The organism is Streptomyces sp. NRRL B-1347, from assembly GCF_000720325.1.
GTDB lineage: Bacteria > Actinomycetota > Actinomycetes > Streptomycetales > Streptomycetaceae > Streptomyces.
Window position 1 is genome coordinate 56,904 of the sequence record NZ_JOJM01000014.1, and the last position, 56,098, is coordinate 113,001.

At 72.1% G+C, this 56,098-nt stretch carries 52 protein-coding genes (2 of these 52 only partly in view); 13 read left to right on the forward strand and 39 right to left on the reverse strand.

The window, feature by feature from the left end:
* The 10 genes from lepB (IG74_RS0115025) to proS form a co-directional block, all read right to left on the reverse strand.
* On the reverse strand, positions 1–512 hold the 5' portion of the coding sequence (gene lepB, locus IG74_RS0115025) for a signal peptidase I (protein WP_158857627.1). The gene continues 505 nt to the left of window position 1, outside the view; the window shows 512 of its 1,017 coding nt (coding positions 1–512); its start codon is at positions 510–512; the stop codon falls past the left edge of the window.
* On the reverse strand, positions 397–1,482 hold the full coding sequence (gene lepB / locus IG74_RS0115030; RefSeq protein WP_030675918.1) for a signal peptidase I: 1,086 nt from the start codon (positions 1,480–1,482) through the stop codon (positions 397–399). The genes lepB (IG74_RS0115025) and lepB (IG74_RS0115030) overlap by 116 nt, the downstream gene beginning before the upstream one ends.
* On the reverse strand, positions 1,475–2,197 hold the full coding sequence (gene lepB / locus IG74_RS0115035) for a signal peptidase I (protein ID WP_030675921.1): 723 nt from the start codon (positions 2,195–2,197) through the stop codon (positions 1,475–1,477). Before lepB (IG74_RS0115035) ends, lepB (IG74_RS0115030) begins: the two co-directional genes overlap by 8 nt.
* Before the next feature lie 45 nt (positions 2,198–2,242).
* A complete protein-coding gene (rplS, locus tag IG74_RS0115040; protein ID WP_030675924.1) occupies positions 2,243–2,593 on the reverse strand; it encodes a 50S ribosomal protein L19 in 351 nt (116 codons plus the stop codon).
* 177 nt (positions 2,594–2,770) lie between these two features.
* Entirely contained in the window at positions 2,771–3,592 is an 822-nt protein-coding gene (gene trmD, locus IG74_RS0115045; protein WP_030675926.1) for a tRNA (guanosine(37)-N1)-methyltransferase TrmD, read from the reverse strand.
* On the reverse strand, positions 3,592–4,221 hold the full coding sequence (gene rimM / locus IG74_RS0115050) for a ribosome maturation factor RimM (protein WP_030675931.1): 630 nt from the start codon (positions 4,219–4,221) through the stop codon (positions 3,592–3,594). The genes trmD and rimM overlap by 1 nt, the downstream gene beginning before the upstream one ends.
* Positions 4,222–4,328: 107 nt before the next feature.
* Positions 4,329–4,568 (reverse strand): RNA-binding protein, encoded by a 240-nt coding sequence (locus IG74_RS0115055; RefSeq protein ID WP_014176063.1) that lies wholly within the window; start codon positions 4,566–4,568, stop codon positions 4,329–4,331.
* 2 nt (positions 4,569–4,570) lie between these two features.
* The gene (gene rpsP / locus IG74_RS0115060) at positions 4,571–4,999 is read right to left on the reverse strand and encodes a 30S ribosomal protein S16 (protein ID WP_030675944.1); all 429 of its coding nucleotides are present in this window, start codon (positions 4,997–4,999) and stop codon (positions 4,571–4,573) included.
* Positions 5,000–5,319: 320 nt separating this feature from the next.
* Complete coding sequence (locus IG74_RS0115065; protein WP_030675946.1) at positions 5,320–5,916, reverse strand: hypothetical protein; 597 nt, start codon at positions 5,914–5,916, stop codon at positions 5,320–5,322.
* Between the two features lie 280 nt (positions 5,917–6,196).
* Positions 6,197–7,612: a proline--tRNA ligase gene (gene proS / locus IG74_RS0115070; protein WP_030675950.1), complete on the reverse strand. Its 1,416-nt coding sequence runs from the start codon at positions 7,610–7,612 to the stop codon at positions 6,197–6,199.
* A 214-nt stretch (positions 7,613–7,826) separates the two neighbouring features.
* On the opposite strand from proS, the gene IG74_RS0115075 reads away from it, so the two are divergent.
* Positions 7,827–8,678 carry a class I SAM-dependent methyltransferase gene (locus IG74_RS0115075; protein ID WP_078868790.1) on the forward strand — a complete coding sequence of 284 codons (852 nt, stop codon included), beginning with the start codon at positions 7,827–7,829 and terminating at the stop codon, positions 8,676–8,678.
* Between the two features lie 77 nt (positions 8,679–8,755).
* Here the strand turns inward: IG74_RS0115075 and ftsH are convergent, their stop codons facing one another.
* The 6 genes from ftsH to IG74_RS0115105 all read right to left on the reverse strand — a co-directional run bounded on the left by ftsH (position 8,756) and on the right by IG74_RS0115105 (position 18,655).
* Complete coding sequence (ftsH, locus tag IG74_RS0115080; protein ID WP_030675956.1) at positions 8,756–10,687, reverse strand: ATP-dependent zinc metalloprotease FtsH; 1,932 nt, start codon at positions 10,685–10,687, stop codon at positions 8,756–8,758.
* 168 nt (positions 10,688–10,855) lie between these two features.
* On the reverse strand, positions 10,856–12,415 hold the full coding sequence (gene ffh / locus IG74_RS0115085) for a signal recognition particle protein (protein WP_030675960.1): 1,560 nt from the start codon (positions 12,413–12,415) through the stop codon (positions 10,856–10,858).
* Between the two features lie 131 nt (positions 12,416–12,546).
* Positions 12,547–14,997: a [protein-PII] uridylyltransferase gene (locus tag IG74_RS0115090; RefSeq protein ID WP_030675961.1), complete on the reverse strand. Its 2,451-nt coding sequence runs from the start codon at positions 14,995–14,997 to the stop codon at positions 12,547–12,549.
* Positions 14,998–15,076: 79 nt separating this feature from the next.
* The gene (locus IG74_RS0115095; RefSeq protein WP_030675964.1) at positions 15,077–15,415 is read right to left on the reverse strand and encodes a P-II family nitrogen regulator; all 339 of its coding nucleotides are present in this window, start codon (positions 15,413–15,415) and stop codon (positions 15,077–15,079) included.
* Complete coding sequence (locus IG74_RS0115100) at positions 15,412–16,785, reverse strand: ammonium transporter (RefSeq protein ID WP_030675968.1); 1,374 nt, start codon at positions 16,783–16,785, stop codon at positions 15,412–15,414. Before IG74_RS0115100 ends, IG74_RS0115095 begins: the two co-directional genes overlap by 4 nt.
* 436 nt (positions 16,786–17,221) lie before the next feature.
* Positions 17,222–18,655, reverse strand: coding sequence for a hypothetical protein (locus tag IG74_RS0115105; protein ID WP_420709899.1), 1,434 nt, complete (start codon positions 18,653–18,655; stop codon positions 17,222–17,224).
* 560 nt (positions 18,656–19,215) lie between these two features.
* Between IG74_RS0115105 and IG74_RS0115110 the strand changes: the two genes are divergently transcribed.
* The gene (locus IG74_RS0115110; protein WP_037825436.1) at positions 19,216–19,998 is read left to right on the forward strand and encodes a bifunctional DNA primase/polymerase; all 783 of its coding nucleotides are present in this window, start codon (positions 19,216–19,218) and stop codon (positions 19,996–19,998) included.
* A 250-nt stretch (positions 19,999–20,248) separates the two neighbouring features.
* Here the strand turns inward: IG74_RS0115110 and ftsY are convergent, their stop codons facing one another.
* Positions 20,249–21,478 (reverse strand): signal recognition particle-docking protein FtsY, encoded by a 1,230-nt coding sequence (ftsY, locus tag IG74_RS0115115; RefSeq protein ID WP_030675977.1) that lies wholly within the window; start codon positions 21,476–21,478, stop codon positions 20,249–20,251.
* 204 nt (positions 21,479–21,682) lie between these two features.
* Between ftsY and IG74_RS0115120 the strand changes: the two genes are divergently transcribed.
* Positions 21,683–23,143, forward strand: coding sequence for a purine-cytosine permease family protein (locus tag IG74_RS0115120; RefSeq protein ID WP_030675981.1), 1,461 nt, complete (start codon positions 21,683–21,685; stop codon positions 23,141–23,143).
* A gap of 134 nt (positions 23,144–23,277) precedes the next feature.
* Entirely contained in the window at positions 23,278–24,306 is a 1,029-nt protein-coding gene (locus tag IG74_RS0115125; protein WP_051854913.1) for an LLM class flavin-dependent oxidoreductase, read from the forward strand.
* On the opposite strand, the gene IG74_RS0115130 is transcribed toward IG74_RS0115125, so the two are convergent.
* The 4 genes from IG74_RS0115130 to IG74_RS0115145 form a co-directional block, all read right to left on the reverse strand.
* Positions 24,303–25,730, reverse strand: coding sequence for a sugar porter family MFS transporter (locus IG74_RS0115130; RefSeq protein ID WP_030675985.1), 1,428 nt, complete (start codon positions 25,728–25,730; stop codon positions 24,303–24,305). The genes IG74_RS0115125 and IG74_RS0115130 overlap by 4 nt on opposite strands.
* Before the next feature lie 255 nt (positions 25,731–25,985).
* Positions 25,986–29,558 carry a chromosome segregation protein SMC gene (gene smc, locus IG74_RS0115135; RefSeq protein ID WP_030675989.1) on the reverse strand — a complete coding sequence of 1,191 codons (3,573 nt, stop codon included), beginning with the start codon at positions 29,556–29,558 and terminating at the stop codon, positions 25,986–25,988.
* A gap of 416 nt (positions 29,559–29,974) precedes the next feature.
* The gene (locus IG74_RS0115140) at positions 29,975–30,178 is read right to left on the reverse strand and encodes a hypothetical protein (protein WP_030675993.1); all 204 of its coding nucleotides are present in this window, start codon (positions 30,176–30,178) and stop codon (positions 29,975–29,977) included.
* Between the two features lie 395 nt (positions 30,179–30,573).
* Entirely contained in the window at positions 30,574–30,855 is a 282-nt protein-coding gene (locus tag IG74_RS0115145) for an acylphosphatase (RefSeq protein WP_030675995.1), read from the reverse strand.
* 161 nt (positions 30,856–31,016) lie between these two features.
* On the opposite strand from IG74_RS0115145, the gene IG74_RS0115150 reads away from it, so the two are divergent.
* Positions 31,017–32,039 carry a CAP domain-containing protein gene (locus tag IG74_RS0115150; protein ID WP_030675997.1) on the forward strand — a complete coding sequence of 341 codons (1,023 nt, stop codon included), beginning with the start codon at positions 31,017–31,019 and terminating at the stop codon, positions 32,037–32,039.
* Between the two features lie 71 nt (positions 32,040–32,110).
* On the opposite strand, the gene IG74_RS0115155 is transcribed toward IG74_RS0115150, so the two are convergent.
* The gene (locus IG74_RS0115155; RefSeq protein ID WP_030675999.1) at positions 32,111–32,701 is read right to left on the reverse strand and encodes a flavodoxin family protein; all 591 of its coding nucleotides are present in this window, start codon (positions 32,699–32,701) and stop codon (positions 32,111–32,113) included.
* 132 nt (positions 32,702–32,833) lie between these two features.
* Between IG74_RS0115155 and IG74_RS0115160 the strand changes: the two genes are divergently transcribed.
* The gene (locus IG74_RS0115160) at positions 32,834–33,247 is read left to right on the forward strand and encodes a winged helix-turn-helix transcriptional regulator (RefSeq protein WP_030676004.1); all 414 of its coding nucleotides are present in this window, start codon (positions 32,834–32,836) and stop codon (positions 33,245–33,247) included.
* Here IG74_RS0115160 and mutM read toward each other — a convergent pair.
* The 9 genes from mutM to IG74_RS0115205 form a co-directional block, all read right to left on the reverse strand.
* A complete protein-coding gene (gene mutM, locus IG74_RS0115165; RefSeq protein WP_030676007.1) occupies positions 33,214–34,104 on the reverse strand; it encodes a bifunctional DNA-formamidopyrimidine glycosylase/DNA-(apurinic or apyrimidinic site) lyase in 891 nt (296 codons plus the stop codon). The genes IG74_RS0115160 and mutM overlap by 34 nt on opposite strands.
* A gap of 132 nt (positions 34,105–34,236) precedes the next feature.
* Complete coding sequence (gene rnc / locus IG74_RS0115170; RefSeq protein ID WP_078868791.1) at positions 34,237–35,046, reverse strand: ribonuclease III; 810 nt, start codon at positions 35,044–35,046, stop codon at positions 34,237–34,239.
* Positions 35,047–35,053: 7 nt separating this feature from the next.
* Entirely contained in the window at positions 35,054–35,227 is a 174-nt protein-coding gene (gene rpmF, locus IG74_RS0115175; protein WP_030676011.1) for a 50S ribosomal protein L32, read from the reverse strand.
* A 2-nt stretch (positions 35,228–35,229) separates the two neighbouring features.
* Positions 35,230–35,904, reverse strand: a complete 675-nt coding sequence (locus IG74_RS0115180) for a YceD family protein (protein ID WP_037825464.1) — start codon at positions 35,902–35,904, stop codon at positions 35,230–35,232.
* 165 nt (positions 35,905–36,069) lie between these two features.
* On the reverse strand, positions 36,070–37,170 hold the full coding sequence (locus IG74_RS0115185) for an ATP synthase F0 subunit B (RefSeq protein WP_030676015.1): 1,101 nt from the start codon (positions 37,168–37,170) through the stop codon (positions 36,070–36,072).
* A gap of 60 nt (positions 37,171–37,230) precedes the next feature.
* Positions 37,231–37,710, reverse strand: coding sequence for a pantetheine-phosphate adenylyltransferase (coaD, locus tag IG74_RS0115190; RefSeq protein ID WP_037825441.1), 480 nt, complete (start codon positions 37,708–37,710; stop codon positions 37,231–37,233).
* 26 nt (positions 37,711–37,736) lie between these two features.
* Positions 37,737–38,330, reverse strand: a complete 594-nt coding sequence (gene rsmD, locus IG74_RS0115195; RefSeq protein ID WP_030676022.1) for a 16S rRNA (guanine(966)-N(2))-methyltransferase RsmD — start codon at positions 38,328–38,330, stop codon at positions 37,737–37,739.
* 99 nt (positions 38,331–38,429) lie between these two features.
* Complete coding sequence (recG, locus tag IG74_RS0115200; RefSeq protein ID WP_030676025.1) at positions 38,430–40,646, reverse strand: ATP-dependent DNA helicase RecG; 2,217 nt, start codon at positions 40,644–40,646, stop codon at positions 38,430–38,432.
* 77 nt (positions 40,647–40,723) lie between these two features.
* Positions 40,724–42,463, reverse strand: coding sequence for a DAK2 domain-containing protein (locus tag IG74_RS0115205; protein WP_030676028.1), 1,740 nt, complete (start codon positions 42,461–42,463; stop codon positions 40,724–40,726).
* 258 nt (positions 42,464–42,721) lie between these two features.
* Between IG74_RS0115205 and rpmB the strand changes: the two genes are divergently transcribed.
* From rpmB to IG74_RS0115220, 3 genes are all read left to right on the forward strand, one after another.
* Complete coding sequence (rpmB, locus tag IG74_RS0115210; protein ID WP_030195073.1) at positions 42,722–42,907, forward strand: 50S ribosomal protein L28; 186 nt, start codon at positions 42,722–42,724, stop codon at positions 42,905–42,907.
* A 191-nt stretch (positions 42,908–43,098) separates the two neighbouring features.
* Positions 43,099–46,158: an ATP-binding protein gene (locus IG74_RS0115215; RefSeq protein WP_030676033.1), complete on the forward strand. Its 3,060-nt coding sequence runs from the start codon at positions 43,099–43,101 to the stop codon at positions 46,156–46,158.
* A 185-nt stretch (positions 46,159–46,343) separates the two neighbouring features.
* Entirely contained in the window at positions 46,344–47,624 is a 1,281-nt protein-coding gene (locus IG74_RS0115220) for an FAD-dependent monooxygenase (RefSeq protein WP_078868793.1), read from the forward strand.
* Here the strand turns inward: IG74_RS0115220 and thiD are convergent.
* Positions 47,576–48,466 (reverse strand): bifunctional hydroxymethylpyrimidine kinase/phosphomethylpyrimidine kinase, encoded by an 891-nt coding sequence (gene thiD, locus IG74_RS0115225; RefSeq protein ID WP_051854915.1) that lies wholly within the window; start codon positions 48,464–48,466, stop codon positions 47,576–47,578. The two genes, IG74_RS0115220 and thiD, sit on opposite strands and share 49 nt — an antisense overlap.
* Positions 48,466–49,434, reverse strand: coding sequence for a thiamine-phosphate kinase (locus IG74_RS0115230; protein ID WP_030676042.1), 969 nt, complete (start codon positions 49,432–49,434; stop codon positions 48,466–48,468). Before IG74_RS0115230 ends, thiD begins: the two co-directional genes overlap by 1 nt.
* A 206-nt stretch (positions 49,435–49,640) precedes the next feature.
* On the opposite strand from IG74_RS0115230, the gene IG74_RS0115235 reads away from it, so the two are divergent.
* The gene (locus tag IG74_RS0115235) at positions 49,641–49,874 is read left to right on the forward strand and encodes an Lrp/AsnC family transcriptional regulator (protein WP_016642988.1); all 234 of its coding nucleotides are present in this window, start codon (positions 49,641–49,643) and stop codon (positions 49,872–49,874) included.
* Between the two features lie 20 nt (positions 49,875–49,894).
* Positions 49,895–50,380: a DUF3515 domain-containing protein gene (locus IG74_RS0115240; RefSeq protein ID WP_030676046.1), complete on the forward strand. Its 486-nt coding sequence runs from the start codon at positions 49,895–49,897 to the stop codon at positions 50,378–50,380.
* A gap of 98 nt (positions 50,381–50,478) precedes the next feature.
* Here the strand turns inward: IG74_RS0115240 and IG74_RS0115245 are convergent, their stop codons facing one another.
* The 3 genes from IG74_RS0115245 to IG74_RS0115255 all read right to left on the reverse strand — a co-directional run bounded on the left by IG74_RS0115245 (position 50,479) and on the right by IG74_RS0115255 (position 53,523).
* The gene (locus IG74_RS0115245) at positions 50,479–51,624 is read right to left on the reverse strand and encodes a D-alanine--D-alanine ligase family protein (RefSeq protein ID WP_030676050.1); all 1,146 of its coding nucleotides are present in this window, start codon (positions 51,622–51,624) and stop codon (positions 50,479–50,481) included.
* 82 nt (positions 51,625–51,706) lie between these two features.
* Complete coding sequence (locus IG74_RS0115250) at positions 51,707–52,717, reverse strand: NAD(P)H-dependent glycerol-3-phosphate dehydrogenase (protein ID WP_030676053.1); 1,011 nt, start codon at positions 52,715–52,717, stop codon at positions 51,707–51,709.
* Positions 52,714–53,523 (reverse strand): lysophospholipid acyltransferase family protein, encoded by an 810-nt coding sequence (locus tag IG74_RS0115255; protein ID WP_037825450.1) that lies wholly within the window; start codon positions 53,521–53,523, stop codon positions 52,714–52,716. The genes IG74_RS0115250 and IG74_RS0115255 overlap by 4 nt, the downstream gene beginning before the upstream one ends.
* 208 nt (positions 53,524–53,731) lie before the next feature.
* Here IG74_RS0115255 and cofC point away from each other — a divergent pair, with 208 nt between their 5' ends.
* Together cofC and IG74_RS0115265 are read left to right on the forward strand one after the other, a co-directional pair.
* Positions 53,732–54,367, forward strand: a complete 636-nt coding sequence (gene cofC, locus IG74_RS0115260; protein WP_030676058.1) for a 2-phospho-L-lactate guanylyltransferase — start codon at positions 53,732–53,734, stop codon at positions 54,365–54,367.
* Between the two features lie 14 nt (positions 54,368–54,381).
* Positions 54,382–54,585, forward strand: a complete 204-nt coding sequence (locus IG74_RS0115265) for a hypothetical protein (RefSeq protein ID WP_030676060.1) — start codon at positions 54,382–54,384, stop codon at positions 54,583–54,585.
* Positions 54,586–54,691: 106 nt separating this feature from the next.
* Here IG74_RS0115265 and IG74_RS0115270 read toward each other — a convergent pair whose 3' ends face one another.
* The 3 genes from IG74_RS0115270 to leuD all read right to left on the reverse strand — a co-directional run.
* Positions 54,692–55,393, reverse strand: a complete 702-nt coding sequence (locus IG74_RS0115270; RefSeq protein ID WP_030676062.1) for an HU family DNA-binding protein — start codon at positions 55,391–55,393, stop codon at positions 54,692–54,694.
* A gap of 172 nt (positions 55,394–55,565) precedes the next feature.
* Positions 55,566–55,802 (reverse strand): hypothetical protein, encoded by a 237-nt coding sequence (locus tag IG74_RS0115275; RefSeq protein ID WP_030676064.1) that lies wholly within the window; start codon positions 55,800–55,802, stop codon positions 55,566–55,568.
* 269 nt (positions 55,803–56,071) lie between these two features.
* Positions 56,072–56,098, reverse strand: partial view of a 3-isopropylmalate dehydratase small subunit gene (gene leuD / locus IG74_RS0115280; protein ID WP_030676066.1) — the 3' portion only. It continues 567 nt past the right edge of the window; 27 of the gene's 594 nt are visible here — the last part of the coding sequence; its start codon lies beyond the right edge, outside the window — the gene reads right to left on this strand; its stop codon occupies positions 56,072–56,074.

A 56,098-nucleotide genomic window follows, 5' to 3' on the forward strand; every position in this document is an offset into this window, starting at 1 on the left:
GGGTCGGGCGTGGGCTCGCCGTCCAGCCAGTGGCCGGGGTCCTTGAAGACGACGACCTCGCCGCGCTCGGGCTCGGAGCCGAACCACGGCGTCAGCTTGTCGACCAGGACCCGGTCGCCCTGCTGGAGCGTGTTCTGCATCGAGTCCGAGGGGATCGAGAAGGCCTGGACCAGGAAGGTCTTGATGATCAGGGCCAGGACCAGCGCGATGCCGATGAGGAGCGGCAGCTCCTTCCAGAAGGACTTGTGCTTCTTGCCCTTCGTCGGCTCGGGCGGCTTCGGCGGCTCGGCGCCCGCCCCGCCGGGCTGCTGGTCCGGCGTCCCGGGCGCGGCTCCGGGCGCCTGGCCCGGCGTGCCGGGCTCGCCCGGTGCTCCGGCGTTCCCCGGGGCCGGGGTGTCAGGGGCGGCGTTCACGCCGCCCGCCGGCGACGCGGGCGCGGGCTCCCCGGAGTGCCTCGGCCGCTCTTCGGGCCCATCGTGTCCGGATCGTGCGCCGACCGCCACATCCCCCACATCCACTCCTCAGTCCGTGCCGCTGCCTGCCCCGTACGCGACGCAGGCCCACCACTCCCATAACGAGCGGGAGTTCCGCAGGGGTCGGGAGGCCGGTCATTCCATCGCGATCGCCGGGGGCCACCCTATGCGACGCACCTGTGGCCGTGTCCGACCCGTCGGGCGCGTCGGGCACGGACGCGTACGCATCGGGTTCCTCCAGTTTGCGCCAGTGTCCGAGCGGCCAGGCGATGACGAGCGCACGGCCGACGACCTCGTCCTCCGAGACGGTGCCGCTGAACTTCTCGTTGCGGTGGAAGCGGGAGTCGGCCGAGTCCGCGCGGTGGTCGCCCATGACGAACAGACGCCCCTTGGGGACCTTCACTTCGAATGCGAAGGCCGACGGCTTGTTGCCCGGGTGCAGATACGGCTCGTCGAGCGGTTCGTCGTTGACGGTGACCTTGTCGTTCTTGTCACAGCACTTCACGGTGTCGCCGCCGACGCCCACGACGCGCTTGATCAGGTCGCGCTCGTCGTCGGACGGGAGGAGGCCGATGAAGGTCAGGCCCTGTTTGATCTGCTTGACCACCACGGGGTCGTCCTCCTTCTTGCCCCGCTCCTCCTCCAGCCAGTTGCCGGGGTCCTTGAAGACGATGACGTCGCCGCGCTCGGGCTTGTTGCCGAACCAGGGGGTGAGCTTGTCCACCAGGACGCGGTCCCCGATGCGGATCGTCTGCTCCATGGAGCCCGAGGGGATCACGAAGGCCTGCACCAGGAAGGTCTTCAGGACCAGCGCTATGAGCAGGGCCACGCCTATGAGGAGAGGTATCTCCTTGATCGCGGAGCGGCGCCTGCGGCGCTTGACCTTCTTGGCGAGTTTGCGCCGGTCGGCCCGGCCGGGCAGTGCGGGGCCGCTCGTCGGACGCGTGCCGGTGGGCAGTCCGGTGTCGGCCCCCTGGGGGGCGGCCTTCGCCCGGCCGCGGCTACCCATGGGTGCCGCCGGGGGCGGGCACGCGCGCGTAGACGTCGGGGCGCTTCAGCGAGGTCCAGCGGCCGAGCGGCCAGGCGATCCAGTCGGCCCTGCCGATGACGTCGTCCACGGGGATCATGCCGCCGCCCGGGGACCCGAGGTGGTCGCGGGAGTCGCTGGAGTCGCTGCGGTGGTCGCCGAGGACGAAGATCCTGCCGTCCGGTACGACAACGTCGAAGGGCACCTTGGAGGGCTTGTCCCCCGGGAAGAGGTAGGGCTCGTCGACCGGCTGGCCGTTCACCTTGATCCTCCCCCGCTTGTCGCAGCAGACCACCCGGTCACCGCCGACGCCCGCGACCCGCTTCACGTAGTCGGCGTCTCCGAAGTAGCCGCTGCCGTCGAAGACGACCGCGTCACCGCGCTGCGGCCCGGATCCGAAACGGTACGCCAGCTTGTTGACGAGTATCCGGTCCCCGACCCGGAACGTGGGCTCCATGGAGCCGCTCGGGATCTCGTAGGGCTGCACCACGAAGGTGGTGACGAGCAGCAGGACGGCCACGCTGAAGAGCGCGCCCAGGGTGAGGCGGCCCCCGGGAAGCCAGGCCACGAAGGACGCGAAAACGGAGCGCGACCGCTCCTCCGTACCCTCCGCGTCCGGTTCGCCCGCGCTCGCGGGGGTGGACTCGGGGGATGGGGAGGAGCGGTCGCGCTCCGCGTGCTGTGCTTCGGTGTCCATCGGGGCCAGATGTTATCCGGCCCCGCTGTGGACCCGCGCCAGAGCTCAGCTCTCGCGCTTCTCCTTGATCTTCGCGGCCTTGCCGCGCAGGTCGCGCAGGTAGTACAGCTTGGCGCGACGCACGTCACCGCGGGTGACGAGCTCGATCTTCTCGACGATCGGGGTGTGCACCGGGAAGGTGCGCTCGACGCCGACGGAGAACGAGACCTTGCGGACCGTGAAGGTCTCGCGGACACCGGCGCCCTGGCGACGGATGACTACGCCCTTGAACTGCTGCACACGGGAGCGGTTGCCCTCGATGACGCGGACGTGGACGTTGACGGTGTCACCCGGGCGGAAGGCCGGGATGTCGCTGCGCAGCGACGCGGAGTCGACGGAGTCGAGCAGGTGAGACATGATCGTCTGCTTCCTCGCCAATGCCACAGGTCATCGGCGGAATGTCGTGATGAGATTCGGGGTGCTTCCGTACGAGCGGGTGTTCCGGGGAACTCGCGGCACGGAGGCCGCTGGACGCGTCGGGCGGACGTCGTGTCCCCCTGTGGCAGGGGCGCACGCTGGACGCACAGCAGCGGCCTATTCTTCCACGTCCTGGGCCTTGCGCCAAAATCGGGCGCCGGGCTCGGGCTCCCAGCCCAGTATGGAGAGCATTTCGCGGTCCTTCTTGTCGAAGGCCGACGCCTCGCAGCGCTCGATCAGGTCGGGCCGGTTGGCGGTGGTGCGGCGCAGCGCCTCGTCCCTGCGCCAGCGCGCGATCTTGCCGTGATGGCCGCTGAGCAGGACGTCCGGGATGCCGCGGCCGCGCCACTCGGGCGGCTTGGTGTAGACGGGGCCCTCCAGGAGGTTGGCCATGGCGCCCGGGGCGAAGGAGTCGTCGCGGTGGGACTCGGCGTTGCCGAGCACGCCCGGCAGGAGCCGGGCCACGGCCTCGGTGACGACCAGGACGGCGGCCTCGCCGCCCGCGAGGACGTAGTCGCCGATGGAGACCTCGTAGACGGGCATCCGGGTCGCGTACTCGTCGATGACGCGGCGGTCGATGCCCTCGTAGCGCGCGGGCGTGAAGACCAGCCAGGGGCGCTCGGACAGCTCGACGGCGAGCTCCTGGGTGAAGGGGCGCCCGCTGGGCGTCGGGACGACCAGGGCGGGCGCCGAACGGCCCGCCTCGTAGCCGTCGGCGAGGGCCTGGTCGAGGGCTTCGCCCCAGGGCTCGGTCTTCATGACCATGCCGGGGCCGCCGCCGTAGGGGGTGTCGTCGACCGTGTTGTGCCGGTCGTACGTCCACTCCCTGAGGTCGTGCACGTGCACGTCGAGGCTGCCGCGCGCGCGGGCCTTGCCGACGAGCGAGACGTTCAGGGGTTCCAGGTACTCGGGGAAGATCGTGACGACGTCGAGGCGCATCAGGCGTCGCCCTCGCTCCGGGCGTCGTCCCGCGCGGTCTCGGAGCCGTGGCTCTCGGAGGCGCCCTCAGAAGCGTCCTCAGGGGCGCTCTCGGCGTCCCTGCTGGAGGCGATCTCGGCGCGGTCGTCGATGAGCCCCGGCGGCGGGTCGATGACGGCCCGCTGCTCCTCCAGGTCGATCTCGGTGACGATGCTCTCGACGAAGGGGATCATCACCTCGCTGCCGTCCGGCCGCTCGACGATGAAGAGGTCCTGCGAGGGCAGGTGCGAGATCTCCGTGATCCGGCCGACCTCGGTGCCGTCCTTGGTGACGACGTCGAGGTCCATCAGCTGGTGGTCGTAGAACTCGTCCTCGTCCTCGGGCAGCTCGCTCGGGTCGACCTCGGCGATGAGCACGGTGTTGCGCAGGGCCTCGGCGCCGGTGCGGTCGCTGACGCCCGCGAAGCGCAGCAGCAGCCGGCCGCTGTGCACCCGGCCGGTCTCGATGGTCAGCGGTCCCCTGGCGGCGGGGTCGGTGGCGAGCACGGCGCCGGGGCCGAGCCGCAGCTCCGGCTCGTCGGTGCGCACCTCGACGGTGACCTCGCCCTTGATGCCGTGGGCGCGGCCGATCCGCGCGACTACGAGCTGCACTGGTGTCTCTCCTGTCCCTACCTGCGATGGGGGCCTGGGCCCGAAACTAGCTCGGGCCGGGGACGGCCCTGAGGCCCTCCCCGGCCCGAGCCGGTGCTACGTACGGTTCAGCGAACCTGGTCCACGTCGACGAGGTCGACGCGGACACCACGGCCGCCGATGGCACCCACGACGGTGCGCAGAGCGCGTGCGGTGCGGCCGTTGCGACCGATCACCTTGCCCAGGTCGTCCGGGTGGACCCGGACTTCCAGGACGCGCCCCCGGCGCAGGTTGCGCGAGGCGACCTGCACGTCGTCGGGGTTGTCGACGATGCCCTTCACGAGGTGCTCGAGAGCCTCCTCGAGCATGCTCAGGCCTCGGTCGACTCGGCGGACTCGGCCTTGGCCTCGTCCGCCTTCTTGTCGGCCTTCTTCGCCTTCTGGGTGATGGCCTCACCCTTGGGCTCGTCCTCGGCGCTGACGGCCTCGAAGGACGGGCGCGCGGCCTTGACCTCGGGCTGCAGCAGCGGCGCCGGGGCGGGCTCGCCCTTGAACTTCTGCCAGTCGCCGGTCTTCTTCAGGATGGCGAGAACGGGCTCGGTCGGCTGGGCGCCGACGGAGAGCCAGTACGCCACGCGCTCGGCGTTGACCTCGATGCGCGAGGGGTTCTGCACCGGGTGGTACAGACCGATCTCCTCGATGGCCCGGCCGTCACGGCGGGTACGGGAGTCGGCGACGACGATGCGGTAGTGAGGCGAACGGATCTTGCCCAGACGCTTCAGCTTGATCTTGACTGCCACGGGAGTGGGTTCTCCTGGATTGACGTGGGTGGGCACAACGAGATGCCGCGTGGGGTTGCGGTACCCGAGTGGCCCGATGGACGCGTCAGCCGGAGGAGAGAGGGGTCCTGTGCGACTGTCGAGTACAGCTAGCCATTGTGCCACACCCCGGCGCGGGTGCTCTCAGCCGACCGTGCCCCCCCCCATCGGCCCGGGAGCGTGCCCGCACCGGCTCGGGAGGGGGTCCCCCGCTCGACCACAGTGCCCCCGCCCGCACACGAGGGACACCCCAGGGGGCAGCACCACCACCCTGGGGAAAGGGACCGCCCCCTGCGCGGGGGTCACCCCGCGCCCACGCCCACCACTTCCGGGATGCGGAAGGGCTTGCCGCAGCCGCCGCACATGATGGGGGCCTGGGCGAGCACCGACGGGACGACGCGGACGTTGCGCCCGCAGTCGCAGACGGCCTTCACGCGGACGCCGCCTCCCGAGGAGCCGTGCCGGGCGGCCGGGCCGCGGAAGGTGCGTGAGGTGTCCGCCGCGGTCGCGACCGTGTGCGCCTTGAGGGCGCGCTGGAGCCGGTCCATCGTCGGGCGGTAGCGCTTCTTGGCCTCGGGGTTGAGCGTGACCAGGGAGAAGCCGCTGCTCGGATGCGGCTCCTCGGGATGGTCGAGGCCCAGCTCCTCGGCGATCGCGAGGAATCTGCGGTTGTGGTAGCGGCCCGCGCGTGAAGTGTCGCGCACACCGCGGGCTGCGGCGATGCCGTGGACTGCTTCATGCAGCAGTCGCTCGAAGGAGAGCTCGGCGCCACAGGCGGACGACGACTCTCCGATCAGGGATTCGGGCGCGGCTAGGTCCGGCAGCTCAGGGTGGTGCCGCTGAATATCGGCCCACGCCTGTGCCAGCTCTGCGGCGAGAACAGGTGGTGTCGTGCTCACGTCGTGACAACGAGCCGAGGTGCCTCCGGGTTCCATTCCGGGGCATCTCAAATATTTTGCACTTACCCGTCAGTTGCCGTTGATGCGTCCGGACGAGGGCGGGTGCGCTGATCTGCGGAGAAGCCTCGCAGCTCGCATCAAGCCGGTACGTAGCGGCGCGTACGCCCCGGCGCTCGGGTCAACTCCGCACGCCGGGGCTCCTGTTGCGCAGGGCGCAAAGCGTCGCCCAGGGGAAGCCGTCGAGGGCCTGCGGAAGGCAGCCCGACCGGAACCCCAAGTCTCAATAAGCGCGCGCCACGAGGGCGACGTTACCGGGTGTCTCATCGGCGTCCGGCACCGACCCGTCCTCCGCGACCAGACACCGTACGGTCACGCCGTGCTCGGCGAGCCGGGCCTCGCCGTCGGGGCCGAGCGCGGCCCACGGCAGGCGCGCCCAACCGCCCGCGGAGGCCGCCTCCACGGCCTCGTCCACGCCGGTGACATCACTGGTACGGGACTCGCGGCGCTCCCGGGCCCGGGTCAGGAGCAACTCCTGGTCCTCCTCCAGGACGTCGGGCAGCAGCGCGGCGAGGGCGTCGAGGGCCACGGGCTGCTTGCCGCCCGCGATGCGGCGCACCAGCATCGCGGTGCCGGCCGCCACGTCGCGCGGGCCGATCTCCACGCGCACCGGCACGCCCTTGAGCTCCCAGTCGACCGCGCGCCGCCCGAAGGGCGTGTCCGTACGGTCGTCCACCTGGACGCGCACGCCCGCCGCCGTCAGCCGCTCGCCGACCTCGCGGACCTTGGCGAGGACGGCCTCGTCGTCCTTCACGGCGAGCACGACGGCCTGCACGGGCGCGAGGCGCGGCGGCACGCACAGGCCGTCGTCGTCGCCGTGCATCATCACCAGGGCGCCGACCAGACGCGTCGTGGAGCCCCAGGAGGTCTGCCAGACCAGTTCCTGCGTGCCGTCCTTGGAGAGGTACTGGGTGTGGAAGGCGCGCGCGAAGTTCTGGCCGAGTTCGTGGCTGGTGCCGAGCTGGAGGGCCTTGCCGTCGCCCATCATCCCTTCCAGCGTGAGGGTGTTGACGGCCCCCGCGAAGCGCTCCTTGGCGGTCTTGCGGCCGAGCACGAAGTCCATCGCGAGGAAGTCCCGCATGAAGGCACCGTAGACGTCCCGGTGGATGCGGGCGGCGAAGTCCCGCGCGTCCTCGTACGTCGCGTGGGCGGTGTGCCCCTCCTGCCACAAGAACTCCGAGGTGCGCAGGAAAAGCCGGGGGCGCAGCTCCCAGCGGACCACGTTGGCCCACTGGTTGATCAGCAGGGGCAGGTCGCGGTAGCTCTGCACCCACTTGGAGAAGTACTCGTTGACGATGGTCTCCGAAGTGGGCCGGACCACGACCGGCTCCTCCAGCTCCTTGCCGCCGCCGTGCGTGACGACGGCGAGCTCCGGCGCGAAGCCCTCGACGTGCTCCGCCTCCCGCGTCAGGTACGACTGCGGGATGAACAGCGGGAAGTACGCGTTCTGCGCGCCGGTGCGCTTGATGCGCGCGTCCATGTCCTGCTGCATCCGCTCCCACAGGCCGTAGCCGTACGGACGGATGACCATGGTGCCGCGCACCGGGCCGTTGTCGGCGAGTTCGGCCTTGCTGATCAGGTCCTGGTACCAGCGGGGGAAGTCGTCAGCACGGGGCGTGAGTACGGGTGCCTTTGCCATGGCGCGCATGGTACGTCCGAGCCGTCTGAAGGGTCCGGAAATATCGCTCCGCCGGGGCGCACGACGGGGGCACGCAAGCATTGCCTGACAACCCCTGGACGCCACGACGGAAGCGGAGTTCCCTGGCATACGGGGGAGAGCGAACGCACGTCATGGGGGCGGACGCATCGTAAGGAATCAGCTGGACAACTCTCGGCGGATTGGGGCGCTTTCGATGACACCTACGCTCGTGCACCCTCACCTCCCGCGCGCGGGTGCACCCCCACGTGTGGACCGGTGCGCACGCGCGCGTGACTGGGCGGAGATCCAGGAGAGGATGCTGGTCCCCCTGGTGGACGCGGTGTACCGGCGGCTCGAAGTGGGCACCGGCACCCGCCTGCTCGACCTGGGCTGCGGTTCCGGGCTCGCGCTGCTGATGGCCGCATCGCGCGGCGCGGCGGTGACCGGCGTCGAGCCGGCGGCGCCCGAACGGCTCGCGCTGGCCCGCGAACGGCTCACGCCCGACGGCCGCTTCACCGCGCACGCCGGCACACGGCTCCTGGAGGGCTCCCCCGAAGCCGCCGCGCCGGACGCGCCCGCGTACACCCTGGTGACCGCGTTCCAGCCGATCGGGGGCACGGCGGGCGACGCCGAAGGGCTTTCGGCCCTGCTCGACGTCGCGGCGCCGCTCGCCGAGCGCGGCGCGCCGGTGGTCCTGGTGGGCTGGGGCCCGCCGGAGCGCTGCGCGACCTCGTCGGTGCTCCGGGTGGCGACGAAGCTCGCCGACCCGCTGCGCGGCTCCGGCGGCTGGCGCCCGGCCTGCCGGGACGACCTGGAGGACGTCGCGCAGCGCGCGGGGCTCAGGCCCGACGGCTCGGGCCGCGTGGCCTGCCCCTTCGGCTACGCGGACACGGACAGCGCCGTCCGCGGGCTCCTGTCCACGGGCCTGTTCGACGCGGCGGTCGGCGAGACGGACCAGGCACAGGTCGACAAGGAGCTGACCGAGGCCCTGCATCCGCACCAGCGCCGCGACGGCACGATATGGATGCCGAACGTGTTCCGCTACCTCATCGCCCGAACGCCCTAACGGCCCTCCCCGTAGACCACGACTGCCGCTACCGCCCTCTTCGTAGTACTCGTACGCCGATGACCGCCCCCGTGGCCTCAGCCGTCCTTCGTGAGCCGGGTGATCCCGGCCACCCGGTAGGCGTCCGCCTCCTCCAGGGTCTCGTTCTCCAGCAGGGCGGCGGCCAGATCGTCCAACTGGCCACGGTGGTCACGTAGTTGACGACAGGCACTCTCGTAGCACTCGTCCACGATGCGGCGCATCTCGCCGTCGATGGTGTCGAGGGTCTCCGGGGCGGCCGCGAGGCCGTACGCCTGCTGCGCGTCGTTCGGGAGGGCCGACAGACGGCCGACGCGCTCGCTCATGCCCCAGCGGGCGACCATCCCGCGCGCGATGTTGGTGACCTGCTCCAGGTCGCTCTCGGCGCCCGTGGTGATGACCCCGTAGACGACGTGTTCGGCCGCCATGCCGCCGAGCGCGCCGATGATGCGGCCGCGCAGGTACTCCTCCGTGTACGCGTACTTGTCGGAGTCCGGAGTGGAGAGCGTGACGCCGAGGGCGCGGCCGCGCGGCACGATGGTGATCTTGCGGACGGGGTCGGCGCCCGGCTGGAGCATGCCGAGGAGGGCGTGGCCGCTCTCGTGGTACGCCGTGCGGCGCCGCTCCTCGTCCGGCATGACCAGCGGCCGCTCGGCACCCAGCTGGACCTTCTCCAGGGCCTCGGAGAGGTCGGCCTGGGTGACGGCGGACTGCTTGCGCTTCACCGCGAGGAGGGCCGCCTCGTTGGCGAGGTTCGCCAGGTCCGCGCCGGTCATCCCCGGCGTAGTGCGCGCCACCTGGGCCAGGTCGACGTCGGCCGCCATCGGGATCGCCCGCGTATGGATCTTGAGGATGGCCTCGCGGCCGCCCCGGTCGGGCGGCGAGACGTTCACGATCCGGTCGAAGCGGCCGGGACGGGTCAGGGCCGGGTCGAGGATGTCGGCGCGGTTCGTGGCCGCGATGACGATGACGCCCTCCGAGCCGGAGAAGCCGTCCATCTCGGTGAGGATCTGGTTGAGCGTCTGCTCGCGCTCGTCGTGACCGCCCATGCCGCTGCCGCCGCCGCGCGCCCGGCCGATGGTGTCGATCTCGTCGATGAAGATGATCGCGGGCGCGACCTTGCGGGCCTCCGCGAACAGCTCCCGTACGCGCGAGGCGCCGACGCCCACGATCATCTCGATGAACTCGGAGGCCGACGCCGAGAAGAACGGCACCCCCGCCTCGCCCGCGACCGCCCGCGCGAGCAGCGTCTTGCCCGTGCCAGGCGGCCCGGCGAGCAGCACGCCGCCGGGCATCCGGGCGCCCATCTTCCGGTACTCCTCGGGGTTGCGCAGGAAGTCGACGACGTCGTTCAGCTCGCCCTCGACCTCGTCGATGCCCGCGACGTCCTCGAACGTGGTCCGCTTCTTGCCCGGCTCCAGCTCCACCGGCTTCGGCGGCTGCTTGCGCCCGAGCATCCCGCCCGCACCGCCCATGCCGGACGCCATCCGCCGCGCGATGAAGATCCACAGCACCACCAGGAGCAGCATCGGCGCCAGCGAGATCAGCAGGTTGGACAGGAAGCTGCGCTCCTGCACCACCGGCTCGGCCGTGACCGTGACCTTGTTCTTGGTCAGGTCCTGCCACAGCTTGTCGTCCGCGAACGCGGGCCGCTGGGTCTTGAACTTCGTGTAGTTCCCGTCGCCGTCCGGGTCCTTCTGCTCCTTCTTCAGCTGCCCCTGGATCGCGTCGCCCTTGGAGTAGATCTTCGACACGTTGCCGTCGTCGACCTGCTTGCTGAATTCGGTGTACGAGATGGTCGGCTCGTCGCCCTCGTTGAAGAAGGACAGGACGATGTTGGCGATCAGGTACACGATCAGGGCGGTGAGGATGAGCCCCATCCAGCCACCGGGCATCTTCCGCTTCGGCGGCGGCCCCGGCTCGGGCTCGGGCGCGCCTTCGGAGCGCCACGGCTGATCGGGCTTGTCGCGCGGCGGCACGGGGTTGCTCATATCCGGACGTTACGTCACAAAAACCTGTGCGGCACTCGCGCGATCACCCGTGAATCCCCCGCCGAACACGCCGGAACGCACCTGAGCACACCTGAACGCGCCTGAACGCGCCTGGGGCGCCCCTCCCTACGGAGGAGCGCCCCAGCGCACGTACACAAAGAGTCAGGCTCAGCCCATGAACTTCTTGAACTCGTCCGGCAGCTCGAAGTCCTTGCCGCCCTGCCCGGCCGGCAGACCGAACGCACCGCCCGCGGCGGCGTCCTCGGCCGCGGCGCGCCGCGCGGCGGCCTCGTCCTCCTGCTGCTTGCGCTTCATCGGGTTGCCCGAGCGCTGCTTGCCCTTGGCCTGCTTCTGCTTCTTCTTCTGCCGACCGGGGCCGCCGCCCATGCCCGGCATCCCGGGCATCCCCGGCATGCCGCCGCCCTGAGCCATGCGGGACATCATCTTGCGGGCCTCGAAGAACCGCTCGACCAGGTTCTTCACGGCGCTGACCTCGACGCCGGAGCCCTTGGCGATGCGGGCGCGACGCGAGCCGTTGATGACCGTCGGGTCCTGGCGCTCGCCCGGCGTCATCGACTTGATGATCGCGGCCGTGCGGTCGACGTCCCGCTCGTCCAGGTTGTTGATCTGGTCCTTGATCTGCCCCATGCCGGGCAGCATGCCGAGCAGCTTGCTGATGCTGCCCATCTTCCTGACCTGCTCCATCTGCGCCAGGAAGTCGTCGAGCGTGAAGTCCTGGCCCTTCTTGGAGGCCAGCTTGGAGGCCATCTTCTCGGCCTCTTGCTGCGAGAAGGTCTGCTCGGCCTTCTCGATCAGCGTGAGCATGTCGCCCATGCCGAGGATGCGGGACGCCATCCGGTCCGGGTGGAACGCGTCGAAGTCGTCCAGCTTCTCGCCGTTCGACGCGAACATGATCTGACGGCCGGTGACGTGCGCGATCGACAGGGCCGCACCACCGCGGGCGTCGCCGTCGAGCTTGGAGAGCACCACGCCGTCGAAGCCGACGCCGTCGCGGAAGGCCTCGGCCGTGTTGACCGCGTCCTGACCGATCATGGCGTCGACGACGAACAGGACCTCGTCCGGGCTGACCGCGTCGCGGATGTCCGCGGCCTGCTGCATCAGCTCCTGGTCGATGCCGAGGCGGCCGGCGGTGTCGACGATGACGACGTCGTGCACCTTGGTCTTCGCGTACTCGATGGAGTCCTTGGCGACCTGCACCGGGTCGCCCACGCCGTTGCCCGGCTGCGGGGCGTAGACGCCGACGCCTGCGCGCTCGGCGACGACGCTCAGCTGGTTCACGGCGTTCGGGCGCTGGAGGTCACAGGCCACGAGCAGCGGCGAGTGGCCCTGCGACTTCAGCCAGTGGCCGAGCTTTCCGGCGAGCGTGGTCTTACCGGCACCCTGGAGACCGGCGAGCATGATGACCGTCGGCGGCTGCTTGGCGAAGCGCAGGCGGCGGGTCTCGCCGCCGAGGATCGCGACCAGTTCCTCGTTGACGATCTTGATGACCTGCTGGGCGGGATTCAGGGCCTGGGAGACCTCGACCCCGACCGCGCGCTCCTTCACCTGCTTGATGAAGGCGCGGACGACGGGCAGCGCCACGTCGGCTTCCAGCAGGGCGATACGGATCTCGCGCGCCGTGGCGTCGATGTCCGCCTCGCTCAGACGTCCTTTGCTCCGGAGAGACTTGAAGGTCGCTGAAAGGCGATCGGAGAGAGTATCGAACACGGCGGAGTCGGTCCTCAGGGTCGGCGATGGTAAGCGTTGCACCCCAGGGTATCTGGCCCGGCAAGCCGAGTGTCCCTGCCTGCCGTCAGCCGACGGCGCGGAGCCGGTTCCGGGGCGGCGTACGGACCGCGTCAGCCCCGCAGCGCCCCCTCGACACCGCGTGCCACCTCGGCCGCCCGCTCCCCCGCCAGCGGCCCGCCGTCGGCCCCGGTGACGTAGAACGCGTCCACGGCGTTCGCCCCCAGGGTCGACACGTGTGCGCTGCGCACCCGCACCCCGGCCGCCTCCAGGGCGAGGCCGATCCGGTGCAGCAGGCCGGGGGCGTCCTGGGCCCTGACCTCGATGACCGTGGCACGCCGTGAGCCCGCCGACGCGACGGTGACGCGCGGCGGCGGGGCGAGCACCCCGCGCCGCCTGGGGTAGGCCGCGTCCCGTTCCGCGAGGCGCGCCGCGATGTCCAGGGAGCCGTCGAGGGCCCGTACGAGGTCGGAGCGGAGCCGGGCGGCCTGCGGCAGCGAGCCGTACTCGGCGGCCACCCGCCAGTCGAGCAGCAGCACCGAACCTCCGACCTCCGACGGCAGTTCGAGGACGCGCAGCTCGGCCGTGCGGACGGTCAGGCGGTGGGTGGCGAGCACCCCGGCGGCGGCCGCGAGGATCCCCGGCCGCTCCGGCACGGCGATGAGCAGCTCGACACCGAGGCCTTCGGCGGGCTCGTCGGGGACCGGCTCCGTCCGGGTGCGCAGCGACAGGACGGGCCCGCCGGTGCGGAACGCCTCCAGGGCGAGCCGCTCCTGCTCGGCGGAGGCGGGCGGCTCCGGGTGCTCGACCGGCTCGTTCCCCGCGAGGACCGCGCCGACGCGGCGGACCAGGTCCGTGACGAGGGAGTCGCGCCAGGCGGACCAGGCGGCGGGCCCGGTGGCCAGGGCGTCGGCCTCGGTGAGCGCGTGCAGCAGCTCCAGGGTGCCCTGGCTCCCGACGGCCTCGGCCACGGTCTTCACGGTGGCGGGGTCGTCGAGGTCGCGCCGGGTCGCGGTCTCGACGAGGAGCAGGTGGTGGCGTACGAGGCAGGCGAGCACGGCGGCGTCTGTGCCGTCGAAGCCGACCCGGGTCGCCACGTCACGGGCGATGATCTCCCCGGCGACGGAGTGGTCGCCGGGCCAGCCCTTGCCGATGTCGTGCAGGAGCCCGGCCATGAGGAGCAGGTCGGGCCGCTCGACGCGGCGGGTGAGGGCGGCGGCCCGCACGGCCGTCTCGACGAGGTGGCGGTCCACGGTCCAGGTGTGCACGGCGTTGCGCTGCGGCCTGCACCGCACCCGCTCCCAGTCGGGCAGGAGCCGGGTGATCAGGCCTTCCGCCTCCAGGGCCTCCCACACTTGAACGGTGGGCCGGCCTGCGCCGAGCAGGGTGACGAGCTGTTCGCGGGCCTCCGCGGGCCAGGGCGTCGGCAGCGGTTTGGCCGTGGCGGCCAGGTGGCGCACGGCGTGCAGGGACAGCGGCAGGCCCGCCTGGGCGGCGGCCGCGGCGGCGCGCAGCGGCAGGACGGGGTCCCGCTCGGGGCGCGCGGCCCGGGCGAGGACGACCTCGCCGTCCTGCTCCACCACGCCTTCGGCGAGCGGCGAGCGCTCGGCGGCGGTGGTCCTGGCGCCGCCGAGGAGGCCGCGAAGGCGTGGCCTGCCGCTGCGGGCCCGCAGGACGCGGGAGACCTCGCGCCAGGTGACGTCACCGGCGTAGGCGACGGTGCGGGCGGCCTCGTAGACCTGCCGGAGCAGCGTGTCGGCGTCCAGGAGGCCCAGTTCGGCGGCGACCTGGTCCTGTTCCTGGAGGGCGAGCCGGTCGGTGGCGCGGCCGGTGGTCAGGTGCAGTGCGTCGCGTACGTCGAGCAGGGCGCGGCGCGCCTCGGCGAGGCCTTCGCGGGGCGCGTCGGCGAGCCAGGACGCGGCGACGGCGCGCAGGGCGGTGGCGTCCCTGAGGCCGCCGCGGGCCTCTTTCAGGTCGGGTTCGAGGAGGTGGCTCAACTCACCCTGCCGTTCGGCCCGTTCGGCGCACAGCTCGCGCAGCTCGGGGAGTCGTTTGGGCGCCTGGTTGCGCCAGTCGGCGAGGACGGTGGCGCGCAGGGCGGTGGTGAGGCCGAGGTCGCCCGTGACGTGCCGGGCGTCGAGGAGGCCGAGCTGGACCTTGAGGTCGTCGGCGGCCGTCCTGCGGGCCTCGGCGGGGGTGCGTACGGAGTGGTCGAGGGAGAGGCCGAGGTCCCACACCGGGTACCAGATGCGGTCGGCGAGGGCCGCGAGGGCGCCGGGTTCCGCGCTGCCGTCGTGCAGGAGCAGCAGGTCGAGGTCGCTGCGCGGGGACAGTTCGCCGCGGCCGTAGCCGCCGACGGCGACGAGGGCGGCTCCGCGCGGCGCCCCGAGGTCGGCGGCGCCCGCGGCGAACAGGCCGCCCAGCCAGCCGTCGGTGAGCTCGGCGAGGGCGGAACGGCGCGGCGGCCCGGACCGCGCCTCCTGGTGCAGGAGGCGCAGCCGGGCCGCCGCGTAGCCGCTGGGTCCGGAGTCTTCGGCTTCGGTTCGTACGTCCACACTCGTCACCCGGCGGCTCCTGTTCTCCACGGTCTCCAGGGCGGTTACGGCACGTCGTGCGGGCGCCCGTGACGCGGCGCCCGGGGGGTTACAGCGCGTCGGGGCCGCGTTCCCCGGTCCGGACGCGGACGGCGGTCTCGACGGGCAGCGTCCACACCTTGCCGTCGCCGATCTTGCCGGTGCGGGCGGCCTTCACGATGACGTCGACGAGCTGCTCGGCGTCGTCGTCCTCGACGAGGACCTCGATGCGGATCTTGGGTACGAGGTCGACGGTGTACTCGGCGCCGCGGTAGACCTCGGTGTGTCCGCGCTGGCGGCCGTAGCCGCTGGCCTCGGTGACGGTCAGGCCCTGGACGCCGAAGGCCTGGAGGGCTTCCTTGATCTCGTCGAGCCGGTGCGGCTTGACGACCGCGGTGATGAGCTTCATGCGTCCACCTTCTTGTTCTTCGGCTCCGCCGCGGAGGAGGCGGCGGACTGCGGTACCGGGCCCGGCGCGGCGGCCGTGGTGCGCGGGGCCGTGCCGCCGCCCGCGCCGCTGAAGTCGTAGGCCGTCTCGGCGTGCTGGACCTGGTCGATGCCGCCGACCTCCTCGTCCTCGCTGACGCGCATGCCGATCGTCTTGTCGATGAGGAAGGCGAGCACGGCGGAGGCGAGGAAGGAGTACGCGAGGACGGCGCCGACGCCCGCGGCCTGCTTGCCGAGCTGGTCGAGGTTACCGCCGTAGAAGAGGCCCTTCGCCGTGGACTGGCCGCCGCCGGTGGCGAAGAGGCCGACGAGGAGGGAGCCCGCGATGCCGCCGACGAGGTGGACGCCGACGACGTCGAGGGAGTCGTCGTAGCCGAACTTGAACTTCAGGCCGACGGCCATGGCGCAGAGCAGTCCCGCGACGGCGCCGATGGCGATGGCGCCGAGCGGGGAGCAGGAGCCGCCGGACGGGGTGATGGCGACGAGGCCCGCGACGGCGCCGGAGGCGGCGCCGAGCGTGGTGAACGCGCCGTGCCGCAGCTTCTCGTAGACGAGCCAGGAGAGCATGGCGGCGGCCGTGGCGACCTGGGTGTTGAGGAACATCAGCGCGCCGACGCCGTCGTCGTTGCCGAGCCAGGACCCGGCGTTGAAGCCGAACCAGCCGAACCACAGCAGGCCCGCGCCGAGCATGACGAGCGGCAGGCTGTGCGGCCGCATGGGGTCCTTCTTGAAGCCGACGCGCTTGCCGATGACGAGGATCACGCCGAGTGCGGCGGCGCCCGCGTTGATGTGGACGGCGGTGCCGCCCGCGAAGTCGATCACGCCGAGTTCGAAGGCCCAGCCGCCGGTGCCCCAGACCCAGTGGGCGACGGGGAAGTACACGATCGTGGCCCACAGCGTGACGAACAGGGCCCAGGCGGTGAACTTCACCCGGTCAGCGAGGGCGCCGCTGATCAGCGCGGGCGTGATGATCGCGAACATGAGCTGGAAGACCGCGAAGACGTAGACGGGGACGGTGTAGCCGTCCCACAGCTGGGTGAGGCCGATGCCGCTGAGGCCGACGTAGTCGGAGTCCCAGGCGATGAGGCTGCCGTGGTCGGTGCCGAAGGCGAGGGAGAAGCCGTACAGCACCCACAGGACGGTGACGATCCCCAGGCTGATGAAGCTCATCATCAGCATGTTCAGGGTGCTCTTGACGCGGACCATGCCTCCGTAGAAGAAGGCGAGACCCGGCGTCATGAGCATCACCAGGGCGGAGCAGATGAGCATGAACCCGGTGTTGGCGGCAGACAGCTCCGGGGCGTCTGCGGCAAGCGTGATGCCTGGGGGCATCGCAGTCTCCTCGTCGTCGGATCGGCCCGTGCGGGCTGCGGCCTCTGCGGTGCGAGGACGGTGGGCCGGTTATGCGGCACGAGGTTGGCGCAGCGCGGTTTCGGCCAGTGCCGCTCGATGTTTCACGGTAGTGACGAAGAGGTCGGGCGTGTTACGCGTGAATGAACTGCACGCCAGAACCGGAGGACGGAACGTACCCTCCCAAAACCTCAGCCATCAATTGGGCAACCCCCACGGCGAGCACCCCGGTCCGCGAGAGCGGCGCCGGTTTAGGCGCGGAAGCAGCCCGGCCGCGGCGCCATCCGGATGACCTGGCGTGAGGGAGCCGAGTCGGACTGTTCGGGATGGGCTGCCGCGGCCGGAGTCCTGGGGCGTCGGGCCCGGGCCCCTGGAGGGGGGTCTCAGGCCCTGGAGGCGTCGGCGGGCTCTGGGGCCGTCAGACGGCCTCCGCGGTTTCCGGCATCTCCTGGGCGAGCTGCTCGGTGAAGTGGACGACCTCCGGGACGTCGCCGAAGTCCCGCACCGCGTTGTCGACGGTCTTGCGCAGCCGGGTGTTGACCCGCTCGGAGCGCACCTTCTTGGCGATGTCCAGGGCGTCCCTGGCGAGCAGCACGCTCTGCTCGGGCTCCTTCTGGAGCAGGTGGACGGTGGCCATGCCGATCAGGTTCAGCGCGTACGACCGCTGGTGCTCGGGGTCCTTGCCGAAGAGCTCGACGGCGCGCTCCATGACGGGCTCGGAGAGGGAGGCGTAGGTCGGGCTGCGGCCCGCCACATAGGCGAGGTCGCGGAAGGAGTGGGCGTTCTCGCCGTTGAGCTCGGCCTCGGAGAAGAAGCGGATCCAGTCCGGCTCGGGATCGTCCCAGTCGTCCGCGTCGGTGAAGGTGTCCTCGGCCATGCGCACCGCCCGTTTGCAGCGGCCCGGCTGGCCCATGCCGGCGTAGGCGCGGGCCTCCATCGCATACAGCATCGCCTGGGTGCGCGGGCTCGCGCAGTCGCGGCTGCCGTACTGGGCGAGGTGGATGAGCTCCAGGGCGTCGTCGGGGCGGCCGAGGTGGATCATCTGGCGGCTCATGCTGGAGAGGATGTACGAGCCGAGGGACTTCTCGCCCGCTTCCTTGGCGGCGTGCAGCGCGAGGACGAAGTACTTCTGGGCGGTGGGCTGGAGCCCCACGTCGTAGCTCATCCAGCCCGCCAGCTCGGCCAGTTCACCGGCGACCTTGAACAGGCGCTTGGCGGTGGACTCGGGCTGGGGCTCCTGGAGCAGGTCGGTCACCTCGTGCAGCTGGCCGACGACGGCCTTGCGGCGCAGGCCACCGCCGCACTGGGCGTCCCACTGGCGGAACATCACCGTGGTGGACTCCAGGAGGTCCATCTCCGGCCCGGACAGGCGGCCGGGGCGTCGGCCGGGGTACTGCTGGGGCTCGGGCTCCGCCACCACCTGGGCGGTGGAGGGCCCCGGCACCAGCCAGCGCTGCATGGGCTCGATCAGGGCGGGCCCCGCGGACAGGGCGAGCGAGGTGCCGAGGAAGCCGCGCCGGGCGAGCATCAGGTCGCTGCGGCTGAACTCGCTGATCAGCGCGACCGTTTGCGGACCCGTCCAGGGCAGGTCGACGCCGGAGACCGAGGGTGACTGGTGGGCGGCGCGCAGGCCGAGGTCCTCGACGGCGACGACGCAGCCGAAGCGCTCCGAGAACAGCTCGGAGAGGATGCGCGGGATGGGCTCGCGGGGGTTCTCCCCGTCGAGCCAGCGCCGGACGCGCGAGGTGTCCGTGGAGATGTGGTGCGCACCCAACTGCCGCGCTCTGCGGTTCACTTGGCGCGCCAGCTCGCCCTTCGACCAGCCGCTGCGCACGAACCAGGAGCTGAGCATCTCGTTCGGGCGCTTCTCGGCGTTCGCACCGCCACCGCTACTGCCGCCCACTGGAACGCCCCCATCCCTCAAGACACTTGTACGCCGTCCTCGGTCAAGCCCTAACAGAATGCCGCGTGCCGCGGCCGCCCGTCCGGAGAATGTCACCCATCGAACGGGAAGCCGACTTGCCTCCGGCATACCCGCGAGCGCGCCCTGCTCCCGACTCCATGCACTGAAAGTAATCCTACGATCACCCCTCCGGCGAGGGCGATCCCGGAAACGCCACCATTCGCCACCCCTTCGAATGAACTCCCGGCCCGCCGCACGCGATTCACTTGACACAGAACAACCGAGAGTCGGCGGAACGGAGCACACGGGGGCGTGGGCTGCGGGGCACACCACCCCCGAATCCCCCGAGCGCCGTGAGCACTTGGCGGCGGAAGTCGGCGAAAGTCAGCGAAAGTCGGCTTGAGACGTCCAAACAGCGACGCACGGCGACTCCCAAGACAGCTTAAGACAGAGAGTCACGATCCGATTCCGTCACGTAACCACGGCGCACTCGACCCGTTGGAGGGGGCATGGGCTTCACGATCGGCGGCATCCGGGGGACCAAAGAGCCCCGTTCCGGTGACCGCGGGACAAAGGATCCGGGACTCCGGGGGGCGAAGGACACGGGCGGAACGGCCCGGGGGGCGAGCGACCGGGAGCCCGGCCGCGCGAAGGAGCCCAAGGAGCCGCGCGCCACCTCGCGGCGGCGCGGCCGCGCGGCGTCCGACTGCACCGCGGTGGCCGAGTACACGGGCCTGTGGGGCTGGGGCGTGGTGCCCGGCGCGCGCGCCCAGGACGGCCGCTGCTCCTGCGGCGCCGCCGACTGCCCGGCCCCGGGCGCGCACCCGCTCGACTTCGCCCCGGAGGTCCCGGCGGGAGCCACGCTCGACGAAGTGACCGACGCCTGGGGGCAGTTCCCCGGGGCGGCCGTGATGCTGCCGGTCGGCCGCGCGTTCGACGTCATCGAGGTCGCGGAGACCGCGGGGCGCCGCGCCCTGGTGCGCCTGGAGCGGATGGGCCTTCCGCTCGGCCCGGTGGCGGCCACGCCCGACGGTCGCACGCACTTCCTCGTCGCCCCCGGCGCCGCCGCCGAACTCCCCCAGCTGCTCTACCGCATGGGCTGGGACGACGCGGCCCTCGACCTGCACGGCCTCGGCCCCGGCAGCCACATCACCGCGCCGCCGTCCGACCGCGGGGGCCTCGGCCCGGTGCGCTGGCTGCGCGCCCCCGACCCGGACTCGGCGACCAGCCCTCCGCACGCCCGCCTGGTCCTCGGCACGCTCGCGTACGTGGCCCACCGCTCACCGGCGTAACGCCCCGCATGCGCGCGGGGGCGCACTCCCCGCGCGCGGGACGCCCGATACGGAAGGGCCCCGCCCCGGCTGCACCCCGGGGTGGGGCCCTTCTCCTTGATCTGCGCGACTGAGCGGCCGCGGTGAAGTCCGCCGCGGCGCGGCAGCGCCCCGAAGGGGCGCGGGGCTGTGCCGATATGTGGCTCCGCCACGCGGGCGCGACCGGCCGCGGACGGCCCGCGGGTCCGGCACCGCACTTCCCGCGAAGCGCCTAGTCGCCGATAAGGGCATCGACGAAGGCCTCCGGCTCGAACGGCGCCAGGTCGTCCGCGCCCTCGCCCAGGCCCACCAGCTTGACCGGCACGCCCAGCTCGCGCTGGACGGCGACGACGATGCCGCCCTTGGCGGTGCCGTCGAGCTTGGTGAGAACGATGCCGGTGATGTCGACGACCTCGGCGAAGACCCGGGCCTGCACCAGGCCGTTCTGGCCGGTGGTGGCGTCCAGGACGAGCAGCACCTCGTCGAGCGGCGCGTGCTTCTCGACCACGCGCTTGACCTTGCCGAGCTCGTCCATCAGACCGGTCTTGGTGTGCAGCCGGCCCGCGGTGTCGATGAGCACGACGTCGGCGCCCTCGGCGATGCCCTCCTTGACGGCGTCGAAGGCGATGGAGGCCGGGTCGCCGCCCTCGGGCCCGCGCACGGTGCGCGCGCCCACGCGGTCGCCCCACGTCTGGAGCTGGTCGGCGGCGGCGGCGCGGAAGGTGTCGGCGGCGCCGAGGACGACCGAGCGGCCGTCGGCGACGAGGACGCGGGCGAGCTTGCCGGTGGTGGTGGTCTTGCCGGTGCCGTTCACGCCGACGACCATCACGATGCCCGGGGTCTCCAGGCCGGACTCGGTCTTCACGGCGCGGTCGAAGTCCGTGCCGACGAGCAGCAGGAGCTCTTCGCGCAGCAGGGCGCGCAGCTCCTCCGGGGTGCGGGTGCCGAGCACCTTCACGCGCTCGCGCAGCCGCTCGACCAGTTCCTGGGTGGGGGCGACGCCGACGTCGGCGGTGAGGAGGGTGTCCTCGATCTCCTCCCAGGTGTCCTCGTCGAGGTGCTCGCGGGAGAGCAGGGTCAGCAGGCCCTTGCCGAGCGCGTTCTGCGAGCGGGACAGACGGGTGCGCAGACGTACCAGGCGGCCCGCGGTGGGCTCCGGGGTCTCGATCTGCGGAGCTTCGGGGGTCGCGGGAGCCTCGGGCTCCTCGACCACGACGGGGGCGGACGCCGACGGCTCGGCGACCGGCAGGTCCACCTCCTCGATGGTGCGGCGCGGCTCGTCGCGCGACGTCTCGGCCTCGTCGCCGACGTGCGGCTCGGCCGGGGGTGCGGTGATGGTGGGCGTGCTCGACGGGGCCTGGGACGGCGGCAGCTGCTTCTTCTTGCGGCTGCCGACGACGAGCCCGCCGATCGCGCCGACCACGACCACGGCGATGACTACAGCGAGGATGACGATTTCCATAACCCACCCAGTATCAGTCATGGCCCGTCGGCGGACCCCTCTTGTGACTTCCTCCAATAGACATAGGCCACTAGCCGGGATTACTCGGACTAAAGTACGATGGAAGAGGCTGCGTCAACGCGCGTAGAGTCCCATCCGAAGAAAACCCCCACCGGCTGCGACAACGTCGACGCAGGCCGAGCGAGAGGCACGGAACTCCCCCTCATGAGCACCACCGCCGAAACCGCCGAACACGAAGGCGCCCTGGAGACCCGGGGTCTGGAGCCGGTTCCCGACTCCGAGCGCCACGGCAGGACCCGCGAGCTGTTCCCCACCTGGGTCGCCGCCAATATCAGCGTGCTGCTGCTCACCATGGGCGCGGGCCTCATCGTCTCGAACGAGCTGAATTTCTGGCAGGTCCTGGTCGTCGCCCTCGTCTCGCCCGTCCTGAGCTACGGCCTGGTGGGCCTGGTCTCCATCGCCGGCAAGCGCGGCGGCTCGCCGGGCATGACGCTCTCGCGCGCGGTCTTCGGCCAGCGGGGCAACCTCTTCCCCGGCTCGCTGATCTGGGTCGCCCGCTGGGGCTGGGAGACGATCAACGCGGTCACGGGCGCGTACGCGATCCTCACCGTGCTCGACATCTGCTTCGGCGTGAAGGCGAACACGGCCCTGAAGGTCATCACGCTGCTCGCCTTCGTCGCGGCCACGTTCCTCATCTCGGGCCTCGGCCGCAAGGTGCTGCACGTGTGCAGCCAGTGGTCGACGTACCTCTTCGGCGCGTTCAGCGTCCTGGTCCTGGTCTACCTCCTGAAGAACACCGACTGGTCCAAGGTCTTCGACAAGCCCGCGGGCTCCACGGCGATGATGATCGCGGGCATCGGCACGATCGCCGCGGGCGGCATCAGCTGGGTCCCCACCGGCCCGGACTTCACCCGCTACCTGCCGCGCACGGCGCCGAACAAGCCGCTGGTCGGCCACGCCGTCGGCGGTGCCGCCATCGTCGTCGTGCCGATGGTCCTGATGGGCGCCGTCATGGCCGTCTCCACGCCGAGCCTGTCCTCCGCGCAGGACCCGGTCGCCTTCCTCGGCGACCTGCTGCCGACCTGGATCGCCGTGCCGTACCTGATCATGGCCCTGATCGGCATGCTCCTGATCAACTCGATGTCGATGTACTCGGCGGGCTTCACCGCGATGACCCTCGGCATCAAGGTCCCGCGCGCGTGGGCGGTCAGCGTGAACGCCGTCATCAGCCTGATCTTCGGCTACCTCCTGATGAACGTGGCGACCAGCTTCATGGGCTCGTTCATCTCCTTCCTCACCCTGCTCGCCGTCGCGTTCTCCGCCTGGATCGGCGTCTTCGGCATCGACATGCTGCGCCGCAAGGCGTACGACGGCCAGGGCCTGATGGACACCACACGCACCAGCGTCTACTGGTACAAGGCGGGCTTCGCCTGGCAGGCCATGACCGCCTGGGGAGTCGCGCTCGTCGTCGGCCTGCTGTTCACCAAGGTCGACTGGTTCAGCGGCCCGCTCGCCACGTCCTGGATCGGCCGCAACGGCCTGGGCTGGCTCGTCACGATCCTGGTCGCCGCGGTGCTGTACGCGGTCCTGCCGCGCCGGCCGCTCCCCGAGAGCGACGCGAAGGCCCCGGCCGCCGCGGCCGAGCCGGTCGCCGCCGAGGCGTGAGCCCGCGCGGCCGCCACGGGCCGCGGCCCGACCGCCGTACACCCCTGTTCATCTGACACCACGTCAGCTACCGTCCCCCTTCGCCGCCCACGGCCCGCCGCTCCGGCGGGTCCCGGTGAAGGGGGACGTCGCGCATGCCCGTCACAGTCGTCCGCTTCAACCTCGTCGACCCGGCGTCGCGGGAGCTCGGCGCGCGCTACCGGGCCGCCCTGGAGATGGCCGCGTACGCCGACGACCGCGGTGTCACCACCGTCCAGACCGAGGAGCACCACGGCGCCGCCGACAACTGGCTGCCCTCGCCGTTCGCCTTCGCGGGCGCGGTCTTCGGCGCCACCCGGCGCGTCCTGGTCACCGTCTCGGCCGCCATCGGGCCCCTGTACGACCCGCTGCGGCTCGCCGAGGACATCGCCGTGCTCGACCTGCTCAGCGGCGGGCGCCTGGTCACGGTGGCGGGCATCGGCTACCGGCCCGAGGAGTACGCGGCCCTCGGCGTCGACTGGTCGCGGCGCGGCGCGCTCCAGGACGAGCTCCTGGAGACCCTCCTGAAGGCCTGGACCGGCGAGGAGTTCGCCTTCCGCGGGCGCCGGGTGCGCGTCACGCCGCGCCCGCACACCCGGCCCCATCCGCTGCTCCTGGTCGGCGGCTCGTCCCGGGCCGCAGCACGCCGCGCGGCCCGGCTCGGCCTGCCGTTCTTCCCGAGCGCGCACCTGCCGGACCTGGACGCGTACTACCGGTCCAAGCTCACGGAGTACGGCACCGAGGGCTGGACCACGATGCCCGCCGCCGAGACGCCGCTGCTGCACCTCTCCGAGGACCCGGACCGCGCCTGGGCCGTGTACGGCGAGCACTTCCTGCACGAGGCGCGCGCCTACGCGTCCTGGCAGTCCGGCGGCGTCCGCTCGGCGGTGCGGTCGACGGCCACGACGGTCGAGGAGCTGCGCGCGGAGGGCGTGTACCGGATCCTCACGCCGGACGAGTGCGTGGCGCGGGTGGCGGGCGGCGCGCCGAACCTCGTGCTGCACCCGCTGGTCGGCGGGATGCCGGTGGACGAGGGCTGGCGCGGCCTGCGGCTGTTCGGTGAAGACGTACTGCCCCGGCTCAAGGACATCGGGTCCGTGAGCCGGGGCAGCTTTCCGCAGGAGGAGGGGGCAGCGGGGTCTTAGCCCATCTCCTCCAGGGTCTTGCCCTTCGTCTCCTTGACGAACTTCAGGACGAAGGGGATCGAGAGGGCCGCGAAGGCGCCGTAGATGATGTACGAGCCGGTCAGGGACCACTCGGACATGCTCGGGAAGGTCTTGGTGATCGCGAAGTTGGCGAGCCACTGGGCGGAGGCGGCCACACCGAGACCGGCGGCGCGGATGCGGTTGGGGAAGATCTCACCGAGGAGCACCCAGACCACCACGCCCCAGGAGAAGGCGAAGAAGAGCACGAAGGCGTTGGCGGCGATGATCGCGACCAGGCCCTGCGCGTGCGGCAGCGAGACGTCGTCACCGGAACCGCTGCGGTAGGAGAACGCCCACGCCATCGTGAACAGCGCGGCCGCCATGCCCGCGGAGCCCATCAGGGCGAGCGGCTTGCGGCCGATGCGGTCGACCAGGACCATCGCGATCACCGTGCCGACGATGTTCACGATCGAGGTCTCGAAGGAGTACAGGAACGAGCTGGACGGGTCCTTGCCGATCGACTGCCACAGCTGGTTCGAGTAGTAGAAGATCACGTTGATGCCGACGAGCTGCTGGAAGACCGAGAGCCCGATGCCGATCCAGATGATCGGCAGGAAGCCGCCCCTGCCGCCGAGCAGGTCCTTGAACGTGGACTTGTGCTCGCTGCGCATGCCCAGGTTGATCTGCGCGATGCGCTGGTCCAGGTTGACGTCCTCGCCCTCGACGTCGGCGAGGACCTTGCGGGCCTCGGCGTCGCGGCCCACGGAGATCAGGAAGCGCGGCGACTCGGGGATCGCGAGGGACAGCAGGCCGTAGAGGACCGCGGGGACGACCATGACGCCGAGCATCCACTGCCAGGCCTCGAGACCGGCGAGCTTGCCGCGCTGGTCGCCGTCGGCCATGTTCAGGATGCCCCAGTTGACCAGCTGCGACACGGCGATGCCGATGACGATGGCGGCCTGCTGGAAGGAGGCGAGCCGGCCGCGGTAGGCGGGCGGCGCGACCTCGGCGATGTAGGCCGGGCCGATCACCGAGGCCATGCCGATGCCGATGCCGCCGATGAGGCGCCACATCGTCAGGTCCCAGGCCGCGAAGGGCAGCGCCGAGCCGACGGCACTGGCGGCGAAGAGCACGGCGGCGATCTGCATGCAGCGGATGCGGCCGATGCGGTCGGCGATGCGACCGGCGACCGCGGCACCGACGGCACAGCCGAGCAGCGCGGTGGCGATGATCCAGCCGAGCAGGTTCGCGTCCACGTCGAACCGGTGCTGGATGGCGACGGTGGCGCCGTTGATCACCGAACTGTCGTAGCCGAACAGGAATCCGCCCATCGCGGCTGCCGCCGTGATGAAGATGACATGGCCGAGATGGTCCGGGTGGGCCTCCCGGGCCCGTGGTGTCGGCGGCTGCGCTGTGCTGGTCACGTGTACTCCTCGGGCCACCGGCGTCGCTGCCGGGGTGGGGGCGAGCTCTTCAAGTGGCGCACAACTTCACGCCGCCCACCACCTGAAGGTAAAAGCAACGTTGCAGAGACTATGCCTTCAAGTTTCGAAGTCAATAGCTCGTCAACAACCAGTTGAATCATCACTGGTCACGCTTTGGCTTCAAGAGTTGAAGCAGAATGAAGTTGATCAAGAAAGGTGAAGGAAGGCGCCCGGCCGGACCGCGGCCGACGCGGCTCAGCGCAGGCGCTGGCTGATCACCTTGGACACGCCGTCGCCCTGCATCGAGACGCCGTACAGCGCGTCCGCGACCTCCATCGTGCGCTTCTGGTGCGTGATCACGATGAGCTGCGAGGCCTCCTGGAGCTCCTGCATGATGCGGATGAGCCGCTGGAGGTTGGTGTCGTCGAGCGCCGCCTCGACCTCGTCCATCACGTAGAACGGGCTGGGCCGCGCCTTGAAGATCGACACGAGCAGCGCCACGGCCGTCAGCGACCGCTCGCCGCCGGAGAGCAGCGAGAGCCGCTTGACCTTCTTGCCGGGCGGGCGGGCCTCGACGTCGACGCCCGTGGCGAGCATGTTGTCGGGATCGGTCAGGATCAGCCGTCCCTCACCGCCCGGGAAGAGCCTGCTGAAGACGCCCTCGAACTCCCGCGCGGTGTCCCGGTAGGCCTCGGTGAAGACCTGCTCGACGCGCTCGTCGACCTCCTTCACGACCTGGAGGAGGTCGGCGCGGGTCTTCTTCAGGTCCTCCAGCTGCTCGGAGAGGAACTTGTGACGCTCCTCCAAGGCCGCGAACTCCTCAAGGGCAAGCGGATTGACCTTCCCCAGCTGCTGGTACGCCCGTTCGGCTGACTTCAGCCGCTTCTCCTGCTCGGCGCGGACGTACGGCCGCGGCTGGTTGCGCGGATGCCCGCGGTCGTCGGGCAGCTCCTCGCCCTCGGCGGCGGGCGAGGGCGGCACGAGCTGATCGGGCCCGTACTCGGCCACGAGGCCCGCCGGTTCCACACCGAGCTCCTCCAGCGCCTTGGTCTCCAGCTGCTCGATCCGCAGCCGCTTCTCCGCGCCGAGTACCTCGCCCCGGTGAACCGAATCCGTCAGTTTGTCGAGCTCCGCCTTGAGGTCGCGCCCCTGGTTCCGCGCGGCGGCGAGATCCCGCTCGCGCACCTCCCTGGCCCGCTCGGCCGCCGCCCGCTCCTGCTCGGCCCGGGCCAGGGACACCTCGACGTGCGCGAGCAGCTGCCGGGCGCCGGACGCGACGGCCCGGGCGACCGCGGCCTCGTGCCGCAGCCGGGCCCGGCGCCGCTCCGCACGCGCGCGTGCCTCGCGCTCGGCGCGGGCGGCCCGGTCCAGCGATTCGGCCCGCCCGGCGAGCCCCTTCACCCGCTCCTCGTGCGTACGGACCTGGAGGCGGGCCTCCATCTCGGTCTGCCGCGCGTTGGCCCCGTCGGCGGCCAGGCGGTCCCGCACCCCGGTGTCCGGCTCCTCGTCCGCCGGCGTCTCCTCGGCCACGGCGAGCCGCTCGGCCAGCTCCTCGACCTCCCACCGCGCCTTCTCCAGGGCGTCCTGGGCCTTGGCCGCGGCCGCGGCGGACCGCTCGGCCTCACCTGCGGCGCCCCGCGCCTGGCCCGCGAGGCTGCCCAGCCGCTGTGCGACGGCGGACTTCTCCCGGTCGGCGGCGCGCCGCCGCTCCCCCAGCTCCTCCACCCGCGCGGCGCACTCCCGGCGCCGCTCCTCGGCGGCCTGCTGCTCACGGGCCAACTCCACGCAGCGCACGCCCAGTTCGTCGAGCTCGGCGGCGGCCTCCGCCACCGAGGCCTGCACCTCGAGGAGGCTGGGCGCGCCCGCGGACCCGCCCTGTGCGAAGTGCGCCCCCAGCAGGTCGCCGTCCGCGGTGACGGCGGTCAGCTCCGGGTGCGCGTACACCAGGTCCTCGGCGTCCTCCAGGGTGCCGACGACGACGATCCCGTGCAGCAGCCGCCGCACGGCGGGCAGCAGTTCGGCGGGGCCGCGCACGAGGTCGGCGGCGCGGGGCGGCCCGTCGCCCGCGGCCCCGGCGGCACCTTCAGGGGCGGTTGCCGCGGTGTCGGCGGTCCCCGCGAGCAGCAGCGCGGCCCGGCCCGCGTCCTGCTTGCGCAGCAGGCGGATCGCTTCTGCGGCGGCCGCGGGCGTGGTGACGGCGAGGGCGTCCGCCGCCGCGCCGAAGGCCGCCGCCACCGGCACCTCGAAGCCCGGCGCGACGGACAGGAGTTCGGCCGCGGGGCCGAGGAGGCCCGTGAGCCGGTCCTTGGCGGCGAGCAGCGCGCCCGAGCCGTCCTTGCGGCGCAGGCCGAGCGCGAGCGCCTCGTGCCGGGCGGCGACGGCGGCCCGCTGCCGCTCCGCGGCAGTGGCCGCTTCCCTGGCCGCCGTCAGCGCGGCCTCGGCGGCGGCGAGGTCCCGGCGGGCCGCCTCGTGCCGCTCACCGAGCTCCGCGTCGCCCGCGTCGAGCCCGTCGACCTCGGCCTTGAGCTGCTCGTACTCCTCCTGCGCGGTGACGGCCCGCTCCTGGGCCTCGTCGCGCGCCGCCGCGAGCCGGTCGATCTCGGCCTGCGCGGACGCGGCCCGCGAGCGCGCGGCGTTGACCTGCCCGCCGAGCCGCGCGAGGCCTTCGCGCCGGTCGGCGATCGCCCGGGCGACGTCCTTCAGGCGCCGCTCCTCGGCGGCGAGTTCCCGCTCCAGGTCGGCCCGGTGCCCGACGGTGTCGTCGAGGGCGTGCTGGGCGGCCTCCAGAGCGGCCTCGAGCTCGGCCTCCTGCTCGCGGATGCGGGCGGCCTCGCGCTCCATGTCCTCGGGGTCACGGCCGCGCCGCTCCTCGGCGGGCGCGGAGGTGGCGCTGGTGACCCGGGCGTCGGCGAGCGAGACGGTGCCGCGCACCCGCTCGGCCAGCTGCGACAGCTCGTACCAGGTCTGCTGGGCGCGCTGGAGGCGCGGCGTGAGCTGCCGCACCTCGTCCTCCAGCTGGGCCTCGCGCGTCAGGGCGGCCTTCAGCTCCGCCTCGGCGGCGTCCCTGCGGGCCTTGAGCGCGGCCTCGTCGGCGACCTCGGTGTTCAGGGCCGCGCGCATCCCGACCAGGTCGTCGGCGAGCAGGCGAAGGCGGGCGTCGCGCAGGTCGGCCTGGATGACGGCGGCGCGGCGCGCGACGGCCGCCTGCCGTCCGAGCGGCTTGAGCTGGCGGCGCAGCTCGTCGGTGAGGTCCTGCACCCGGGCGAGGTTGGCCTGCATCGCGTCCAGCTTCCGCAGCGCCTTCTCCTTGCGCTTGCGGTGCTTGAGGACGCCCGCGGCCTCCTCGATGAAGGCCCTGCGGCCCATGGGGTCGGCGTGCAGGACGGAGTCGAGCTGGCCCTGCCCGACGATGACGTGCATCTCACGGCCGATGCCGGAGTCGGAGAGCAGCTCCTGGATGTCGAGCAGGCGGCAGGTGTCGCCGTTGATCTGGTACTCGCTGCCGCCGTTGCGGAACATGATCCGAGTGATCGTTACTTCGGCGTACTCGATGGGCAGCGCGCCGTCGGAGTTGTCGATGGTGAGGGAGACCTCGGCGCGGCCGAGCGGCGGGCGGCCCGTGGTGCCCGCGAAGATCACGTCCTCCATCTTGCCGCCGCGCAGCGACTTGGCGCCCTGCTCGCCCATGACCCAGCTCAGCGCGTCCACGACGTTGGACTTGCCGGATCCGTTGGGTCCGACGACGCAGGTGATGCCCGGCTCGAACTTCAGCGTCGTGGCGGACGCGAAGGACTTGAAGCCGCGCAGGGTCAGGGCCTTGAGGTGCACGCCGCTGGACTCTACCTTTCGCCGCGAGTTCACCGAGGGAACGCGCGAGCCGTTTCATGGAGGAAGGTGCAGGGCACATCAGAGTTAACGCCTGGCCTCGCACCGGGGTCCGGAGAGCCAAGTCCAGGGCACTGCTTGACCGTTCGGCGTCTCGACCGGACCTACGGATACGTGCGATGGCATGCGGTCCGGACGACGAAGAAAGACCGGCCGCCAAAGGCCGCCAAAGAAAGAAGGGACGCCGAAGCGTCCCTTGCAGATCTCTTGTAGGCAGAGCTCTTGGGTCAAGCGGTTGATACGGGCATCTTGACCACGACGCACCGGACGTGCGGCCGCTCTGGGATTCCCGCGTACACGGTGATACGCGGGAGTACGTCACAGGAACGCACGGAGTGCCGGGCCCGGGGTGGCGTGGTTCAGGTGAGCGCAGGCTCCGCCTGGGGTACGTCGATGCTCTCCAGGAGCGATTCGTGAGAAGCGGCAGCCGTCAGCGCGTCGTTCTCCGCCTGGATCCTGACCAGCTCGGATTCCAGGTCCTGGACGCGCTGCTGGAGCCGTCGCATCTCGGCGAGAAGTCGCGGGTCGCTGCCGCCGACGTAACCGAGAAGCGCCTTTGCCATGATGGATGGTCCTCCACACTGAGTGACCGACCGAATCGGTGTGGGTCGTGAGGGAATCGCACCCGCGGTGCTTGGCACTCTTCGGTTCTTGCTGGGTCTTACTTGGCCGTTCTCACATGCCAAACAGCGAGGGTGCGCGGGGCTTCCAGCGTCTCACCAAAAAGTTTGACGGTCAACACGATCACACCCCGTATTGACGGGCAACCCGGGGGCGCACGGCGGTCGAACCCGCTGCGGCGCTTCTCCTTCGGGGCCCTGGGGGCGTGGAGATCATCCTTACCCGCGGAGCCTGTCACGGCAAGGGCTTCTTGGCAATCACCAGGCCTTTTTTGCCCCAGACGACCGTCGGGACCCCCGCGGAACCACGCACCGCGCGGCCCCGCGGGGGTGCCGCGTCAGCGAATCGCGAACGAGTCGTAGCCGCCCCGCGGCGTGTCCCAGATCTCAGTCACACCGTCGACCCGGCCGGGAGTGTCGCCCGTCAGCAGCCAGTCGAGGAGCGCTTCGCACCCGGCTCGGGGGCCCTCGGCGACCACTTGTACGCGGCCGTCGTCGAGATTGAGAGCAAAACCACTCAGGCCGCCGATCTCCAGGGCCCTGGCCCGGGTGAACCAGCGGAATCCCACGCCTTGCACACGGCCGCGCACCCAGGCGGTGAGCCGGACTTCTTCGTTCATAAGGTGCACGCTAACCGGCCAATTGCACAGGGAGCACTTCGCCCCCTTGTGCCATCGCGTACAGTCGCGACTCGACGCGCCTCACCCGTACGGGCGAGTCACGTGGACCGTCAGGACGACGCCGGGGCACATCACCGGGCGTCTCGACGAAAGGCCAGGACATGGGACGCCACCGACGCTCCGCCGCCGGCCGCGCCGCCACCGGCCGTGCCGAGCACGCGAACCCGTCCGACTCCCCCGACAGCTCTGCTTCCCCCGATACCCCGGTGGGGCCGTTCCACACCTACGGCCCCGACGACACCTTCGACGCCAAGGCCCAGCCCCGGCCGCGCTCGCACCGCCGCCGCAAGGACCGGGCGGCCGCGCCGGTGCGCACCGGGCTCCTCGGGGTCTCCGCCGCCGTCGCCATGGGCGCCGTCGCGGTCGCCTCGGGGCTGCTGCCCGGCGGCGACACCTACTCCTTCGGCGGGGGCGACGACACCGGCGCCATCCGCTCCGCCAGTTCCCCCTCGGGCCTCGACCCGCAGGGCGGCGACTCCGGCGCCGTCGAGCGCGGCCCGTCGCCGACACCCGGCACCGGCCGCGCCGAGGCCCCGGGGCCGGTGCCGTCGGCGTCCAGCGACAAGCCGTCCGCGAAGCCGTCGAAGAAGCCCACGGCCGAGCCGTCCAAGGCCGAGGAGCGGGACGACGCCGACCGGGCCGGCCGCGACGAGGCCCCGGACAAGGAGCCGACCGAGCCCGCGCCGCCGCGCGCGGAGGAGCCGAAGCCCACGCCTCCGGCGCCCCGGCCCGAGCCGTCCACGGGCGACAGCTCCGCCGAGGCCCAGGTGCTCGCGCTGGTCAACGAGGAGCGCGCCAAGGTGGGCTGCCGCCCCGTGACCGCGGACGACCGGCTCGCCGCGCTCGCCGAGGGGTTCAGCGCGGACATGGCCGAGCGCGGCTTCTTCGCGCACACCGACCCCGACGGCGCGACCCCGTGGGACCGCGCCGAGAAGGCCGGGATCAAGGACCTCGGCGGGGAGAACATCGCCCGCGGCCAGGCGGACGCCCAGGCCGTGATGGACGCGTGGATGAACAGCCCGGGCCACCGGGCGAACATCCTCAACTGCGACTACAAGACCCTCGGCGTCGGCGCGCACTTCGCGCCCGGCGGCCCGTGGTGGACGCAGGACTTCGGCTTCTGAGAGTCCGCGGGTCCCGCACTCGGGTCCCGCCCGTGGGTTCCTGTGTCAGGTCCCGCCCGCGGGTCCCGGCGTCAGGCCGCGACGGCCGCGCGGCCCGCGGTGAACGCGCGCGTGGCCTCCGTCACGCGGCGGCCCAGGTGCTCGGCCGTGGCGATGTCCGCCTTGTGCACGGCCTCCGGGCCCTCGTCCGAGTTGGTCTGGGCGGCGGCGCCCGCGAAGAAGCCGAGGCGGTTGAGGTCGTTCTCGGAGCCCGTGGAGGAGTTCCAGCCCGGGAACAGACCGAGGTTCACCCAGTGCATGCCCTGCTGCGCGGCGAGCGTCTGGAAGTACTGGAGCGTGTGCAGCTTGTCGCCGCTCTTGGAGGCCGAGTTGGTGAAGCCCGCGGCGATCTTGTCCTGCCAGGCGCGGGTGAACCAGCGCTTGGAGGAGGCCTCCGCGAAGACGTGGAAGGCGCCCGACGCGGTGCCCATGTAGGTGGGCGAGCCGAAGACGATCGCGTCGGCGGAGTCCAGGAGCTCCCACTGGGCCTCGGTGATCTCGTCGACCTTGACCAGGTGCACGGTGGCACCGGCGTCGGCGGCACCGGCGCGCACGGCCTCGGCGACGACGGCGGTGTGGCCGAAGCCGGAGTGGTAGGCGATCGCGACGACGGGGCTGGACATGGGGGTGCTCCTCGGGTGGGCGTGGGTGGGGAGGGCGGCGGCACACGGGCGCTCACCGCCGCACCAAGGAAAGCACTAACTTTTGGTTAGCGCAATCCTGTGGTGAGCGCTGCGCCCGAGTACGCTTGTGATATGGACTCCACCGCACCCGCCGAGACGGCCTCCGATCCGGATCTGGCGTACGACGTCTTCGCCCGGAACTGTCCCTCGCGGACCACGCTCGAACACGTCACGGGACGCTGGGGCGCGCTGACGCTCGGCGCGCTGCACGACGGCACGTTCCGGTTCAACGAACTGCGCCGCCGCGTCGACGGCGTGAGCGAGAAGATGCTGTCGCAGACCCTGCACGCCCTGGAGCGGGACGGCTTGGTGCACCGCGAGGCGCAGCCCACCAACCCGCCGCGAGTGGACTACCGGCTCACCCCGCTCGGCCGGCAGATCGCCGAGCGCCTGTTGGCCCTCATCCACTTCGTGGAGGGCTCCCAGGACGCCGTCGGCGAGGCCCAGCGGGCCTATGACAGCCGCGACGGCCTGGGCGGACGCTGACAGCGGGGGCAGAAGTAGCTGGAGCGGTTCATCCAGGGCCGCCGGCGCATCGGCGTGCCGCACCGGCGGCACGGCTCGCCCTCGCGGCCGTACGCGTCGAGGGACCGGTCGAAGTAGCCGGACTCCCCGTTCACGTTCACGTAGAGGCTGTCGAAGCTGGTGCCGCCGACGGCGAGCGCCGCGTTCATCACGTCCCGTACGTGACCGAGGAGTTCCATCGTGCGCGGGCGGGTGAAGGTGGCGGTGGGGCGCTCGTAGTGCAGCCGGGCGCGCCAGAGCGCCTCGTCCGCGTAGATGTTGCCGACGCCGCTGATCAGCGACTGGTTCAGGAGCGCGCGCTTGATCGTCGTACGGCTGCGGCGCAGCGCGTGGTGGAAGGCGTCGGCGTCGAAGCGCTCGTCCAGCGGGTCGCGGGCGATGTGCGCGATGACGTCGGGCAGGCCGTCCGCGGTGGTGTCGTGCAGCGAGAGGCCGCCGAAGGTGCGCTGGTCGACGAAGCGCAGCTCCGTGCCGGCCGCGCCCGCGGCGGAGCCGTCGACCGGATCGGCGAAGCGGACCCGGATCCTCAAGTGCTTCTCGTCCGGGGCCTCTTGGTCCTTCACGAGCAGCTGCCCGCTCATGCCCAGATGGGCGAGCACGGCGCTGCCGGTGTCCTCGACGGGCAGCCACAGATATTTGCCGCGGCGGCTCGGGGCGCCGATGCGGTGCCCCTTCAGCCGGTGCGCGAAGTCGTCGGCGCCCGCGATGTGCCGCCGGACGGCACGCGGGTGCAGCACCTCCACGTCGGCGACGGTCCGGTCCGCCACCCAGCGCGCGAGACCCCGCCGCACGACCTCTACCTCAGGCAGCTCGGGCACGGCACTCCTCGGGTGGGACGCGCTGATGGTTCCCGCAGCGTATCGCGCGGGCGCGGGACCGCCGCCGCGGGCTCCGACAACAGCGCACCCCCGCGGGAACGAGTCCTGCGGGGGTGCGTGTGAGCCTGGACGTCAGGCGGTCGCGGCGCCCGAGGACGACGGGCCGTCGTCCTCATCGGCCTTGGCACGCTCGTCGGCGGCCGCGCGGATCGCACGCCACGCGGACTCCGCGGCCTGCTGCTCCGCTTCCTTCTTGCTGCGGCCGGTGCCGGTGCCGTACGAGACGCCTCCGACGCGGGCGGCAGCAGTGAAGGTCTTCTCGTGGTCGGGTCCGCTCTCCGAGACGAGGTACTCGGGCACGCCGAGGCTCTCCATCGCGGTGAGCTCCTGGAGGCTGGTCTTCCAGTCCAGGCCGGCCCCGAGGTTCGAGGACTTCTCGATCAGCGGGTCGAAGAGCCGGTGCACCAGCTCGCTCGCCGCGTCGAGTCCTTGGTCGAGATAGACCGCGCCGATCACCGCTTCGAGGGTGTCGGCGAGGATGGACGCCTTGTCCCGGCCACCCGTGCCCTCTTCGCCCCGGCCGAGCCGGATGAAGGAGCCGAGTTCGAGCCCACGGCCCACCTCCGCAAGCGCACGCGAGTTGACCACCGCGGCCCGCAACTTGGCCAGCTGGCCTTCGGGCAGGTCGGGGTGGGTGCGGTACAGCGTGTCCGTGACGACGAGGCCCAGGACGGAGTCCCCGAGGAACTCCAGGCGCTCGTTCGTCGGCAGACCGCCGTTCTCGTACGCGTACGAACGGTGGGTCAGTGCACGCACCAGAAGGGCGGACTCGAGCTGATACCCGAGCCGCCCTTCCAGAAGCGTGTGGGACGAGGCCGCGTTGTTGCTGTCTGCCATCTTGGCGTCTTCCGCCTTCTTAGGGCTAGACACAGCGCCTCTCACCAGCCGCTCAGACCTCGAGGACCTGGCGCTTGTTGTAGGTGCCGCAGCTCGGGCACGCGATGTGCTGCTGCTTCGGCTCCTGGCAACGCTCACACGAAACCAGGGGGGTGACCGCAGCCTTCCACTGCGACCGGCGGTGGCGCGTGTTGCTGCGCGACATCTTCCGCTTCGGAACAGCCACGGCTACTTCTCCTGCTTCTCGTCGGCGTGCGCTGATCGAGGCGCGCCGCCGCTCATCTCGTCCTTCTCGCCGCCCTTGATGGATTCGGCGAGTCCCTGCAGTGCCGCCCAACGGATGTCGACGGCATCGTGGTGGTGGTCCGGGTCGTCCGTGAGCCGCGCCCCGCATTCGGAGCACAGACCTTCACAGTCTTCCTGGCACACCGGCTGCATCGGCAGTGCGAGCACCACCGCATCACGCAGCACGGGCTCGAGGTCGAACATGCCGTCCTCGAGAAAGAGCCTGTCCTCGTCTTCCTCGGCGTCGTCGGCCGGTTCCGCTGCGCGGCCCCGGTCGTCGGCGTCAGGGTACGAGAACATCTCCTGGAAGTCCGCGTCGAGCTCAAGCTCGAGCGGCTCCAGACACCTTACGCACTCCCCCTTGGCCGATGCACGGGCGGTGCCTGTGACAAGCACCCCTTCCATGACCGACTCCAGGCGGATCTCCAGCTCCATCGGAGCGCCCTCGGGCACTCCGACGACACCCTCGACACCGAACGGCGCCGGGGCGCCGGGAGCGTCGATGGTGCGGGTCAGCCGCTGCATGGCACCGGGACGCCGACCCAGCTCGTGCGTGTCGAACACGAGGGGGTTGCGGTGGTCGAGGCGCGTACTCAGGGCTTTTCCTGCTTTCGAGATCCTGGGATGGGGCAAGGGGGCCACCACGCGGACGTCTCGGAACCGAGACCTGAGCGGGCAGCGCTGATCGCAGACGTAGCGCGACCGAAGAGCCAGGATACTGGACCATTCGCTCTCGGCCCAATCCGGCCCCGACGAACCGGCCGGACCCGGGCGCGACGGGCCCTAGCGCCCCTGCTCGTACTGGCGCAGCTGCTCCGCGCTGATCATCGTGGTGTCGAAGAGGCTGGTCTCGTCGAGCACGGCGGGAGCGGGGTTCTGCCGACCGTAGTCCTGCGCCTGCTGCGGGGCGTAGTCCTGGCGCTGGTACGCGTACGGGTCCTGCGGATAGCCGTACGGATCCTGCTGGCCGTACGGCTGCTGGTAGGCGTACTGGTCCGGCCCGCCGTACTGGTCCTGGTGACCGTACTGACCCTGCTGGTCGTACGCGTACGGATCGGGCTGGTGGTCGGGGCGCGGCGGGGCGTACGGCTCCTGGGCGGGGACGCGGGGTGCGGCGGGGGCGCCCGGGGCCGCCGGTGCGCTCCCGGCGCGGGGGGACTCGGGAGCCTCGGCGAGGTCCGCGAGGAAGTCGGCGTCGGAGGTGTGGCCCGAGCGCCCGGATTCGGCGTGCGCGCCCAGCTCGCTCAGCTCGGCCGCGGGGGCGCGGCCCTGGAGCTTCTGCCGGCCCCGGCCGACGGCCTCCAGGGTCTTGGCGAGGACCGCCTCGAAGGCGCCGAGCTTGGCGTCCACGTACGCGTCGGCGTCGCGGCGCAGCGTCTCCGGGTCATGGCTGCGCTGGGGGGCGTCCTCGTCCTCGTAGCCGTGCTCGTCCAGGCCGGGCCCTGTGCCGAGGAGCTTCTCGCGGCCGCGGCCGACGGAGCCGAGGGTCTTGGTGAGCACGACCTCGAAGTTGGCCAGCTTGGAGTCCACGTAGTCGTCGGCCTCGGCGCGGATCTCCTCGGCGTCCTGGCGGGCCTCGCCGACGATGCGGTCGGCCTCGCCCTGGGAGCGGCGCGCGACCTCCGTGTCGGAGATCAGCGAGCCGCGCTCCGCGTGCGCGGACTCGATGATCCGGTCCGCCTCCTGCCGGGCCCGCTCGACGAGCTGCTCACGGCCGCCGATCAGCTCCTGGGCCTGGGCGAGGGAGCCCGGCAGGGCCTGGCGCACTTCCTCGAGCATCGACAGGAGCTGCGCGCGGTTGACCACGCAGGAGGCGGACATGGGCATGGACTTGGCGCTGCCGACCGCCTCGACGATCTCGTCGATCTTCTTCTGCACGTCCACCGCGGGCTCGCCACTCTCTACAGCTGGTTGGGAGACGGACGGCACGACTGTAGCCCGTGATCAGCCCTTGGCGAGGCGCTTGTTGAGGGCTTCGAGCACGACCGGGGGAACGAGGTGCGCGATGTCGCCGCCCCAGGCCGCGACCTCCTTGACGAGCGAGGAGGAGAGGAAGCTGTAGGCGGGGTTGGTGGGCACGAACAGCGTCTCGACGCCGGAGAGGCCGTTGTTCATCTGGGCCATCTGCAGCTCGTAGTCGAAGTCGCTGACCGCGCGCAGGCCCTTGACGATGGCCGGGATGTCGCGCTCCTTGCAGAAGTCCACCAACAGGCCGTGGAACGACTCCACTTCCACGTTGCCGAACTCACGGGTGACCTGACGGATCAGGTCGATGCGCTCCTCGATCTCGAAGAGGCCCTTCTTCGACTGATTGATCATCACCGCGACGTGCACGACGTCGTACAGCTTGGAGGCGCGGGCGATGATGTCCAGGTGTCCATTGGTGATGGGGTCGAACGACCCCGGACAGACGGCGCGGCGCAACGGAAGTCCCTCGCTCTCCGGTCGGGTCATGGCGCGATTTCTTGTTCGTCGCACGTAGAGGCGGCGCGACCGTACCAAAACGTGCCTTCGCCGTAGCGACGGGACCTCAGTTCCTCGAAGCCGTCCGGCCAGTGGAAAACTCCGCCTCTCGTACTGCGTTCAACGGTGACGAGCGCGTCGTCCGCGAGCCAGCTTCCCGAGCGGAGTGTGAGCAGGATCTCCCGGAGATCGTCATCTCCCACCGCGTAGGGGGGGTCGAGAAACACCAGGTCATAGGGGGCGGTAGGGGTGCTTTCCCGGATGACTTGAGCGGCTTTGCCCGCTCTCACGTCGGCGCCGGGCAGGCCGAGCGACCGGACGTTGTCCCGGATGGTGCGCACCGCGCGGGCGTCGGCCTCGACGAGCAGGGCGTGCGCGGCGCCCCGGGACAGCGCCTCCAGGGCGACCGCGCCCGAGCCCGCGTACAGGTCGAGGACGCGGGCGCCGTCGAGCGTGCCCTGGAAGGCCTGCCAAGTGGAGAACAGGCCTTCGCGGGCGCGGTCCGATGTGGGCCGGGTGCCGTTGCCCGGCGGTACGGAGAGGCGGCGCCCGCCGGCCGTACCGGCGATCACGCGGGTCATCTGGGTGTCTGCGTCCTTCGGCTGCGAGGGGAGCCCCGGGTGGGGCACGTGGTGGGCCCCGGGACGGGGTCTGCCTTCACGATAGGTCGTATCCGCTCGTCATCCCTTGTCGAGGTACTGCTCGCGCTCCGCGTCCAGGAGGGCGTCCAGGGCCGTGCGGAGCTCGGGCAGGTGCTCCAGGTCGGGGTCGCGGGCGACCACGGCGGTGGCCTCCTCGCGGGCCGCCGCGATGATCTCCTCGTCGTCGATGACGGCGAGCATCCGCAGCGACGAGCGGACGCCGGACTGCGCCTGGCCGAGCACGTCGCCCTCGCGGCGCTGCTCCAGGTCGATGCGGGAGAGCTCGAAGCCGTCCAGGGTCGACGCCACCGCGTTCAGCCGGGCGCGGGCCGGGCTGGCCTCCGGCATGTCGGTGACGAGCAGGCACAGGCCGGGGGCGGAGCCACGGCCGACGCGGCCGCGGAGCTGGTGCAGCTGGGAGACGCCGAAGCGGTCGGCGTCCATGATCACCATTGCCGTCGCGTTCGGCACGTTCACCCCCACCTCGATCACCGTCGTGGCGACCAGGACGTGGGTCTCGCCCGCGGCGAAGCGGCGCATCACCGCGTCCTTGTCGTCGGGCTGCATGCGGCCGTGCAGGACCTCGACCCGCAGGCCCTGGAGCGGGCCTCGGGCCAGCTGCTCGGCGACGTCCAGGACCGCGAGCGGAGGCCGCTTCTCCGCCTCCGCCTCCTCCTCCGCGGACTTCTTCTTGCCCTTCTTCGAAGAGGCGTCCTTCTCGTCCTCGTCGTCGCCGATGCGGGGGCAGACCACGTACGCCTGGTGGCCGTTCTCCACCTCCTCGCGGACGCGTTCCCACGCGCGGGCGAGGAAGTGTGGCTTGTCCTGTGCCGGGACGACGTGGCTGGAGATCGGCGAGCGCCCGGCGGGCAGCTGGTCGAGCACGGAGGTCTCCAGGTCGCCGAAGACCGTCATCGCGACCGTGCGCGGGATGGGCGTCGCCGTCATCACCAGCAGGTGCGGGGGCTGCTTGCCCTTGCCGCGCAGGGCGTCGCGCTGCTCGACTCCGAAGCGGTGCTGCTCGTCGACCACGACCAGGCCCAGGTCGTGGAACTGCACCTTGTCCTCGATCAGCGCGTGCGTCCCGATGACGATCCCGGCCTCGCCCGTGACCAGGTCGAGCAGCGCCTGCCGCCGCGCGGCGGCGCCCATGGACCCGGTGAGCAGCGTGACCTTGGTGGCGTGCTCGGAACCCCCGAGCATGCCGCCCTCGGCCAGCTCCCCCATCATCTCGGTGACCGAACGGTGGTGCTGCTGGGCGAGCACCTCCGTGGGCGCGAGCATCGCGGCCTGGCCCCCGGCATCCACGACGGCGAGCATGGCGCGCAGCGCGACCATTGTCTTCCCCGAACCGACCTCTCCCTGGAGGAGGCGGTGCATGGGGTGTTCCGTGGCCAGGTCGGCGAAGATCTCGCGGGAGACGGTGCGCTGGCCGTCCGTGAGCTCGAAGGGGAGCTTGGCGTCGAAGGCGTCCAGGAGGCCGTCCGGGCGGGGTCTGCGGGCGACCGCGGGCAGCTGGGAGTCCGCGAAGCGGCGCCGGGCCAGGGCGACCTGGAGGACGAACGCCTCGTCCCACTTCAGGCGGTCGCGGGCCGTCGCGATGTCCGCCTTCGTGTGCGGGCGGTGGATCTTGAGGAGGGCCTCGGGGAGCGGGATGAGGCCGCGGCCGTCGCGCAGGCTCGGGGGCAGCGGGTCCAGGGCCTCCTGGGCGCTCGGCAGCACCGCGTCGATCGACTTGGCGATCTTCCACGACTCCAGCTTCGCGGTGGCCGGGTAGATCGGGAGCAGCGCGCCCGCCCAGGAGTCGACCGCCTCGGCTGCGGACTCGCTGTCGGCCCGCAGCAGTTCGTACGCCGGGTGGGCGAGCTGCATCTTGTGGTTGAAGACCGAGACCTTGCCCGCGAACATCGCGCGCGTGCCGGGGAGCAGGTCCTTGTGCGGCTTGTGGATGCCGCGACCGAAGAAGACGAGCTGGAGCTGGCCGCTGCCGTCGGTGATGGTCACCTCCAGGCGCTGGCCGCGCCCCGCGTTGAACTTCAGTACGCGCGCGGTCGCCACCTGGGCCACGACCGTGACGTGCTCGTCCAGCGGGAGGTCGGAGAGGCGGGTGAGCTCGCCCCGCTCGGCGTAGCGGCGGGGGTAGTGGTGCAGCAGGTCGCCCACCGTGTGCAGGTCGAGGTGCTCGGCCATGACCTTGGCGGTGGCTTGGCCGAGGGCGTTCTTCAGCGGTTCTTGGAGCGCGTGCACGAGATCCATTGCACACCACGCCACTGACATTCCGGGCCCGGGCCCGGAATCCGGCCCCGCGAGCCGCTGCCGCCCCGGCCCCGGGGCTACTCCACGCCGATGAGGAGGAGGGCCGACTGCGGGCCGCCTCGGTAGAGGACCGTGTCCACGGCCAGATGGCCGTCGCGCACGTGCTTCTGGAGGCGTTCGGCCACCGCGTCCGAGACCTCCTCGCCCAGGACCAGCGTGACCATCTCGCCGCCCGCCGCCAGCATCCGGTCGAGGACGATCTCGGCCGTGGCCGCGACCTCCGCCGCGATGACCGCGACGTCGCCGTCGATGAGGCCGAGGACGTCCCCGGCCTGGCAGATGCCCGCGGTGGTCCACGACTGCCGCTCGGCGACGGCCAGTTCCGCGTACCGGGTCGCGCCGGCCGCCGCCGTCATCGCGACGACGTCCTCGTCGAAGCGCCGGTCCGGCTCGTGCACGGCGAGGGCCGCGATGCCCTGCACCGGGGAGCGGGTGGGGATCAGGGCGACGCGCACGCCTTCGGAGCGGGCCTGTTCGGCGGCCGCCGCCGCGGTGTGCCGCAGGTCGGCGTCGTTCGGCAGCAGCACCACCTCGCGCGCGTGGGCGCGTCGGACCGCCTCGACCAGCTCGCCGCTCGCGGGCGGCTCCCCCGCGCGCGCGGGCACGGTGGTCGCCCCCGCCTCCGCGTACAGGCCGCCCAGGCCCTCACCCCGTACGACGGCCACGATGCCGCGCTGCGCGCGCTCGCGCGGCGGCTGCGCGGCGCGGACGGCGTGCGCGTCGCCGAGGCCGAAGTGCGTGATGCGGATGCGGTACGGCCTGCCCGCCTCGACCCCCGCCTCGACGGCCGCGCCCGCGTCGTCCACGTGCACGTGCACGTTCCACAGGCCGTCGCCGCCGACCACGACGAGGGAGTCGCCGAGCCCGTCGAGCCGGGCCCTGAGCCGGGCGACCGCGCTGTCGTCCGCCTCCAGGAGGTAGATCACCTCGAAGGCCGGACCGGCGCCGGAGCCGTCGGCGCACTCGGTGCCCGGGGCCGCGCAGTCCAGGCCCTCCACGCGCGCGTGGGTCCATGTGTTCCGGGGGGTCGTGGCGGCGCGGTCGCCCACGCTCTCCCCCGACAGCGCCCCCACGAGCGCCCCGAGGACCGCCACGAGGCCCCGGCCCCCGGCGTCCACCACGCCCGCGCGGCCGAGCACGGCCAGCTGGTCCGGGGTGGCGGCCAGGGCCGCGCGGGCGCCGTCGTAGGCCGCGCGGGCCACCGCGCCGCAGTCGCCCGCGGGCCGCCCCGCCCCGGCCGCCTCCGCCGCCGCCCTGGCGACCGTCAGGAACGTCCCCTCCACGGGGTGGGCGACCGCCTGGTACGCGGCCTGGGACGCGCGCCGCAGCGCCCTCGCCAGGAGCTCGCCGTCCGCGTGAGGTGCGTCACCTCCGGGATCCCGCGAATCCCCGGAGTCCGCGGAGCCCGCTGAGTCCGCGGGATCGGGTGCGCTCCCGTCGTCGGCCAGCACCTGCGCCATGCCGCGCAGCAGCTGCGCGAGGATCGTGCCCGAGTTGCCGCGGGCCCCGATCAGCGCCCCGTGCGCCAGTGCGCGCACGGCCTCGGTCCGGGTGGGCTCGGTGGGCTCCAGGCCCGCGAAGACGGCGTCGACGGCCTGGTTCGCCGACTCCATCGTCAAGTAGAGGTTGGTCCCGGTGTCCGCGTCGGCGACCGGATAGACGTTGATCGCGTCGATCTCCTCGCGGGCCTGCCCCAGCGCGTCCAGAGCCAGTGCGCTCCACGCGCGGATCGCGACCGCGTCGAGGTTCTGCGGCAACTGTCGCCTCCTAAAGAGCGTCCGGAACGGCCGGGACGGCGGGATGAGACGCAGCGTAGACCCGGTGCAGGAGGGGAGCGCGGGGCGGGCCCCGGGCGAGACATGGTAGTTTCGTTGTACCGAAGCAGTCGTTGTATGCTGCTCCGGTTGCCCGATACACATCGGGACATTCCCCTGGCACCGCCACCCAGATCATTCGCTCTGATCCCGGCATGCCGGGTTTAACCGTAAGTGCATCTGAAGTCTTTGGAGTGACCCGTGGCTGCCAACTGCGACGTCTGCGGCAAGGGGCCGGGCTTCGGCAACAACATCTCGCACTCGCACCGCCGTACGCCCCGTCGCTGGAACCCGAACATCCAGCGCGTGCGTGCCGTGGTCGGCGGGACGCCGAAGCGGCTCAATGCCTGCACCTCGTGCATCAAGGCCGGCAAGGTCTCGCGCTGACGCTTAGTTCTGCGCGGCCACCTGGCCGGTTACCGAAAGAGCCGGTCCCCTCGGGGGCCGGCTTTTTCGCGCCTTGAGGCCAGTACTTTTCGTGTGTACGTCAGCACTCTCCGTAGGGCATCGGCGCGCGCCGACATCGCCACGGGGTCTCGCGCTCTCCGGGCCGCCGTCCGCCTGCCAGGATCTGGAGCATGCGGTTCGGCATCCTCGGTCCCCTCGACGTACGCACCCCCAAAGGCGACCCCGTCGACCCCGGCGGGCCGCGTCCCAGGGCGCTGCTCACCCTGCTCCTCCTGGACGCGGGCCACGCCGTGCCCGTGGAGCGGCTGACCGACGGCCTGTACGGCGAGCGGCCGCCCGCCGGAGCCGCGAACGCCCTCCAGTCCCAGGTGTCACGGCTCCGCAAGCGCCTGGGCGTGGACATCGAGGCCGGGACCGGCGGCTACCGGCTCGCGGTCGACCCCGACGACGTCGACGCCCACCGCTTCGAGCGCCTCGCGCGCGGGGGCCGCGAGGCCCTGGCCGCCGGGGACCCCGCGCGGGCCGCCGCGCTGCTTCGCGAGGCCCTCGGCCTGTGGCGGGGCCAGGCGCTCGCCGATCTGCCCGGGACGCACGCGCCCGGTACGCGCCTCGAAGAGCTGCGGCTCGCCGCCGTACAGGACCGGATCGACGCAGATCTCGGGACCGGCGGCGGCCCCGGCCTCGTACCGGAGCTGCGGGAGCTGATCGCGGACCGGCCGCTGAGCGAGCGCCTGTACGGGCAGCTGATGCGGGCCCTGCACGCGGACGGCAGGGCGGCCGAGGCGCTCGCGGTCTACGAAGAGGCACGCGGCGTCCTCGCGCGGGAGCTGGGCACCGACCCGTCGGCGGACCTCGCCGCGCTCCACCTGGAGCTGCTGCGGGGCGCGGAGCCGTCGCGGCGGGCCGGTGTCCCGGCGCCGCTGACGCCGCTCGTGGGCCGCGCCGATGAGCTGGCCCGCGTCCGCGGCCTGCTGGCGGAGTCCCGTCTGGTGACGCTCACCGGGCCGGGCGGCGCGGGCAAGACGCGGCTCGCGGTGGAGGCCGCCCGGGAGCGCGAGGGCGCCGCGGACGGCGTGTGCTTCGTGGAGCTGGCCCCGCTCGCCGACGGATCGCGGGTGACGTACGCCGTGCTCGGCGCCCTCGGGGTGCGCGACGGCTTCCACGCGCGCGGGGGCGATGCCGTGGAACGGCTCCTGGCCGCCCTGGAGGGCCGCGAGCTGCTGCTGGTCCTGGACAACTGCGAGCACGTGGTCGACGAAGCCGCCCGCACCGTCGGGCTGCTGCTCGGCGCCTGCCCCGGCGTGCGGGTCCTGGCCACGAGCCGGGAGGCTCTCGGGATCACCGGCGAGGCGCTGTGCCCGGTCCCGCCGCTGGCCGCCGCGCCCGCGGCCCGGCTCTTCCTGGAGCGGGCCACCGCCGTCCGCCCCGACTTCGTACCCCACGCGCGCGTGGACGGCGCCCCGCGGGAGCATCCCCGGGCCGCGCTCGTCGACTCCGTCTGCGCCGCCCTCGACGGGCTGCCGCTCGCCATCGAGCTGGCCGCGGCCCGGCTGCGCACCCTCACGCTCGACGAGCTGGCCGCGCGCCTGGACGACCGGTTCCGGCTCCTGTCGCGCGGGGACCGCACGAAGGCGCCCCGGCACCGGACCCTGCACGCGGTCGTGGAGTGGAGCTGGGAGCTGCTCGACGACGAGGAGCGGGAGCTGGCCCGGCGTCTGACGGTGTTCCCCGCCGGGGCGACGCTCGACGCGGTCGAGGCGGTGTGCGGGGTGCCCTACCCCGAGGACCCGCTGGCCTCGCTGGCGGAGAAGTCGTTCGTCGAGGCGGTCGGCGGGCGGTACCGGATGCTGGAGACCATCCGCGCGTACGGCGCCCGGCGGCTCGCCGAAGCGGGCGAGGAGGACGCGCTGCGGGCCGCGCACGCCGCGTACTTCCTGCGGTTCGCGGAGCAGGGCGCGCCGCGCCTGCACGGCGGGGAGCAGGTGGCGTGGCTCGACCGCCTCGCCGCGGACCACGGCAACCTGGAAGCCGCCCTGCGCCACCACGTGCGCACCGACCCGCGCGCGGGACTGCGTCTGACGGCGGCCCTGTCCTGGTACTGGCGGCTGCGCGGCCTGTACGGGGAGCGGGCGCCGCTCGCCGCGGAGCTGCTCGCGGCCGTGGGCGACGACGTGCCGGACGGCCTGGCGGAGGAGTACGCCCTGTGTCTGCTCAACGAGGTCGCGGGCACCGGCGACGACCCCGCGGAGCCGGAGCGCCTGGCGCGCGCGGACTCCGTCCTGACCTCCCTGAAGGGGCCGCTGCGGCTGCCGTTCGTGATCGTGCTGTGGTCGCTCGCGGGCGGGCCGCGGCGGGAGGTGGAGGGCCGGGTCGTCGCGCAGATCGACGCGCACCCCTGGGGGCGGGCCCTGCTGGACGTCGGGCGCGGCTTCCAGGAGCAGTTCGCGGGGCGGCCCGATGCCTCGGAGGCGGCCTTCACGCGGGCCCTCGCGGGCTTCCGGGACACCGGCGACCGCTGGGGCATCGCCAACTGCCTGGACCCGCTGGCGATGTACGCCGACTGGCGCGGCGAGCGGAGGCGCGCCCTCGCCCTGCTCGACGAAGGGCTCGTCCACGTACGGGAGCTCGCGGCCCCGGAGGAGACCGCCGATCTGCTGCACCGGCGCGCCACGGTCCTGCTGCACGGCGGTGCCCTGGAGGAGGCCGCCGAGCACTTCCGGCTCTCCGGGGACCTCGCCCGCACCGCCGGGGCGCGCGACAAGGTGGCGACCTCGCTGCGGGGCCTGGGTGACGTGGCCCGGCTGCGCGGTGAGCCCACGCGCGCGCGTGGGCACTACGAAGCGGCCCTGGAGGCGTGCGCCGCGAACTGGTTCAGCGTGACCGAGACGGCGCGGATCCTCGTCGGCCTCGGCCGTGCCGCGCTCGCCGAGGCCCGGGCGGAGGAGGCCGCCGACTGGTTCGAACAGGCCCGCGTGCTCTCCCTGGACGGCACGGACACCGGCGTCGGCGAGCGGGCCGGGGTCGCCGAGGCCCTCGCGGCCACCGCCGCGGGCCCCGAGGAGGCCGCCCGGCTCCTGGGCGCGGCCGCCGGTCTGCGGGGCACGCTGATCGCGGACGACCCCGACGTGGCCCCCGTAGTACGCGAAGTGCGGGCGCGGCTGTCCCCGGAGACGTACGAGAAGGCCTTCGAGCGGGGGCGGCGGGAGCCGACGGCGGCGCTCACGAGGTAGCCGCGCGCCGCCGGTCCGGTCCGTCCCGGCCAGCCCGGCCTCTGGCAGGCCCCCGTCGGCTCCAGCAAGCCCCTGCCGACTCCGGTAAGCCGCTGACAGTCGACGACAAGCCGCGGCCAGTCGACGGTAAGCCCCTGCCGGCCGACGGTAAGCCGCCGGTAAGCCGCTCCCCCGAAGCTCCTGCCATGACGAACACAGCGCACTCCCCCGAGCCCCTCTCCCACCTCTCCGTGCTCGTCTCGGGCGCGAGCGTCGCGGGCCCCGCGCTCGCGCTCTGGCTGGCCCGCTACGGCGCCCGCGTCACCGTCGTGGAGAAGGCGCCCGCGCTGCGCGGGGGCGGCTTCGCGGTCGACTTCCGGGGCCATGTGCACCGCACCGTCCTGGAGCGCATGGGCATCTGGGACGAGGTGCGCCGCCACCAGACGCACATGGGCCGCCAGACGGTCGTCGACGCCGACGACAAGGAGAAGGTGGACCTGCCCGCGTTCCTGATGAGCGGCGACGTGGAGATCTTCCGCGGCGACCTCGCGAGGATCATGTACGAGCGGACCAAGGACCGCGTCGCGTACGTCTTCGGGGACTCCGTCGCGAGCCTCCGGGAGGACCCCGACGGCGTGGAGGTGACCTTCGAACGGGGCGCGCCGCGCCGCTTCGACCTCGTCGTCGGCGCGGACGGCCTGCACTCCCGCACCCGGCGCCTCGTCTTCGGCGAGGAGTCGCACCATCTGCGCCACCTCGGCTACTACGCCGCGGGGTTCGACATGCCCAACGTGCTGGGCCTGCACCGCTCGTCGCGGATCTGCAGCGTGCCCGGCCGCATGGTCGACATCAGCAACTACGACGGCAGCGCGGAGCAGGGCGGCGCGTTCCTGCTGTTCCGGTCGGAGCAGCTCGCCTACGACCGGCACGACGTGGCGGCGCAGAAGGCGATCCTCGCCGAGAAGTTCGCGGACCTGCCCTGGAAGCACACGCGGCACGTCCTCGCGGCCCTGGAGGACGCCGACGAGCTGTACTTCGACGCGATCGCGCAGATCCACATCGACCGGCTGTCCCAGGGGCGCGTCGTCCTCCTGGGGGACGCCGGGTACGGCGCGACGATGGGCGGCATGGGCACGGGGACGGCGCTGGTGTGCGCGTACGTCCTCGCGGGCGAGCTCGCGGCCGCGCGCGGGGACCACGCCACGGCCTTCGCGGCGTACGAGGCGGAGGTCCGCGACTACGCGAAGGGCTGCCAGAAGCTCGCGGGCAACGCGGGTCCTTTCCTCGCGCCGCCCACCGAGAGGAAGATCCGCAGCCGCGACCGGGCCTATCGGATGCTCAGCTCCCGCTTCCTGGCGGGCTTCTTCAAACGCCTCACGGAGAAGGCCGCCAACGCGATCGAGCTCAAGGAGTACCCCGTCGGCAAGGAAGCCCCCGGTTACGCCGGACCCATGGAGCCCGTGCCGTCCCGGAAGCGCCAGGCGTGATCGACGGGGCCGATCCCGCCGCCGAGCGCGTACCCGGCGGCGATCGCCCCGGTGACGTACTCCTTGGCGGCCCGCGCGGCCTCGGGCACGGTCCGGCCCTTCGCCAGCTGGGCGGCGATCGCGCTGGCGAGGGTGCAGCCGGTGCCGTGCGTGTGCCGGTTGCTGTGCCGCGCGGAGCGCAGCCAGTGCTCTTCGGAGCCGTCGGTGAGCAGGTCCACGGCCTCCTGGCCGCCGGGCAGATGGCCGCCCTTGACGACGACCCAGCGCGGTCCGTACGCGAGGAGGGCCGCGGCGGCGCGCCGCATCCCGTCCTCCGACTCGACGCGCAGGCCGGTGAGTTGCGCGACCTCGTCCAGGTTCGGCGTGGCCACCGTGGCGACGGGGAGCAGCTTGGTGCGGACGGAGTCGAGGGCGGAGGCGGCGAGCAGCGCGTCGCCGTGCTTGGAGACGCCTACGGGGTCGACGACGGCCGGGGCGTCGGTGCCCGCGAGCAACTCCGCGACCGCCTCGACCAGTTCGGCCGAGGCCAGCATGCCGGTCTTCACGGCCTGGACGCCGATGTCGTCGACGACGCTGCGGTACTGGGCGCGCACCGCCTCCACCGGCAGCTCCCAGGCGCCCTGCACGCCCAGGGAGTTCTGCGCGGTCACGGCGGTGAGGACGCTCATGCCGTGGGTGCCGAGCGCGAGCATGGTCTTCAGGTCGGCCTGGATCCCGGCCCCGCCGCCGGAGTCGGAGCCCGCGACGGTCAGCACCCGGGGCGGCGCGGCGCGCGACGCCGTCAGCGGCTCCCCCGGCGGCTCCACCCGCGGTTCCCCCGGCGGCTCTCCGAACGGCTCCATCAGTCGTGGCCCCCGTTGTCCCCGAAGTGGTCCCAGCCCTTGCTGGTCCACGGCGCGCCGTCCACGGTCACCTGCGGCATCGCTGAGGGGTTCAGGACCTCACCGATGACCTTCCAGCGCGCGGGCAGCTTCACGTCGGAGGGGAACGTGGCGACGATCGCGTGGTCCTCGCCGCCGTTGAGCACCCATTGGAGCGGGTCGATGCCGACCGCCTGGGCGATGTCGTTCATCTGGGAGGGCACGTCCACGTCGCCGGAGCGAACGTCGATGCGCACCTTGCTGGCCTCCGCGATGTGGCCGAGGTCGGCGATCAGACCGTCGCTGACGTCGGTCATGGCGGTGGCGCCGAGCCCGGCGGCCGCGGGACCCGCGTGGTACGGCGGTTCGGGCCTGCGGTGGGCCTCCACGAAGGCGCGCGGCGAGCGGAAGCCCCGGGAGAGCACCGCGTGGCCCGCGGCGGACCAGCCGAGCCAGCCCGTGACGGCGACGGCGTCGCCGGGCTGCGCGCCCGCGCGCGTGACGGGCTCGTGGTTGCGCAGGTCGCCGAGCGCGGTGATCGAGACGGTGATGGTGTCGCCGCGCACGACGTCGCCGCCGACCACGGCGGCGCCCGCCACCTGGCACTCGTCGCGCAGCCCGTCCATGAGCTCGGTGGGCCAGCTCGCGGGGAGTTCGGCGGGGACGACGAGGCCGAGCAGGATCGCGGTCGGCACGGCGCCCATGGCCGCGATGTCCGCGAGGTTCTGGGCGGCGGCCTTGCGGCCCACGTCGTAGGCCGTGGACCAGTCGCGGCGGAAGTGCCGGCCTTCGAGGAGGATGTCGGTGCTCGCCACGACCCTGCGGTCCGGGGCGGCCACGACCGCGGCGTCGTCGCCGGGGCCGAGGCGTACGGCCGGAGTGGAGGTGAGCCGCGAGGTGAGCTCCTTGATGAGCCCGAACTCCCCCAACTCGCCGACGGTGCCCTTCATGCGCGTGCTGCTCCTTCTGCCGCGGTCCGCTTGCGGTCGCGAGCCGTCCCTGTCGTCGGTACGGTCGACGTGACCGTCAACCTCTGTTGTCCGTCCGCCGTGATGTGCGCGGCGCGGCTCCCCCGGGTCTCCCCGTGACGAGCGGCGACGCGGTACCGTGGCGTCCCTTCTCCCCACATGATCCTCGTGGCCGCCCTGGAGGTTCCGTGGTACAGGCGTACATCCTGATCCAGACCGAGGTCGGCAAGGCGTCGACCGTCGCCGAGCTGATCGGCAAGATCCCGGGAGTGATCCAGGCCGAGGACGTGACCGGTCCCTACGATGTCATCGTGCGCGCCCAGGCGGACACGGTGGACGAACTCGGCCGCATGGTGGTCGCCAAGGTCCAGCAAGTGGACGGCATCACCCGCACCCTGACCTGCCCCGTAGTGCACTTGTAGCCCCCGTCTACCCTTGGCCGGTGAACGTTTCCCGCCGGCTCCGCTCCCCGATCGGGCTGCCCGCCCTCGCACTGCTGATCGCATGCGCGGGCTGCTCCTCAACGGACGACAGGAGGACGGTCGCGGTTCCCTCGCCGGGCACCGGCGTCACCGAGCTGTGCCGGAACCTGGCCGAGCGACTGCCGCGCGAGGTGAACGGTCTCGGACGGCGTGACCCGAAACCCGCGTCGCCGCTCACCGCGGGGTGGGGGGACCCGGCGATCATACTGCGCTGCGGCGTGGCGCGACCGGCGAAGATGAACGACCCCGAAGCCGACGGCGTGACCGTGAACGGCGTGGGCTGGCTGCTGGAGAAGCGGACGGACGGCTCGTTCCGCTTCACCACGACGCTGCGCAAGGCCTACGTCGAGGTGAGCATCCCCGAGCAGCGGACGGGGGACGGCGTGGGCCCGCTCACGGACTTCGCCGCCCCCGTCAAGAAGACGATCCCCGAGGGAATCGCGTAACGATACAGGAGCGCCCCGAAGGGGCGCGGGGAACTGCGCGACCAGCCACAAACGGCCCGCAGTCGCCCCGAGAGGCAAACCGCCCCCCACGCCGCGCGCTAGCGCAGCCCTGTGGAGCGCCGCAGCGCCGCCTGGATCAAACGGTCCACGAGCTCCTCGTAGGAGACGCCGCTCTTCTCCCACATCTGCGGGTACATGGAGATCGGCGTGAAGCCGGGCATCGTGTTGATCTCGTTGATCACGAACCGGCCGTCGTCGGTGAGGAAGAAGTCGGCGCGCACCAGGCCCTCGCAGGAGGTGGCCTCGAAGGCCTCGACCGCGAGCCGCTGGACCTCGGCGGTCTCCTCGGGCGTCAGCGGGGCGGGCACGATGCCGGGCGTCGAGTCGATGTACTTCGCCTCGAAGTCGTAGTAGTCGTGCGCCTGCACCGGCGGGATCTCGGCGGGGACGCTGGCCCGCGGGCCGTCCTCGAACTCCAGGACGCCGCACTCGATCTCGCGGCCGCGGAGCAGCGCCTCCACGATGATCTTCGGGTCGTGGCGCTGGGCCTCCGCGATCGCCTCGTCGAGACCTTCGAAGGAGTCGACCTTGGTGATGCCGATCGAGGACCCCGCGCGCGCGGGCTTGATGAACAGGGGCCAGCCGTGCTCGCCCGCGAACTCCGCGATCCGCGCCCGTGCGCCCTTCTCGTCGCTCTCCCACTCGCGCGGCCGGACCACCAGGTACGGGCCGACGGGGAGGCCGAAGGAGGTGAAGACGCGCTTCATGTACTCCTTGTCCTGGCCGACGGCGGAGGCGAGCACGCCCGCGCCCACGTACGGCACGCCGGACAGTTCGAGGAGGCCCTGGAGGGTGCCGTCCTCGCCGTACGGGCCGTGCAGCACCGGGAAGACCACGTCGACCTCGCCGAGCGCCTTGGGCACCGCGCCGGGCTCGCTGTAGACGACCTCGCGGTTGCCCGGGTCGACGGGCAGGACGACGCCGCCGTCGGCGGACTCGGCGAGCTCGGTGACGTTCGGGACCTTGCGGTCGGCGATGGCCATCCGGTCGGGGTCGTCCGCGGTCAGCGCCCAGCGCCCGTCCGTCGTGATGCCGATCGGCAGCACGTCGTACTTGGTCCGGTCGATGGCACGCAGTACGGCACCGGCGGTGACGACGGAGATGCCGTGCTCCGAGCTGCGGCCGCCGAACACGACGGCCACACGCGGCTTGCGGGGGCTCTGGGGGAGGTTCTCGCTGCTCATATCGCGTTGAGCGTACCCGCTGGCCCCAGCGGAGTCAGTGTGCCGCCGGTGAGCTGCGGGTCAGCGGGGCGGGCCGGGTGCCTCAGTGGCGCTCCGACTTCGCGCTGCGCGCCATCAGCTCCTTGAGGGCGACCATCGGCGGCGTGCCCTCGTGCACGATGCCCACGACGGTCTCCGTGATGGGCATGTCGATGCCGTGCCTGCGGGCCAGGTCGAGCACGGACTCGCAGGACTTGACGCCCTCGGCGGTCTGCTTGGTGACCGCGATGGTCTCCTCCAGGGTCATGCCCTTGCCGAGGTTGGTGCCGAAGGTGTGGTTGCGCGACAGCGGCGAGGAGCAGGTGGCGACCAGGTCGCCGAGGCCCGCGAGCCCGGCGAAGGTCAGTGGGTCGGCGCCCATCGCGACGCCGAGCCGGGTGGTCTCGGCGAGGCCGCGCGTGATGAGCGAGCCCTTGGTGTTGTCGCCGAGCCCCATGCCGTCGGCGATGCCCACGGCGAGGCCGATGACGTTCTTCACGGCGCCGCCGAGCTCGCAGCCGACCACGTCGGTGTTCGTGTACGGCCGGAAGTACGGGGTGTGGCAGGCGGCCTGGAGCCGCTGGGCCACGGCTTCGTCGCGGCATGCGACGACGGACGCGGCGGGCTGCCGGGCGGCGATCTCCCGGGCGAGGTTGGGCCCGGTGACGACCGCGACGCGCTCGGCGGCGGCCTTGGTGACGTCCTCGATGACCTCGCTCATCCGCATGGCGGAGCCGAGTTCGACGCCCTTCATCAGGGAGACGAGGACGGTGTCGGGCGCGAGCAGCGGCGCCCAGGCGGCGAGGTTGGCGCGCAGCGTCTGCGAGGGCACCGCGAGCACCGTGAAGTCGGCGCCGTCGGCGGCCTCCGCGGGGTCGGTGGTGGCGCGCAGGTTCCGCGGCAGTTCGACGCCGGGGAGGTAGTCCGGGTTCGTACGGGTGGAGTTGACCGCGTCGGCGAGTGAGGCGCGGCGGCCCCACAGCGTGACGTCGCAGCCCGCGTCGGCGAGGACCATGCCGAAGGCCGTCCCCCACGAGCCGGTGCCGAAGACGGCGGCCTTCAGGGATCGGGTCACTTGCTCTCCTCCGCGCTGCCCTGCTGTGAACTGCCCTGCTCCGTAAGGCCGCTGGGGCCCTGCGCCGCGTCGGCCTCCCGGGCCTTGCGGCGCTGCGCGATCCGGGCCTCGCGCGGGTCGTAACGCTTCTGCGGGGCCTTCTCGCCGCGCAGTTCCTCAAGGAGCGCGGTGATGTCCGCCATGATGGCCTCCGTGGCGTCCTTCAGGAGCTCGGGGGTCATCTCCTTGTCGTAGAAGCGCTCCAGGTCGACCGGCTCGCCGACCAGGACCCGGTGCGTCTTGCGCGGCAGCAGCTGAGGCTTCTTCGCGTACGGCGGCAGGACGTGGTTGGCGCCCCACTGGGCGATGGGGACGACCGGGCGCTTCGTCTGCAGGGCCACGCGCGCGACGCCCGTCTTGCCCGTCATGGGCCACAGGTCCGGGTCGCGGGTGAGGGTGCCCTCGGGGTAGAAGGCGACGCATTCGCCGCGCTCGACGGCGTCGATCGCGGCCCGGAAAGCGCTGAGCGCGTTGGTGGTCTCGCGGTAGACCGGGATCTGCCCCGTGCCGCGCATGACCGCCCCGACGAACCCCTTCTTGAAGAGGCCGTGCTTGGCGAGGAAACGCGGGACCCGCCCGGTGTTGTACTGAAAGTGGGCGTAGACCAACGGGTCCAGATGTGAATTGTGGTTCACGGCGGTGATAAAACCGCCGTCGGCCGGGATGTTCTGCATTCCCCGCCAGTCCCGCTTGAACAGAACCAGCAGCGGCGGTTTACAGATCACGGCCGCCAGGCGGTACCAGAAGCCGATTCTGCGGCGGGACACTCGGACACCTTCCTCCATGAGCCTGGTCGGCCGCACAAGTGTCGCTCCAGGCTGCCGTCCTGTCGAGAACACCGTACGCCCACCCGTCCGCGGCCACCGCCTCCGCGCCGCCGCGGCACCGCGCTGACCGGCCATTTCGTGGACCCCGGTCCCTGGTGCCGCGCTTTCGGCAGGCCACAATGGGCCCGACGCGAAGGACGGAGCGCCCGTGCACTGGACCCTGGTGATACCGCTCAAACCCCTGGCGCGGGCCAAGAGCAGACTCACTCCCGCCGCGGGCGAGGGGCTGCGGCCCGCGCTCGCGCTCGCCTTCGCCAAGGACACGGTGACGGCCGCGCTCGCCAGTGCCGCGGTAAGGGATGTGGTGGTCGTCACTGATGACGTCCGGGCGGGCCGCGAACTGGCCGCGCTCGGCGCCCGCATCGCCCCCGACACCCCGGGAAAGGGCCTCAACGCCGCCCTCGAACACGGTACGGCGGTGGCCCGCGCGGCCCGGCCCGAAGCGCCCGTGGCGGCCCTGAACGCGGATCTGCCCGCCCTGCGCCCCGCCGAATTGACCCGCGCCCTCGACCGCGCCGCCGCATTTCCCCGCGCGTTTGTCCCCGATGCCGCGGGAATCGGCACGACGCTCCTGTCCGGATCCCCCGGAACGGAATTGCGGCCCCTTTTCGGCCCGGATTCCCGGGCCCGGCACACGGCGTCGGGGGCCGCGGAACTGGCGCTCGCCGACGTGGCTTCCCTGCGCCAGGACGTGGACACCGGCGGCGATCTGCGGGCCGCGCTCGCCCTCGGCGTGGGCCCGCACACGGCCGCGGCGGCGGCCGGGCTGCTCATCCCGGACTGAGTACGCTTCTGCTCATGCAGGCGACCGCGTACACGTACGACTCCGACACCCGCACCGGCAGCGTGCTGCTCGACGACGGCACTCCGGTGCCCTTCGACGCCCCGGCGTTCGACGCCGGCGGTCTGCGGCTGCTGCGTCCGGGGCAGCGGGTGCGGATCGAGGTGACCGGCGAGGGCGAGGCCCGCCGGATCACACTGGTCACGCTCCAGACGTTCTGAGCCGCGGCCCGGGACGTCCCGATTCGTATACGTTCACCACTGCGCACGCGCCGCGGGCCGGGCTCCCCTGGGGGAGCCCGGCCCGGCGCGTGAGTACCCAGTGCCCTCAGCGCTTGCGGGCAGTGGTCTTCTTGGCGGTGGTCTTGCGCGCCGTGGACTTCTTGGCGGGCGCCTTCTTGGCCGTGGCCTTCTTGGCGGGGGCCTTCTTCGCCGCGGCCTTCTTGGCGGTGGTGGCCTTCTTGGCCGGGGCCGCCTTCTTGGCCGTGGTGGCGGCCTTCTTCGCCGGCGCGGCCTTCTTGGCCGTGGCCGCCTTCTTGGCGGTGGTGGCCTTCTTCGCCGTGGCCTTCTTCGCCGTGGAGGCCTTCTTCGCCGCCGTGGCCTTCTTGGCGGTCGTGGTCTTCTTCGCCGTGGCCTTCTTCGCCGTGGTGGCCTTCTTGGCGGCGGCCTTCTTGACCGTCGTACGGGTGGAAGTGCCACCCGAGAGGCTGCCCTTCGGCGCCTTCTTGACCGCGACGTCGTTCTTCGGGAGCTTCTTCGAGCCGCTCACCAGGTCCTTGAAGCCCTGGCCTGCGCGGAAGCGCGGCACCGAGGTCTTCTTGACCCGCACGCGCTCCCCGGTCTGCGGGTTGCGGGCGTACCGGGCCGGGCGGTCGACCTTCTCGAACGAGCCGAAGCCGGTGACCGAAACCCGGTCGCCGCCGACGACGGCACGGACGATGGCGTCCAGAACCGCGTCCACGGCGTCAGCGGCCTGCTGACGGCCGCCGAGCTTGTCGGCAATCGCTTCTACGAGCTGCGCCTTGTTCACGTCTTCCCCTTCGGAGACATTGCCTGAAGCGAATGCGCCAGGCTTTTTCGCACGTTAGGCAGATATATACCGCAAATCAAACACGAAACGGGCTAATCACCCTTGTGCCGCAACGTTCTGGACTCTCGAGGAGTTCCTCGAAGGCCCGTTGAGGCCCGTTGAGGCTCGACGCTCAGTCGCCCTCGGGGATTCGGCCCTCGTCGCCCTCGTCGAGGTACGCCATCAATCGCTCCAGACGCCTTGCCGCATCGGCGAGATCGTGTTTGGCCGCGGCCGTAATGACCAGCAGCTTCCGGGTCAGCGCCATCCGTACGCCCTCCGGGACTTGCAGTGCGCGCACTCGGGAGTGCGCTTCCTTCAGCCGGTCCGCGACGAGTCCGTAGAGCTCGAGTTGGTCGTCGCGTCCCATGCACCGATTGTGCCATCTGGGGCGAGTTGTCGCCTCCGCAGGGGGTAACTACCCCCGCTCAGCGCCTTCCTGAGGATACTCGCACCCACTGTGTGCAAGGGGATTTCCAGCCTCTTCTTCCCTACGGTTCAAGGCAGTTGAGACCACCCGTTCAGGTCATCGGGGGTCAAAGGGGACCTGGAAGAGGCCGGACACGGATGTACCCCCAACCGTCCACGATTGGGGGTACATCGGGTGGGTCGCGGCCCGCGCGGCCGCCGGCGAGGGGGTCAGGCCCGCGCGGTGCTCGGCTTGTG

What these genes read in the sequence shown, in the direction of transcription:
- lepB (WP_030675918.1), bottom strand. Translation starts at nt 1,482, where the DNA reads ATGGGTAGCCGCGGCCGGGCGAAGGCCGCCCCCCAGGGGGCCGACACC.
- lepB (WP_030675921.1), bottom strand. Translation starts at nt 2,197, where the DNA reads ATGGACACCGAAGCACAGCACGCGGAGCGCGACCGCTCCTCCCCATCC.
- rplS (WP_030675924.1), bottom strand. Translation starts at nt 2,593, where the DNA reads ATGTCTCACCTGCTCGACTCCGTCGACTCCGCGTCGCTGCGCAGCGAC.
- trmD (WP_030675926.1), bottom strand. Translation starts at nt 3,592, where the DNA reads ATGCGCCTCGACGTCGTCACGATCTTCCCCGAGTACCTGGAACCCCTG.
- IG74_RS0115055 (WP_014176063.1), bottom strand. Translation starts at nt 4,568, where the DNA reads ATGCTCGAGGAGGCTCTCGAGCACCTCGTGAAGGGCATCGTCGACAAC.
- proS (WP_030675950.1), bottom strand. Translation starts at nt 7,612, where the DNA reads ATGGCAAAGGCACCCGTACTCACGCCCCGTGCTGACGACTTCCCCCGC.
- IG74_RS0115075 (WP_078868790.1), top strand. Translation starts at nt 7,827, where the DNA reads ATGACACCTACGCTCGTGCACCCTCACCTCCCGCGCGCGGGTGCACCC.
- ftsH (WP_030675956.1), bottom strand. Translation starts at nt 10,687, where the DNA reads ATGAGCAACCCCGTGCCGCCGCGCGACAAGCCCGATCAGCCGTGGCGC.
- IG74_RS0115095 (WP_030675964.1), bottom strand. Translation starts at nt 15,415, where the DNA reads ATGAAGCTCATCACCGCGGTCGTCAAGCCGCACCGGCTCGACGAGATC.
- IG74_RS0115100 (WP_030675968.1), bottom strand. Translation starts at nt 16,785, where the DNA reads ATGCCCCCAGGCATCACGCTTGCCGCAGACGCCCCGGAGCTGTCTGCC.
- IG74_RS0115105 (WP_420709899.1), bottom strand. Translation starts at nt 18,655, where the DNA reads ATGCTCAGCTCCTGGTTCGTGCGCAGCGGCTGGTCGAAGGGCGAGCTG.
- IG74_RS0115110 (WP_037825436.1), top strand. Translation starts at nt 19,216, where the DNA reads ATGGGCTTCACGATCGGCGGCATCCGGGGGACCAAAGAGCCCCGTTCC.
- ftsY (WP_030675977.1), bottom strand. Translation starts at nt 21,478, where the DNA reads ATGGAAATCGTCATCCTCGCTGTAGTCATCGCCGTGGTCGTGGTCGGC.
- IG74_RS0115120 (WP_030675981.1), top strand. Translation starts at nt 21,683, where the DNA reads ATGAGCACCACCGCCGAAACCGCCGAACACGAAGGCGCCCTGGAGACC.
- IG74_RS0115125 (WP_051854913.1), top strand. Translation starts at nt 23,278, where the DNA reads ATGCCCGTCACAGTCGTCCGCTTCAACCTCGTCGACCCGGCGTCGCGG.
- IG74_RS0115140 (WP_030675993.1), bottom strand. Translation starts at nt 30,178, where the DNA reads ATGGCAAAGGCGCTTCTCGGTTACGTCGGCGGCAGCGACCCGCGACTT.
- IG74_RS0115145 (WP_030675995.1), bottom strand. Translation starts at nt 30,855, where the DNA reads ATGAACGAAGAAGTCCGGCTCACCGCCTGGGTGCGCGGCCGTGTGCAA.
- IG74_RS0115150 (WP_030675997.1), top strand. Translation starts at nt 31,017, where the DNA reads ATGGGACGCCACCGACGCTCCGCCGCCGGCCGCGCCGCCACCGGCCGT.
- IG74_RS0115155 (WP_030675999.1), bottom strand. Translation starts at nt 32,701, where the DNA reads ATGTCCAGCCCCGTCGTCGCGATCGCCTACCACTCCGGCTTCGGCCAC.
- IG74_RS0115160 (WP_030676004.1), top strand. Translation starts at nt 32,834, where the DNA reads ATGGACTCCACCGCACCCGCCGAGACGGCCTCCGATCCGGATCTGGCG.
- rsmD (WP_030676022.1), bottom strand. Translation starts at nt 38,330, where the DNA reads ATGACCCGCGTGATCGCCGGTACGGCCGGCGGGCGCCGCCTCTCCGTA.
- recG (WP_030676025.1), bottom strand. Translation starts at nt 40,646, where the DNA reads ATGGATCTCGTGCACGCGCTCCAAGAACCGCTGAAGAACGCCCTCGGC.
- IG74_RS0115215 (WP_030676033.1), top strand. Translation starts at nt 43,099, where the DNA reads ATGCGGTTCGGCATCCTCGGTCCCCTCGACGTACGCACCCCCAAAGGC.
- IG74_RS0115220 (WP_078868793.1), top strand. Translation starts at nt 46,344, where the DNA reads ATGACGAACACAGCGCACTCCCCCGAGCCCCTCTCCCACCTCTCCGTG.
- thiD (WP_051854915.1), bottom strand. Translation starts at nt 48,466, where the DNA reads ATGGAGCCGTTCGGAGAGCCGCCGGGGGAACCGCGGGTGGAGCCGCCG.
- IG74_RS0115230 (WP_030676042.1), bottom strand. Translation starts at nt 49,434, where the DNA reads ATGAAGGGCACCGTCGGCGAGTTGGGGGAGTTCGGGCTCATCAAGGAG.
- IG74_RS0115245 (WP_030676050.1), bottom strand. Translation starts at nt 51,624, where the DNA reads ATGAGCAGCGAGAACCTCCCCCAGAGCCCCCGCAAGCCGCGTGTGGCC.
- IG74_RS0115265 (WP_030676060.1), top strand. Translation starts at nt 54,382, where the DNA reads ATGCAGGCGACCGCGTACACGTACGACTCCGACACCCGCACCGGCAGC.
- IG74_RS0115275 (WP_030676064.1), bottom strand. Translation starts at nt 55,802, where the DNA reads ATGGGACGCGACGACCAACTCGAGCTCTACGGACTCGTCGCGGACCGG.